This window comes from Dactylosporangium sp. McL0621, assembly GCF_049995355.1.
Taxonomy (GTDB): Bacteria; Actinomycetota; Actinomycetes; order Mycobacteriales; family Micromonosporaceae; genus Dactylosporangium.
In genome coordinates this window covers 7,519,472-7,574,596 of sequence record NZ_CP188259.1, presented here as the reverse complement: position 1 = coordinate 7,574,596, position 55,125 = coordinate 7,519,472, and the positions used below count along the sequence as shown (strand labels likewise).

The 55,125-nt window shown below is 70.9% G+C and carries 60 protein-coding genes and 8 pseudogenes (2 of these 68 only partly in view); 46 read left to right on the top strand and 22 right to left on the bottom strand.

Annotation, left to right across the window (positions count from 1 at the left end):
- A protein-coding gene (locus ACPPVO_RS35725) for a transposase (RefSeq protein ID WP_426502958.1) crosses the window boundary here: on the bottom strand, positions 1-92 show its 5' end (the start). It extends 469 nt beyond the left edge of the window; only the first 92 of its 561 coding nucleotides appear in the window; it begins with the start codon at positions 90-92; the stop codon falls past the left edge of the window.
- 40 nt (positions 93-132) lie between these two features.
- Between ACPPVO_RS35725 and ACPPVO_RS35720 the strand changes: the two genes are divergently transcribed.
- The 6 genes from ACPPVO_RS35720 to ACPPVO_RS35695 all read left to right on the top strand — a co-directional run bounded on the left by ACPPVO_RS35720 (position 133) and on the right by ACPPVO_RS35695 (position 3,506).
- Positions 133-1,104, top strand: a complete 972-nt coding sequence (locus ACPPVO_RS35720) for a 5,10-methylenetetrahydrofolate reductase (RefSeq protein WP_426502957.1) — start codon at positions 133-135, stop codon at positions 1,102-1,104.
- Between the two features lie 225 nt (positions 1,105-1,329).
- Positions 1,330-1,596: a transposase gene (locus tag ACPPVO_RS35715; RefSeq protein ID WP_426502956.1), complete on the top strand. Its 267-nt coding sequence runs from the start codon at positions 1,330-1,332 to the stop codon at positions 1,594-1,596.
- Entirely contained in the window at positions 1,562-2,197 is a 636-nt protein-coding gene (locus tag ACPPVO_RS35710; RefSeq protein ID WP_426502954.1) for a transposase, read from the top strand. Before ACPPVO_RS35715 ends, ACPPVO_RS35710 begins: the two co-directional genes overlap by 35 nt.
- A complete protein-coding gene (locus ACPPVO_RS35705) occupies positions 2,178-2,450 on the top strand; it encodes a hypothetical protein (protein ID WP_426502953.1) in 273 nt (90 codons plus the stop codon). The genes ACPPVO_RS35710 and ACPPVO_RS35705 overlap by 20 nt, the downstream gene beginning before the upstream one ends.
- Positions 2,451-2,666: 216 nt before the next feature.
- Complete coding sequence (locus tag ACPPVO_RS35700; protein ID WP_426502952.1) at positions 2,667-3,188, top strand: hypothetical protein; 522 nt, start codon at positions 2,667-2,669, stop codon at positions 3,186-3,188.
- Between the two features lie 99 nt (positions 3,189-3,287).
- Entirely contained in the window at positions 3,288-3,506 is a 219-nt protein-coding gene (locus ACPPVO_RS35695) for a fascin domain-containing protein (RefSeq protein WP_426502951.1), read from the top strand.
- A gap of 112 nt (positions 3,507-3,618) precedes the next feature.
- Here ACPPVO_RS35695 and ACPPVO_RS35690 read toward each other — a convergent pair whose 3' ends face one another.
- Positions 3,619-3,915: a hypothetical protein gene (locus ACPPVO_RS35690; protein WP_426502950.1), complete on the bottom strand. Its 297-nt coding sequence runs from the start codon at positions 3,913-3,915 to the stop codon at positions 3,619-3,621.
- A gap of 414 nt (positions 3,916-4,329) precedes the next feature.
- On the opposite strand from ACPPVO_RS35690, the gene ACPPVO_RS35685 reads away from it, so the two are divergent.
- Positions 4,330-6,060: an amidohydrolase gene (locus ACPPVO_RS35685; RefSeq protein ID WP_426502949.1), complete on the top strand. Its 1,731-nt coding sequence runs from the start codon at positions 4,330-4,332 to the stop codon at positions 6,058-6,060.
- A 50-nt stretch (positions 6,061-6,110) separates the two neighbouring features.
- The gene (locus ACPPVO_RS35680; protein ID WP_426502948.1) at positions 6,111-7,136 is read left to right on the top strand and encodes a carboxymuconolactone decarboxylase family protein; all 1,026 of its coding nucleotides are present in this window, start codon (positions 6,111-6,113) and stop codon (positions 7,134-7,136) included.
- Positions 7,137-7,188: 52 nt separating this feature from the next.
- Here ACPPVO_RS35680 and ACPPVO_RS35675 read toward each other — a convergent pair whose 3' ends face one another.
- Both ACPPVO_RS35675 and ACPPVO_RS35670 read right to left on the bottom strand, forming a co-directional pair.
- Positions 7,189-7,407, bottom strand: coding sequence for a hypothetical protein (locus ACPPVO_RS35675; RefSeq protein ID WP_426502947.1), 219 nt, complete (start codon positions 7,405-7,407; stop codon positions 7,189-7,191).
- Between the two features lie 305 nt (positions 7,408-7,712).
- Positions 7,713-7,922: a hypothetical protein gene (locus ACPPVO_RS35670; RefSeq protein ID WP_426502946.1), complete on the bottom strand. Its 210-nt coding sequence runs from the start codon at positions 7,920-7,922 to the stop codon at positions 7,713-7,715.
- A 1,025-nt stretch (positions 7,923-8,947) separates the two neighbouring features.
- Between ACPPVO_RS35670 and ACPPVO_RS35665 the strand changes: the two genes are divergently transcribed.
- Both ACPPVO_RS35665 and ACPPVO_RS35660 read left to right on the top strand, forming a co-directional pair.
- Positions 8,948-9,661, top strand: coding sequence for an IS6 family transposase (locus ACPPVO_RS35665; RefSeq protein ID WP_426502945.1), 714 nt, complete (start codon positions 8,948-8,950; stop codon positions 9,659-9,661).
- A 3-nt stretch (positions 9,662-9,664) separates the two neighbouring features.
- Positions 9,665-9,982, top strand: a pseudogene (locus ACPPVO_RS35660) (GAF domain-containing protein); the annotation flags it as partial.
- 99 nt (positions 9,983-10,081) lie between these two features.
- Here the strand turns inward: ACPPVO_RS35660 and ACPPVO_RS35655 are convergent.
- From ACPPVO_RS35655 to ACPPVO_RS35645, 3 genes and pseudogenes are all read right to left on the bottom strand, one after another.
- A pseudogene (locus ACPPVO_RS35655) lies at positions 10,082-10,228 on the bottom strand (SAM-dependent methyltransferase); the annotation flags it as partial.
- Positions 10,229-10,245: 17 nt separating this feature from the next.
- Positions 10,246-11,298 (bottom strand): hypothetical protein, encoded by a 1,053-nt coding sequence (locus ACPPVO_RS35650; protein ID WP_426502944.1) that lies wholly within the window; start codon positions 11,296-11,298, stop codon positions 10,246-10,248.
- Positions 11,299-11,408: 110 nt separating this feature from the next.
- Positions 11,409-12,497 (bottom strand): IS110 family transposase, encoded by a 1,089-nt coding sequence (locus ACPPVO_RS35645; RefSeq protein ID WP_426502781.1) that lies wholly within the window; start codon positions 12,495-12,497, stop codon positions 11,409-11,411.
- Between the two features lie 387 nt (positions 12,498-12,884).
- On the opposite strand from ACPPVO_RS35645, the pseudogene ACPPVO_RS35640 reads away from it, so the two are divergent.
- Positions 12,885-13,521 (top strand): annotated as a pseudogene (locus tag ACPPVO_RS35640) (IS6 family transposase).
- Positions 13,522-13,727: 206 nt separating this feature from the next.
- Here ACPPVO_RS35640 and ACPPVO_RS35635 read toward each other — a convergent pair.
- The 3 genes and pseudogenes from ACPPVO_RS35635 to ACPPVO_RS35625 all read right to left on the bottom strand — a co-directional run.
- The gene (locus tag ACPPVO_RS35635) at positions 13,728-15,281 is read right to left on the bottom strand and encodes a tyrosine-type recombinase/integrase (RefSeq protein ID WP_426502943.1); all 1,554 of its coding nucleotides are present in this window, start codon (positions 15,279-15,281) and stop codon (positions 13,728-13,730) included.
- 91 nt (positions 15,282-15,372) lie between these two features.
- Positions 15,373-16,740 (bottom strand): PEP-utilizing enzyme, encoded by a 1,368-nt coding sequence (locus ACPPVO_RS35630; RefSeq protein ID WP_426502942.1) that lies wholly within the window; start codon positions 16,738-16,740, stop codon positions 15,373-15,375.
- A gap of 292 nt (positions 16,741-17,032) precedes the next feature.
- Positions 17,033-17,608, bottom strand: a pseudogene (locus tag ACPPVO_RS35625) (PEP/pyruvate-binding domain-containing protein); the annotation flags it as partial.
- 96 nt (positions 17,609-17,704) lie between these two features.
- Between ACPPVO_RS35625 and ACPPVO_RS35620 the strand changes: the two are divergent.
- Together ACPPVO_RS35620 and ACPPVO_RS35615 are read left to right on the top strand one after the other, a co-directional pair.
- Entirely contained in the window at positions 17,705-18,043 is a 339-nt protein-coding gene (locus tag ACPPVO_RS35620; protein WP_426514756.1) for a PadR family transcriptional regulator, read from the top strand.
- Complete coding sequence (locus ACPPVO_RS35615; protein ID WP_426502941.1) at positions 18,040-18,705, top strand: permease prefix domain 1-containing protein; 666 nt, start codon at positions 18,040-18,042, stop codon at positions 18,703-18,705. The genes ACPPVO_RS35620 and ACPPVO_RS35615 overlap by 4 nt, the downstream gene beginning before the upstream one ends.
- Positions 18,706-18,747: 42 nt before the next feature.
- Here ACPPVO_RS35615 and ACPPVO_RS35610 read toward each other — a convergent pair whose 3' ends face one another.
- Positions 18,748-19,116 (bottom strand): ArsR/SmtB family transcription factor, encoded by a 369-nt coding sequence (locus ACPPVO_RS35610; RefSeq protein ID WP_426502939.1) that lies wholly within the window; start codon positions 19,114-19,116, stop codon positions 18,748-18,750.
- A 108-nt stretch (positions 19,117-19,224) separates the two neighbouring features.
- Here ACPPVO_RS35610 and ACPPVO_RS35605 point away from each other — a divergent pair, with 108 nt between their 5' ends.
- The 18 genes and pseudogenes from ACPPVO_RS35605 to ACPPVO_RS35520 all read left to right on the top strand — a co-directional run bounded on the left by ACPPVO_RS35605 (position 19,225) and on the right by ACPPVO_RS35520 (position 32,138).
- A complete protein-coding gene (locus ACPPVO_RS35605) occupies positions 19,225-19,371 on the top strand; it encodes a hypothetical protein (RefSeq protein ID WP_426502938.1) in 147 nt (48 codons plus the stop codon).
- Positions 19,372-19,701: 330 nt separating this feature from the next.
- A complete protein-coding gene (locus tag ACPPVO_RS35600; protein ID WP_426502937.1) occupies positions 19,702-20,946 on the top strand; it encodes a M28 family metallopeptidase in 1,245 nt (414 codons plus the stop codon).
- A gap of 30 nt (positions 20,947-20,976) precedes the next feature.
- On the top strand, positions 20,977-21,306 hold the full coding sequence (locus ACPPVO_RS35595) for an ArsR/SmtB family transcription factor (RefSeq protein ID WP_426514755.1): 330 nt from the start codon (positions 20,977-20,979) through the stop codon (positions 21,304-21,306).
- Positions 21,297-21,827, top strand: coding sequence for an N-acetyltransferase family protein (locus ACPPVO_RS35590; protein ID WP_426502935.1), 531 nt, complete (start codon positions 21,297-21,299; stop codon positions 21,825-21,827). Before ACPPVO_RS35595 ends, ACPPVO_RS35590 begins: the two co-directional genes overlap by 10 nt.
- A gap of 73 nt (positions 21,828-21,900) precedes the next feature.
- A complete protein-coding gene (locus ACPPVO_RS35585) occupies positions 21,901-23,319 on the top strand; it encodes an NAD(P)-binding domain-containing protein (protein ID WP_426502934.1) in 1,419 nt (472 codons plus the stop codon).
- Entirely contained in the window at positions 23,319-24,590 is a 1,272-nt protein-coding gene (locus tag ACPPVO_RS35580) for an MFS transporter (RefSeq protein WP_426502933.1), read from the top strand. Before ACPPVO_RS35585 ends, ACPPVO_RS35580 begins: the two co-directional genes overlap by 1 nt.
- Positions 24,591-24,626: 36 nt before the next feature.
- Positions 24,627-24,776, top strand: a complete 150-nt coding sequence (locus tag ACPPVO_RS35575; protein WP_426502932.1) for a hypothetical protein — start codon at positions 24,627-24,629, stop codon at positions 24,774-24,776.
- A gap of 115 nt (positions 24,777-24,891) precedes the next feature.
- Positions 24,892-25,593, top strand: coding sequence for a helix-turn-helix domain-containing protein (locus ACPPVO_RS35570; RefSeq protein WP_426502931.1), 702 nt, complete (start codon positions 24,892-24,894; stop codon positions 25,591-25,593).
- Entirely contained in the window at positions 25,586-26,245 is a 660-nt protein-coding gene (locus ACPPVO_RS35565) for an arsenate reductase ArsC (protein ID WP_426502930.1), read from the top strand. The genes ACPPVO_RS35570 and ACPPVO_RS35565 overlap by 8 nt, the downstream gene beginning before the upstream one ends.
- A 36-nt stretch (positions 26,246-26,281) precedes the next feature.
- The gene (locus ACPPVO_RS35560) at positions 26,282-27,016 is read left to right on the top strand and encodes an aquaporin (protein ID WP_426502929.1); all 735 of its coding nucleotides are present in this window, start codon (positions 26,282-26,284) and stop codon (positions 27,014-27,016) included.
- A 33-nt stretch (positions 27,017-27,049) separates the two neighbouring features.
- Positions 27,050-27,460 (top strand): arsenate reductase ArsC, encoded by a 411-nt coding sequence (locus ACPPVO_RS35555; protein WP_426502928.1) that lies wholly within the window; start codon positions 27,050-27,052, stop codon positions 27,458-27,460.
- Between the two features lie 81 nt (positions 27,461-27,541).
- A complete protein-coding gene (locus ACPPVO_RS35550) occupies positions 27,542-28,825 on the top strand; it encodes an FAD-dependent oxidoreductase (protein ID WP_426502927.1) in 1,284 nt (427 codons plus the stop codon).
- A 194-nt stretch (positions 28,826-29,019) separates the two neighbouring features.
- Entirely contained in the window at positions 29,020-29,439 is a 420-nt protein-coding gene (locus ACPPVO_RS35545; RefSeq protein WP_426502926.1) for a hypothetical protein, read from the top strand.
- 223 nt (positions 29,440-29,662) lie between these two features.
- Positions 29,663-30,061, top strand: a complete 399-nt coding sequence (locus ACPPVO_RS35540; protein WP_426502925.1) for a hypothetical protein — start codon at positions 29,663-29,665, stop codon at positions 30,059-30,061.
- Between the two features lie 695 nt (positions 30,062-30,756).
- Positions 30,757-30,954, top strand: a pseudogene (locus ACPPVO_RS35535) (cold-shock protein); the annotation flags it as partial.
- Between the two features lie 36 nt (positions 30,955-30,990).
- A pseudogene (locus ACPPVO_RS35530) lies at positions 30,991-31,182 on the top strand (cold-shock protein); the annotation flags it as partial.
- Positions 31,171-31,722, top strand: a complete 552-nt coding sequence (locus ACPPVO_RS35525) for a cold-shock protein (protein ID WP_426514754.1) — start codon at positions 31,171-31,173, stop codon at positions 31,720-31,722. The pseudogene ACPPVO_RS35530 and the gene ACPPVO_RS35525, both read left to right, overlap by 12 nt.
- Positions 31,723-31,898: 176 nt before the next feature.
- Complete coding sequence (locus tag ACPPVO_RS35520) at positions 31,899-32,138, top strand: hypothetical protein (RefSeq protein ID WP_426502924.1); 240 nt, start codon at positions 31,899-31,901, stop codon at positions 32,136-32,138.
- Positions 32,139-32,815: 677 nt separating this feature from the next.
- On the opposite strand, the gene ACPPVO_RS35515 is transcribed toward ACPPVO_RS35520, so the two are convergent.
- The 4 genes from ACPPVO_RS35515 to ACPPVO_RS35500 form a co-directional block, all read right to left on the bottom strand.
- Entirely contained in the window at positions 32,816-33,067 is a 252-nt protein-coding gene (locus tag ACPPVO_RS35515) for a hypothetical protein (RefSeq protein WP_426502923.1), read from the bottom strand.
- Positions 33,064-33,324, bottom strand: a complete 261-nt coding sequence (locus ACPPVO_RS35510) for a hypothetical protein (RefSeq protein WP_426502922.1) — start codon at positions 33,322-33,324, stop codon at positions 33,064-33,066. Before ACPPVO_RS35510 ends, ACPPVO_RS35515 begins: the two co-directional genes overlap by 4 nt.
- A 6-nt stretch (positions 33,325-33,330) precedes the next feature.
- Positions 33,331-33,678 (bottom strand): hypothetical protein, encoded by a 348-nt coding sequence (locus ACPPVO_RS35505; protein ID WP_426502921.1) that lies wholly within the window; start codon positions 33,676-33,678, stop codon positions 33,331-33,333.
- A gap of 99 nt (positions 33,679-33,777) precedes the next feature.
- Positions 33,778-34,737 (bottom strand): LysR family transcriptional regulator, encoded by a 960-nt coding sequence (locus ACPPVO_RS35500; RefSeq protein WP_426502919.1) that lies wholly within the window; start codon positions 34,735-34,737, stop codon positions 33,778-33,780.
- 93 nt (positions 34,738-34,830) lie between these two features.
- Here ACPPVO_RS35500 and ACPPVO_RS35495 point away from each other — a divergent pair, with 93 nt between their 5' ends.
- From ACPPVO_RS35495 to ACPPVO_RS35470, 6 genes and pseudogenes are all read left to right on the top strand, one after another.
- Positions 34,831-35,814, top strand: coding sequence for a DMT family transporter (locus ACPPVO_RS35495; protein ID WP_426502918.1), 984 nt, complete (start codon positions 34,831-34,833; stop codon positions 35,812-35,814).
- A 160-nt stretch (positions 35,815-35,974) separates the two neighbouring features.
- Positions 35,975-36,073 (top strand): annotated as a pseudogene (locus ACPPVO_RS35490) (hypothetical protein); the annotation flags it as partial.
- A 54-nt stretch (positions 36,074-36,127) separates the two neighbouring features.
- Positions 36,128-36,241 (top strand): annotated as a pseudogene (locus ACPPVO_RS35485) (DDE-type integrase/transposase/recombinase); the annotation flags it as partial.
- A gap of 461 nt (positions 36,242-36,702) precedes the next feature.
- Complete coding sequence (locus ACPPVO_RS35480; RefSeq protein ID WP_426502917.1) at positions 36,703-39,621, top strand: hypothetical protein; 2,919 nt, start codon at positions 36,703-36,705, stop codon at positions 39,619-39,621.
- Complete coding sequence (locus tag ACPPVO_RS35475; RefSeq protein WP_426502916.1) at positions 39,618-41,240, top strand: hypothetical protein; 1,623 nt, start codon at positions 39,618-39,620, stop codon at positions 41,238-41,240. The genes ACPPVO_RS35480 and ACPPVO_RS35475 overlap by 4 nt, the downstream gene beginning before the upstream one ends.
- Positions 41,241-41,504: 264 nt before the next feature.
- Positions 41,505-42,365 (top strand): helix-turn-helix domain-containing protein, encoded by an 861-nt coding sequence (locus ACPPVO_RS35470; RefSeq protein ID WP_426502915.1) that lies wholly within the window; start codon positions 41,505-41,507, stop codon positions 42,363-42,365.
- Between the two features lie 188 nt (positions 42,366-42,553).
- Here the strand turns inward: ACPPVO_RS35470 and ACPPVO_RS35465 are convergent, their stop codons facing one another.
- On the bottom strand, positions 42,554-43,762 hold the full coding sequence (locus ACPPVO_RS35465) for an AI-2E family transporter (RefSeq protein WP_426502914.1): 1,209 nt from the start codon (positions 43,760-43,762) through the stop codon (positions 42,554-42,556).
- A gap of 277 nt (positions 43,763-44,039) precedes the next feature.
- Between ACPPVO_RS35465 and ACPPVO_RS35460 the strand changes: the two genes are divergently transcribed.
- Together ACPPVO_RS35460 and ACPPVO_RS35455 are read left to right on the top strand one after the other, a co-directional pair.
- On the top strand, positions 44,040-44,618 hold the full coding sequence (locus tag ACPPVO_RS35460) for an ATP-binding cassette domain-containing protein (RefSeq protein WP_426502912.1): 579 nt from the start codon (positions 44,040-44,042) through the stop codon (positions 44,616-44,618).
- Positions 44,570-44,818 carry a hypothetical protein gene (locus tag ACPPVO_RS35455; RefSeq protein ID WP_426502911.1) on the top strand — a complete coding sequence of 83 codons (249 nt, stop codon included), beginning with the start codon at positions 44,570-44,572 and terminating at the stop codon, positions 44,816-44,818. Before ACPPVO_RS35460 ends, ACPPVO_RS35455 begins: the two co-directional genes overlap by 49 nt.
- A gap of 160 nt (positions 44,819-44,978) precedes the next feature.
- Here ACPPVO_RS35455 and ACPPVO_RS35450 read toward each other — a convergent pair whose 3' ends face one another.
- On the bottom strand, positions 44,979-45,701 hold the full coding sequence (locus tag ACPPVO_RS35450; RefSeq protein ID WP_426502910.1) for a methyltransferase domain-containing protein: 723 nt from the start codon (positions 45,699-45,701) through the stop codon (positions 44,979-44,981).
- Positions 45,702-45,809: 108 nt separating this feature from the next.
- The gene (locus tag ACPPVO_RS35445) at positions 45,810-45,986 is read right to left on the bottom strand and encodes a hypothetical protein (protein ID WP_426502909.1); all 177 of its coding nucleotides are present in this window, start codon (positions 45,984-45,986) and stop codon (positions 45,810-45,812) included.
- A gap of 227 nt (positions 45,987-46,213) precedes the next feature.
- Between ACPPVO_RS35445 and ACPPVO_RS35440 the strand changes: the two genes are divergently transcribed.
- The gene (locus tag ACPPVO_RS35440) at positions 46,214-46,483 is read left to right on the top strand and encodes a hypothetical protein (protein ID WP_426502908.1); all 270 of its coding nucleotides are present in this window, start codon (positions 46,214-46,216) and stop codon (positions 46,481-46,483) included.
- Positions 46,484-46,741: a hypothetical protein gene (locus tag ACPPVO_RS35435; RefSeq protein WP_426502907.1), complete on the top strand. Its 258-nt coding sequence runs from the start codon at positions 46,484-46,486 to the stop codon at positions 46,739-46,741.
- 6 nt (positions 46,742-46,747) lie between these two features.
- On the opposite strand, the gene ACPPVO_RS35430 is transcribed toward ACPPVO_RS35435, so the two are convergent.
- A complete protein-coding gene (locus ACPPVO_RS35430) occupies positions 46,748-47,992 on the bottom strand; it encodes a hypothetical protein (RefSeq protein ID WP_426502906.1) in 1,245 nt (414 codons plus the stop codon).
- A gap of 123 nt (positions 47,993-48,115) precedes the next feature.
- Entirely contained in the window at positions 48,116-48,922 is an 807-nt protein-coding gene (locus tag ACPPVO_RS35425; protein WP_426502905.1) for a hypothetical protein, read from the bottom strand.
- Positions 48,923-49,039: 117 nt separating this feature from the next.
- On the opposite strand from ACPPVO_RS35425, the gene ACPPVO_RS35420 reads away from it, so the two are divergent.
- A complete protein-coding gene (locus tag ACPPVO_RS35420) occupies positions 49,040-49,882 on the top strand; it encodes an alkaline phosphatase family protein (RefSeq protein ID WP_426502904.1) in 843 nt (280 codons plus the stop codon).
- Between the two features lie 10 nt (positions 49,883-49,892).
- Here the strand turns inward: ACPPVO_RS35420 and ACPPVO_RS35415 are convergent, their stop codons facing one another.
- Positions 49,893-50,798 carry a M48 family metalloprotease gene (locus ACPPVO_RS35415; protein ID WP_426502903.1) on the bottom strand — a complete coding sequence of 302 codons (906 nt, stop codon included), beginning with the start codon at positions 50,796-50,798 and terminating at the stop codon, positions 49,893-49,895.
- On the bottom strand, positions 50,795-51,187 hold the full coding sequence (locus tag ACPPVO_RS35410; RefSeq protein WP_426502902.1) for a BlaI/MecI/CopY family transcriptional regulator: 393 nt from the start codon (positions 51,185-51,187) through the stop codon (positions 50,795-50,797). Before ACPPVO_RS35410 ends, ACPPVO_RS35415 begins: the two co-directional genes overlap by 4 nt.
- An 83-nt stretch (positions 51,188-51,270) precedes the next feature.
- On the opposite strand from ACPPVO_RS35410, the gene efeO reads away from it, so the two are divergent.
- The 4 genes from efeO to ACPPVO_RS35390 all read left to right on the top strand — a co-directional run.
- The gene (gene efeO / locus ACPPVO_RS35405; RefSeq protein ID WP_426502901.1) at positions 51,271-52,494 is read left to right on the top strand and encodes an iron uptake system protein EfeO; all 1,224 of its coding nucleotides are present in this window, start codon (positions 51,271-51,273) and stop codon (positions 52,492-52,494) included.
- 113 nt (positions 52,495-52,607) lie between these two features.
- On the top strand, positions 52,608-53,105 hold the full coding sequence (locus tag ACPPVO_RS35400; protein WP_426502900.1) for an alkaline phosphatase family protein: 498 nt from the start codon (positions 52,608-52,610) through the stop codon (positions 53,103-53,105).
- A gap of 341 nt (positions 53,106-53,446) precedes the next feature.
- The gene (locus tag ACPPVO_RS35395) at positions 53,447-54,349 is read left to right on the top strand and encodes an ATP-binding cassette domain-containing protein (protein WP_426502899.1); all 903 of its coding nucleotides are present in this window, start codon (positions 53,447-53,449) and stop codon (positions 54,347-54,349) included.
- On the top strand, positions 54,346-55,125 hold the 5' portion of the coding sequence (locus tag ACPPVO_RS35390) for an ABC transporter permease (RefSeq protein WP_426502898.1). 105 nt of this gene lie beyond the right edge of the window; the window shows 780 of its 885 coding nt (coding positions 1-780); the start codon lies at positions 54,346-54,348; its stop codon lies beyond the right edge, outside the window. Before ACPPVO_RS35395 ends, ACPPVO_RS35390 begins: the two co-directional genes overlap by 4 nt.

Below are 55,125 nucleotides of genomic sequence, written 5' to 3'. Positions count from 1 at the left end.
ACCTGGGCGGTGCGGACACTGACACCTGGGACGGTGTCGAGCCGTTCGATGATGTGCTGAAACGGCGGCGAGAGACGCCAGACCAGCGGCACGAGAGTTCGCGGGCGTGGCGCGTCGGTACTGTGTCTTCTCATGACCTCGGTAGATGACTTCGCCGACGGATTCCCTCCATCGTCGTCCGGTCGGCATTCGTTGCCTGAACTGCTGGCCAGTGCGAGTGCTGAGGTCCTCCTGCTCGGGCTCACGCCGCCCCGCAGGAGTGTCTCGCCAGCCGAAGCGGCGCAGATCGCCAACGTCACGGTTGCCCGACTGGGCGGCCTGGACTTGGACGGACTGGTGCTGTACGACATCGACGACGAAAGCGATCGCAATCCCGAGCAGCGGCCGTTTCCGTACCTGCCCACCATGGACCCCGTCGTGTTTCACGCCGAGTACCTGTCTGCGTGGCGCGGTCCGGTCGTCGTGTACCGCTGCGTCGGCAAGTACACCGAGGCCGAACTGTCCGAGTGGCTTCACACCGTGGATACCGATCGGGTGCTCAGCGTGTTCGTCGGATCCTCGTCCTCCCGGAAACCGGCACACACTCGACTGGACCGGGCACACGCGCTGCGCGACCAGCTACGGCCGAACCTGCCACTCGGCGGTGTCACCATCACCGAGCGGTACACCCGGCACGGCGACGAGCACCTGCGGATGTTGACCAAACAGGAACGCGGCTGCTCATTCTTCATCTCGCAGGTCGTCTACAACGTAGACGCCACCAAGAGCCTGCTCTCGGACTACTTCTACGCCTGCGCCGACCGTGCGCTGCAACCCCGTCCAGTCATCTTCACCCTGTCCGTCTGTGGTTCGTTGAAGACCCTGGCGTTCGTCAAATGGCTTGGAGTCGACGTACCGCGATGGCTAGAGAACTCCCTGCAGCGGTCACGCGACCCGTTGACTGACTCTTACCTGCAATGTCTTGCCAACGCCCGCGAGTTGATCGATTTCTGCCGGAACCTCCGACTGCCCTTCGGCTTCAATGTCGAAAGCGTCTCGATCCGAAAAGTCGAGATCGAAGCATCCGTTCTGCTCGCTAAGGAACTGCGAACCATGCTCCGCTAGCCGAGCCACGGGTTCAACTTGGCGCCCACCGAAGGGTGGAACTCCCATCGGTAGTTGACCACGCGCGCATGCTGCTGCGCGGTGCAGTCGATCAATACTTGTCGGTCGGCGTGTCGCGGCGATCTAGACCACAAGTTCAAGGAGCATCGGCGGTTGCCTATGAATCCCTAAAGAGAGTCACCGCCGATGCTCCGGGTGCATACCCTACCGGGGTCGCTGAGCCGCGTGCTGGATCTGTTCCGCTCGTGCTTCAACGCCCCTACCTTCGCCACGTTCGTGACCCTGCTGGCCGGGATGGTCGTCCGGCCGGCGCACCGCACCGTGTGCGGCATGCTGGCCGGCGCCGGCCTTTCCGGGGTATGGCATCACAGCCGGGCGCACCGGTTCTTCGCCGCCGCTCGCTGGCGTCCCGACACCGTCGGCCTTGCAGTGTTGCGGTTGATCGTCGGCTCACCTCGTGCCGATCGGAGCACCACTGCTGGTCGCTGTTGACGACACCATGTTCCGCCGTACCGGCCGCAAGGTGTACGCGGCGCACTGGGGCTACGACGGGTCGCTGAAGGTGTTCAAGGGCAACCAGAAACTGTCACGGGGAAACACGTTCGTCGTCGCCGCGGTGGTCGTCATGCTGCCGTTCCTGGGCCGGCCGGTCGCGCTGCCCGTGCTGACCCGGCTATGGCGCAAGGGCGGTCCTGCCAAGACGGTGCTCGCTCGCGAGCTGGTCGAGGTGATCGCCACCCACAGCCGCGGTCGCACCGTGCATGTGGTCGCCGACGGCGCCTACCTGTGCACTGAACTACGCCGGCTCCCGCCCCACGTGACGCTCACCGGGCCGCTGCGCAGCAACGCCAGCCTCTGGCACACCCACCCCGATCTCGATCACCCGCCCCGGCTACGTGGACGCGGCGACCCCGGACCTACGCCGCGCGGATCGGCACCCCCGCGGACCTGGCGCCACGACACCTTCCACCTCTGTCACGGTCACCCGCTACGGACGCACCACCACTATCCGGGTTCACCAGGTGCGGTGCCTGTGGCGCGGCGTGTTCGGCGCCCGCCCGGTCCGTGTCCTGGTGCTCGTCGAACCCCGTAAACCCAACCTCGCGCTGGTCACCACCGACCTGACAACCCCAGTCGCCACCATCGTGGAACGCTACGCAGGCCGCTGGGCCATCGAGGTGGCGTTCGAAGACGCCAAGCAGACCACCGGTGTCGGCGAGGCCCGCAACCGTACCCGCAGGGCTGTCGAACGCACTGTGCCGTTTGGCCTCTACACCCAGAGCATCGTGGATCATCCGGTACCACCTCGCCGGTCACCACCCCAGCGTCGTGCGCGACCGCCGTGACCGCGCACCTGGTACGTCACCAAACGACACCCGTCCTACCTGGACATGATCGCCAAGCTCCGGCGGGTCCTGATCGCCGCCCAATATCAACGCGAAGTACCTGACCAGCCGACCCACGAGGAAATCCGCGCCGTGCAGCTGGCCTGGGCACAGGCAGCCGCGTAACCGCGAAACACGAGCGATAGCTTGCTCGGCCGGGAGGCGTACGAGACGGCCTTGGCCGACCCCGACTCGCTCGCCGGACATCCGGCCGTGCAGGCCCTCGCCGTCGGCCCGCCCGCCGGGCCGCCGGGCTGCCCGGATCTCGGCGGTATCGTCGAGAGCGCCTTCGACCAGATGCTGGAGGCGCTCGACCAGGCGGAAGCCGAGGCGATCGAGTTCCCCGAGACGCCGCTCGAGGTCTCGGGGGTGCCGGCCCCGCCGGACTTTTGGTCGCCGGAGGGCGAGGTTGTCGGGTACGTCGCCCACCAACTGGCTGACCTTCTGATAGCGGATGGAAGCGTTGAGGAGGCCGTCGGCTTACTTGAGCAGCACGCCACCGGCGGCGATTGGCTCGCAGGCCGCCAACTTGCCCGTCTACTTGAGGAGCAGGGGCGCGATTATGAACTCCGACAGCGCGCTGAGTCGGGGGGTCTGCTGCGCCGAATCGATCACCTTGCTTCGGTTGCATGCCGACCGAGGGCATTGGCAGGCAGCGCGTCGGCTCGCAGAGCTGCTCGTAGAGCAGGGCCGAGTTGATGAAGCGATCACGTTGCTTCGCCAGCGAGCCGACCATGGTGACGCATACGCGGGAGACCAGCTGACCCTCCTTTGAAAGAGCAGGGTCGCATCGAAGAGTTGAAATCAGAAGTGGCCGCCGCCGCCCTGATCGCCAACCGCACCGCGTTCGGCCAGTGGGAGACCTTCAAGCTCATCCGCAACTCGAATGGGACCGTGAGCCTGCAGGCCGCGGCGAACAACCAGTACGTGTGCGCGGAGAACGCGGGCGCGGCCGCGCTGATCGCCAACCGCACGACGATTGGCCAGTGGGAGCAGTTCGACCTGATCGCCGCCTGAACGCACTGGCCGCGCGGGCCTCTTGATCGTCACAGATCAGAGGCCCGCGCGGCCCGTTCACGTCTTGATCAAGTCAACCCGCGGGATTCGCGCCACTTCGGTGTACGCGGGTTCAGACCCAGTCTGTTAGGCCGAAGGCGTGACTGTAGGCGTCCCCTGTCGAGTTCACCGGGCTGCTCTCGGCGACGGTTGATGAGAAGCACACCTCCCACGAGTCTGCCTCAACCCCGAGCAATGGGCAGGCCCACGTGTTCAGCTGCACGTGTGAGGAGTTCATGAGGTCCATGTGCGCTGTCAGGGAGAAGGTGCTGGATCGGTTGTTGCGCACGATCACCGCCGCCTGTACGGCGCCCTTACCGGGCGACCTGATCGCGCAGACCTGCGCGAGCAGGTCGAGTTGGATCGTCACAGTGCCGGCGCAGTGCCACGTGCTGGTGCTGGAGGTGATCGGGTTGAGGTTGCCGTTAATTTAAAAACGCCAGGTGCCGCTCGGTGCGTTTGCGGCGGCGGCGGGGCCGGCGGTTGCCAGGCCCAACCCGAGCACGGCAATGACGGCGGCTGCCAATCCCGCGACCATCCGTGCAAGTCGTACGTTCATCCTCCTCTGGACCTTCCTTGATTAACTCGGTCGGGCATGTTCGAGTTCGACGGTACGCTAAACGTGAACATATGCGTACGAATTAGTGACCTGTACTACACGGTGGGCCCGACAGGGGGGGCCGCTCCCGGAAGGGTGCTAGCTTGCTAACCCGTACACGAATGTTCGGGTTATTCGCTCCGCGGGCAAACGCCCGGCAAGCCGCCACCTCTCAACGGAGATCGCGTGAACGCCACGATACTGACCAACGCAAACGTCATCACGTGCGACGCCCGGGGGACCCTGACGCGGGCGGTGGCGATCGACGCCGGTCGCGTGGTCGCCGTCGGCGACGAGGAAAGCGTGCTGTCCCAAGCGGGCGCCGATGCCCACCGGGTGGATCTGGGCGGCGCCACCGTGCTGCCGGGGTTCGTCGACACGCATCCGCATCTGATGCATTTCGGTGTACTGGCCGAGCCGCTCGTCGACCTGTCCGATGCCGTCTCGCACGCCGACATCGTCGATCGCATCGCCCGCCGCGCCCGGGACACGGAACCCGGTGAGTGGATCATGACGACTCCGGTGGGCGAGGCGCACTACTTCATCCGCCGCTCCTACCGGGACCTGGCCGAAGGTGAGCTTCCCGATCGCGCCGTGCTGGACCGCGCCGCACCCGACCATCCCGTGTTCATCCAGGCGTGGGCACCGGTCACGCCGAACGTCTGCGCCATGAACAGCCGCGCCCTGCGGGAACTGGGCATCGACCGCACGCTGCCGGACGTCGTGGACAACGTCTGGATCGAAAAGGACGCGGCGGGCGAACCCACCGGCCGTCTGTCCGGGTCCGTCACCAACTACTACACCGACAGCCCGTTCATGAATCGGCTGCTGCGGCAGTTGCCCCTGCTGGAACCCACCGCCATATTCTCCGGCACCGAACGCGCGATGCGCGCCGCCAACGCCATGGGCGTCACCACCGTCTACGAGGGACACCTCATGGTGTTCGAGCTCGTCGAGGCATACCGTCTGCTGCGCGCCGACAACCGGCTGACGCTGCGCGTGCTGTGTTCTCCCGAGGCGGAGCCGTTCGGCATCCCCTGGGCCGGGCAACCCCTTGAGATGCGGGACTACCTGCACCAGCTATCCCGTGCCCGCGACCTGGTGGACCGCACCGACGATCTGTTCCGCGTCGACGGCGTCACCGTTTCCCGTTATGGTCCGTGCAGCCCCGGGTTCACCCTGATGCGGGAGCCCTACCTGGGCCCGTACGGCGAACCCACCACCGGCCGGTCGTTTGTCAGCCCGGAGAAGATCCAGCAGGCGATCGCCTTCTGCCACCGGGCCGGACTGCGTTTGAACATCGTCACTGCCGGCCTCGCGGAACTCGACACCCATCTCGACCAGCTCGAGTCACTGGGCCGGGCACCGCTGGCGGCCGACGGGCGGGCGTGGCTGGTGCAGAACCTCTACTTCGCCGAACCCGACCAGGTCGGACGCCTGGCCGCCCTCGGTATGGGCGTCACCACCACCATGTCGTTCTCCTGGGGCAAGGGGGAGCTGGTCCGCGAACGCCTCGGAGAGCACCTGCTGCCCGACTTCATCCCGCTCGCCCGGCTGCTCGACGCCGGCCTGCACGTCGGCTGCGGCACCGACTGGGGGCCGAAGAACGTCTTCGAGCACATCGCGCTGGCCGTCGAGCCGCACTATGCGGCCAGCGGCCGCAGGGCCGCCACCCCCGGCATCAGCCGCCGGCAGGCGCTTTCCATGTGGACCCGCGAGGCCGCCCACGTGCTGCGGTGGGAAGGCATCGGTTCGCTGGAACCCGGCCACCACGCCGACCTCGTCGTCGTCGACCGTGACCCGCTGAACTGCCCCATCGACGAAATCGCCAGCACCAGGATCATCGCCACGATGCTCGGCGGAAAGACCGTCGCCGGCACCGATCTCGTCGGCGACGTTGTGTCGTGTCCGAGTTGACGCCGGAACCCAGAACATGAACAGCGCTGTTCGGAGAAGGAGTTTTCGCCATGTCATTCCGTCACGTCGTACCCATACCAAGGAGATCGGCGATCGGTCGCGTCGCAGAGGTGTACGCCCAGTCGTCCGCCGACTTCGGCCAGGTCGCCTTCATGATGTTGTCGCCCGCACCGGACATCCACGCCGCGACCTGGGCGGTGCTACGGGAATCGGAGCTGGTGGGGCAGGCGTCCCGGACCGACAAGGAAGTCGTCACCGTCGCGGTATCGCAGGCCAACGAGTGCCGGTTCTGCATCGACGCGCACACGATCATGATTCACGCCACCGGTGAGCACCGGCTCGCAGAGGATCTTCTGCACGGGCGGCCGCTCGCCGAACCTCGGTACGACAGGCTCGTCGCCTGGGCGAAAGCCACCCGGACTCCGGGCGCGGAGCAGCTGCGGGAACCACCGTTTCCGGCGGAGGTTGCCGCGGAGTTCATCGGTACGGCACTGTCGACCCACTTCACCAACCGCATGTTCTCCTGCCTCACCGACGAACGGCTGATACCGGGCAACCTGCAGCGTTCGTCATCGGTACGCCGGGTGGGAGGCATGACCTATGCCCGCACGATTCGCCGTGAGCTCGCGCCGGGCGAGAGCCTCGCTCTCCTGAGCGACATCCCGCGAGGGCCCGTGCCGCACTGGACGGGGGACACGCCCATCGGGATCGCGCTTGCCGCGCTGCGAGGCGCGGCGGCCGCGGGCGGGGAACTGTTGAGCGAATCCGGTCGCGAACTTCTGCGCACCGCGATCGCCGACTGGGACGGCGCACGCCCGTCCGCCGCCTGGCTCGATCAGCGGCTGGCGAGCGTTCACGCAGCCGATCGGCCCTCGACCAGCCTGGCCCTCCTCGCCGCGCTCTCACCGCACGAGATCACCGACGCGCGCGTCGCCGCGTGGCGGGCCACCGGCCACGACGCCGACGCCGATCTGGTGCGGCTGCTTAGCTTCGGCGCCGTCACTGCCGTCGATCGGATCGAGGAGGCGATCACCGGCGACCATCGCCCTCACCAGTTCGACATGACGTCGTCCTGAACGCGGGCGCGGCACCCCGCCCGATCCCCGGAACCCCGGGACAGCCGCGCGACTAGACTCGCGGTAGTTTGTTGACTTCATGGTGGATGGTCTGGCCGTACGGCGGTGAGGTGAGCACCAGGCTGACCCGGCCGTGCAGCTCCAGCGGGATTCCGTGGGGGAGTGTGGTGGCGTCGCCGCACATGATCCGGCCGTGCCCGGTGCCGCCCTGGCGGCGGGCGAGCTCGATGTTGGCGCGGGCCAGGGCGGCCCAGCCGGGTTCGTATTCCATGCCGAGGGCGTCGCGGCCGGCGTGGATGGCCTCGACCAGTGTGGTGCCGGTCCCGGCGAGGGGTCGAAGACGAGGTCGCCGGGCTGGGTGTAGTCGCGGATCAGGGCGGCGGCGAGGTCCGGTGCCATCCGGGCCGGGTGCGCCCCGGACCCGGCGACGAACCGGCCGTGGCGCTGCCGGGCCGGGCCGGGCTGCGCTGCCCGACGAGGATTACCGACAACAACGGCGCCGGCGGCGTGTCGCCGCAACCGTGCGACACACCGGCACCGATTACGGCGGGGCCGGCGACATGCGGATCGGTGTGCTCAGCCACGGCCGCCGCCCCGAACGACGAACACGAACAGGTCCAGGTGGACCGTGAGGTGGGCGGCGGCACGCAGCATCCCGGGGTCGGCCGGCCGGGCCCGCCAGGTGATCTGCTGCCCGACGATCGGCGCGGTGATCGCGACGATGTGCTGCAGCCAGCCCAGACCGGCGTGCTGCGCCGCCGGGATCAACGCGCTGCTGTGCTGCACGAACGTCTGGTTCGGCCAGGGCGACGATGGTGCAGCCACCCGGTCCCATGAGCCGCCGGCAGGCACCGAACATCGCGATCAGGCTGTCGCCGTGCATTCCGTCCGGGCGGTCGGCCGGGGGCCAGGGCAGCACGATCAACGCGACGGTGCCGGCGGCGGGCTCGAGGTCGGCGAGCCGGTCCGGGTGCGGCACGCTGCGGTAGACGCGGCCGCCGGCGCCGGCCGCGCCGGCCAGCGCCGGGTCGTCGCCGATCGACACGATGCTGTCGCCGGGACGGGTGTGGACGCCGACCAGCAGCGCGGCCATCCGCGGGCTCAGCGCGTCGGCACGCCGGTGGCCCCAGCCCGCGTCGACGTCGGCGACCCGCCACACCGCGATCGGCACCGGCGGGTCACCGGGGACGATGTCGATGTCCCCGCTCGCGATCAGTTCAGATAGCGCCAGCGGGTCATCCGCGCCGTCCGGGCCGTACGGTTCCGGACCGTGCGGGTCAGGGTCGTGCGGCGTGGCGGGGTGGTGCGGGGCATTCGGGTCAGGACCTACGTGGTCGTGGTCAGGGCGGTCATCATGCTCGGTCGTGGGCGGGTACGGCTCCCGCGCCTGGCGGCTCGTGTTCACGCCCACCCATGGCCCAACCAGACCGATGCCCGCAGCGGTCGTCCGGAAAGGCCACCCAACTGGTGCCCAACCAGCCCCAAGGCGCCCGGCCGCGTGGGTTCCCCACCCAACCTGGTTGGGTGCGATCGGCGGCTTTACCCAACCAGTTGGGTGCCCAACCAGCGCCAAGCACGCCGCGGCGCTCCAGCCGGCCCCGGTGCAGATGCGTCGGGCCAGGTCGTCGTAGCCGGACTCGCGGCGACCCGATCGACGGCGCGGATACCCGGCGCGACCGACATGCGCCTGCTGGTGCAGCCAGGCAGGGAGCCGGTGAGTGCGGCCCGGCACTCAGCCCGCCGGGCTGGTCATTGTGCGACGCCGGCTTCGTTGCATTCGCCGTTCGGCATGATCGAGGCAGGCTTGAGCAGTGAAGTCTCCATGCCGTCGGTGGTCTCCGCCGCAGTCAGCGTTCGCTGCGTTCCGGTTCCCGCCGGACGTCATCGTGGTCGCGGTCCGGCTGTACCTGCGGTACGGGCTCTCCTACCGCGACGTCGAGGAGCTGCTGCTTGAGCGCGGTGTCGAGGTCGACCACGTCACAATCTTCCGGTGGGTACAACGATTCACGCCGCTGCTCGCTGACGTCGCCGGATTCTGCCGGCATTCGCCTGGTGACAGGTGGTTCGTCGACGAGACCTATGTCAAGGTCGGTGGCGTCTGGCGGTACGTATATCGGGCCGTGGATCAGCATGGCCAAATCATCGACGTCCTCGTCTCCACCCGCCGGGACGCTGCCGCGGCGCGCCGGTTCTTCGACCTGGCGCTGGCCACATTGAAGGTGACACCCGCCGAGGTCGTCACCGACGCGGCACCGGTGTATCCGGGCGTCCTCGACGAGCTGATCCCGTCGGCGTGGCACCACGTCGAACGCCATGCCAACAACCGGGTCGAAGCCGACCACAGTCAACTGAAACACCGGCTCAGACCGATGCGCGGACTGCGCACCGACCGGACCGCGCAGACGATCATCGCCGGACATGCCTTCATGCAGAACCTCCGCCGTGGCCACTACGAACTCGGCCACGACGCCCCACCCGGGCTTCGCGTCGCTGCGGCGTTCGCCGAGCTCGCCACCGCTATCTGACGACTGGCCACACACTCGCCCAAACGCGCCCTCCGATCGGCAAACGCAACAGCGCCCCGACGGCGATGCGATGCGCTATGCCGCCACCGCCGGCAACCTCAGCAAGGCGCTCGGCACCGGATCCAGATCGTCGGGTCGCTCAGCGGCACGGTCGTGGCCACCGGGCAGCCGGCGCACTGCACCGACACCCGCACCGACCCGCGGGTCAACCGCGATGCGTGCGAACGGCTGCTGGGGATCGGGTCGATGCCGATCGCCCCGCTGTTCGCCGGCGACGCCATCATCGGCGCGCTGAAGATCTCCGCCATGCGGGCGGGTGCGTTCGACGACACCGACGAACGGCAGCTCGGGCTGCTCGCCGACAGTCTCAGCTCCGCCCTGCGCCACGCCGCCGATGTGCAGCGGCGCGGTCGCGGCGTTGGGGTTGACCTTCAGACCCGCCTCGGCCGCGGCGCGGTCGACGGCGAAGTTGTCCTTGCCGCCGAGCATGTAGTCATAGACCCGCGCGGGGTGCGGTCGTTCGGTGTCGAAGGGTGCCGCCATCGATCCTCCTCTCGCGGGGTGCATCGGCGGACAACATAGCGTCAGCGGTACTCGGGCTCCTGCGCGAGCGTGAAGTCGCGGTGATTGTCCTTGTCGTAGCGGGTGAACGGCAGCGGCTTGCCGGTTTTGAGGTCGTACACCGAGCCGCTGGCCCGGAAGGTCACGCCGAGCTTGCGCAGCGAGTCGGGCACGTCGACGAACGTCGACCACGAGTGGTCGGTCCGCAAGACGAGGTCGCCGGGGATGGGGACGGTGGCCCCGGTGATCTTCAGGGAGGGGGCGAGCTTGAGCTCGTACCCGAAGTCGTGCGGCACGTCCAGATCGAAGTTCACGACGAGCCAGGCCCGGCCGTTCGGCGCCCAGCCGCGCTCCGCGATCCAGGGGCGCAGCGTGAACCAGATCGTGGCCTGCATCCAGTACGTCTCGTCGGCCTTGTTCAGCGACGGTACGTGAATGAGGTCCTCGAGCCGCACCTGGTTCTCCAGCAGCGGATAGCACAGCGGGATGTTGTCGCGGCGCTGGCCGGTCCGCAGCGTGATCGACTGGGTGCGGCCCTCGTCGGTGACGCTGAGCAGCGGGTCGGCGCCGACCGGGACGGCCACGACCACGACGTCGCCGCCGGTGGGCGCGTCCTTGATCGGCCGGGCGGCGCCGTTGACCACGACGGCCGCCTTCAGCGGGCCGTTCGGCTTCGCCGGGTTGGTCATCGTCCCGTGCTCGTTCATCCGGGTGAGCAGGAACTCGCGGCCGGCGCCGGGCAGCAGGACCTGGTTGATGTCCTCGGACGGGATGCCGTACGCCCGCTGCTGCTCCGGCGTGATCCGCTGCAGCACAGCGGTGGCGTCGATCCAGAACCCGAAGTGCGGCCCGGCGAGCGCCGCGCCGAGCGGCAGCTGCTTCGGGGTCACGCCGAGGACGCCGAACGTGTCGGCCCTGGTGCCGGACCCGACGGCGACGTAGTCCTCGGGCACGGTGAACGGCCCCGAGGCGGCCGCCGAGGACGACCCGGCCACGACCGCGGCCGAGCGCGAGGCCGGTCCGGCGCCGCACCCGGCGAGCGTGAGGACCAGCGCGACGGCGCAGAGTGTTCGCAACGCCCCTCCCCAGATGCGGCGAAACCACGAACATTGTGCCGTACCGATGGAACGGTCACAAAGGCAGCACCGTCATATAGCCCAGGAGGGTCCGATGCCCCTATGTTTTGTCAAGCGGTTCGTGGGGTTGAGCCTGCGGTGTTGAGCTGTTGGATCAGTTGATAGACCTCGCGGGCGATGTAGCGCTTGAGGCAGCGGATGGCTTCGCGGCGGGTGTGGCCTTGGGTGGTGCGTCGGTCGAGGTAGTCGCGGGTGCGTTGGTCGGTGTGGGCTCTGCTGAGCGCGATGCGGTAGAGGGCGGCGTTGGCGCGTCGGTCACCGCCGCGGTTGAGTCGCCGGCGGCGGGTTTTGCCGGAGGAGGCTTCGACGGGGCTGACGCCGCAGAGGGCGGCGAAGGAGGCTTCGGTGTGCATCCGGTCGGGGTTGTCGCCGGCGGTGACCAGGAGCGCGGAGGCGCTGTCGGGGCCGATGCCGTTGCGTTGCAGCAGTTGCGGGGCGTGGGTGTCGAGCACTGCGGTGATCTGTTGCTGGAGTTCGCGTTCCTCGGTGGTGAGGGTTTGGATGCGTCGGGCGAGGCGGCGCAGCGTGTATCGGGTGGCGGTGGCAACGTCGGTGGGGGTGGTGTCTGGTAGGTCCGCGCAGCGGCGGATCAGGGCGGTGTTGGTGCAGCCGGTGAGCTGGTCGCGCAGGGCCGGGTCGGCGTTGACGATGACGGCCTTGAGCTGGTTGATCGTCTGGGTGCGGGACTTCACCGCGGAAGCTCGGGCGAGGCGGAGCAGGCGCAGGATCTCGACCGGTCCGTCGGCGGTCTTGGCGGCGGTCGTGGCCCGTTGGGACAGCACGGCGTGCGCAGCGGCGACCGCGTCGACGGTGTCGGTCTTTCCGTGGCGGCGGCGGGCGGCGCGGTCAGGACGGTTGACCTCGATCACAGCGATGTGGTGGCGGCGCAGGAACCGGGTCAGTGCGGCGCCGTAGGAGCCGGTGCCTTCCACACCGGCGCGGTTCAGGATGCCGAAGCTGCGGGCCCAGGCCAGCAGCTGGCGGTAGCCGGTGGCGGTGGTCGGGAAGGCGGCGTCGCCGAGCTGGACGCCGAGCGTGGTGATGACCGCGGCGACGTGGATGTCTTTGTGCGTGTCGACGCCGAGGAGCACCTGGTTCCGGTCCGGATCGGGCTGCCCGGCGGGGCCTGCATGGGGCATCCTGGACATGGCGTGTTCGTCCTTCCGATGGCTCGTGGGCGGATAGCCATCGCCGGACCGGTGGGGCGGTCAGAACTGTGACGGTGCGCTTGTTCGCAGCAAGGCCCCTATCGGGACACGCTCTACCGGTCCGGTGACAGCATGCGCTCCCGCCACCGACGGTCGACAGATCGGACCAAAGGCATCGACCGAGCCAGTTGCGTTGCGGGTCAGACCGCGGCAGCCGGAGCACGGCTCCAGACTCTCAAAGCCGCAAACCGAGACTCACAGTTGCGTTGAGCGTGCCCTGGGCAGGCAGGCTTGCGCGGTGAAGGTCCCGAACCGCCGGCGTCCGTCCTTGCCACCACGGTCGGCGTTTGCCGGGTTCCGGTTCCGCCGGGCGTCATCGTGGTCGCCGTACGGCTGTACCTGCGCTACAGCCTGTCTTACCGCGATGTCGAAGAACTGCTGCTCGAGCGTGGCGTTGAGGTCGATCACGTCACCGTCTTCCGGTGGCTGCAACGGTTCACGCCGCTGCTCGCCGACGCGGCCCGGTGCTGTCGGCATTCGCCCGGCGGCAGGTGGTTCGTCGATGAGACATATGTCAAGGTCAGCGGTATCTGGCGGTACGTGTACCGCGCCGTCGACCAGCACGGCCAAGTCATCGACGTGCTCGTCTCGGCCCGCCGTGACGCCGTGGCGGCACGGCGGTTCTTCCGCCGGGCGATAACCATGTTGAAGGTGCGACCCGCCGAGGTGATCACCGACGCGGCGCCGGTGTACCCGGCGGTCCTCGAGGAACTGGTCCCCGGCGTGGCAACACGTCGAACGCCACGCCAACAACAGGGCGGAAGCAGACCACAGCCAGCTCAAGCACCGGCTCAGACCGATGCGCGGGCTACGCACCGACCGGACCGCGCAGACGATCATCACTGGCCACGCGTTCATGCAGAACCTCCGCCGCGGCCACTACGAACTCGGCGTCGACGTCCCACGCGGACTCCGCATCGCCGCGGCGTTCACCGAACTCGCCACCGCCATCTGAAGACCCGGCCGGCCCCCGCTTCAACACGCCCTCCGACCGGCAAATGCAACAGCGCCGTCCCGACGTGTTCCTGGCGTGATCGGATGCTCCGCACCTGTCGAGCACGACCGGCGCCGCAACGGCATACGGGCGTCATCATGGTCAAGGCGACGCGACGGCTGTCGCAGGAGATCGCGTGGACCTGCGGATACGCGCCGCGCTACGGATCAGAAGGTTAGGGGTTCGAGTCCCTTCGGGCGCGCAAGATCGCCAGAGGTCTGAACCGCGGAAACGCGGTTCAGGCCTCTCGCCGTTTCCGTCCCCTGTGGACGGTGGGTGTCACGTGGGTGTGCCGTGGGTGCCGGTGATTGCGCGGCCTGCTGGCCGCGTTTCGGCCTCCTGACCTGGGGCTTCGCCTTGTGCTCGGGTGTGGTGGGTGTCGGAGCACCTGTTTTGGGTCCGCGGTCGGGTCGGTTCCTTCGCGCCTTGGTTTTGATCTTCTTGCGGGTGCCTCGGGCGGCGGCGAGGACGAGCTGGGCGGTGTCGTCGGCGCAGCGGCGTTGGATCTGGGGTAGGACGCTGGTGTAGGTGTCGGCCGTGACGACGATGCTGGAGTGCCCGAGCAGGTCCTGCAGCGTCTTGAGGTCGGCGCCGGCCTCGTGGGCCAGGGACGCGGCGCCGTGGCGCAGGTCGTGCAGTCGAACGGGCGGGAGGCCGGTGCGTTCGATCAGTTTGCGGAAGCGGGTGGTGGCGTAGTTCGGGTTGATCGGCAGTCCGTCGCCGCGGACGAACACATACCCGGAGTCGACCCACGTGTGGCCGTCGGCGAGGGTGTCGCGGCACTGGTCCTGTTGCCGGCGGCGGTGAGCGCGCAGGATTCGGACGGTATGTTTGTCCAGGGCCACGGCGCGGCGGCCAGCGGGGGTCTTGGGGTCGTTCTCGACGACCTGATAACCGGCGGTGGTGCGGTTGCGTTCGATGGTCAGCACGGCCCGGTCGAGGTCGATGTCGGTCCACCGCAGTCCGCACAGCTCGCCGCGACGCAGCCCGCGCAGGCCGGCGAGCCACCAGAAGGCGAACATCGCGTCGTCGGTGACCGCGCCGAGGAACTCGGCGAGGTGGTCGGCGGTCCAGACGGCGACGGCGGGGTGGGCGCCGGTCTCTTTCCAGGAGGCGACACGGGCTTCGGTCCAGACCTTGGCGTGGGGTTGCTGGTAGCCCTTGATCTCGATGTGCCGGGCCGGATTGCAGTCCAGGACGCCTTCTTTGACGGCGAGGTTGAAAGCGGCGCGCAGGGTGGTCCGCAGGTGCTGCAACGCCGATGCCGACTGTGGTCGGCCTTTGCTGTTGGTGACGCCGCTGATCTTGTCGAAGACGGTGCGGAGCAGGCCGGCGTCGAGGTCGGCGAGGCGGTAGGCACCGAGGTGAGGGATGAGGACCTGGTCGACGTCGCGGGTGTAGTGGAAGCGGGTAGTCGCGCGGAGGTTGGTGCGGGTGTCGAGCCAGTGCCGCAGCCACCGTTGCACGGTCCAGCCCTGCGCGGTGCGGTCCGCGGCGGTGCCGGCCAGCCACGCGTCGCGGGCCTGCCGGGCGGCGGCCTGCGACGGGTAGCCACCGCGGCGGGCACGTTCGCGGCGGCCGAGGAGATTGGTGGCGGAGCAGTGGAAGTACCAGGAGCCGTGCCCGCGGTCGGTGAGCTGGGGGCATACCTGCTCGAGGCGCCGCCGGTTGTCGTCCCGGCAACCGCACCGCTTGAAGATCACACCGTTGGTCGACCGCATGGCTGGCACCTCTCTCCGGCTTTACCTGCGGTCAGCATGGGCGGCTCGGTGAGGGGCGGTCGTCACTCGGCAGGGTGACAGTCCTGTCGGGTCAAGCCAGGTGTTGTCCGTCTTGTTCGGGGTGGAGGATGACGACTCCGGCGGTGCCGTCGACGGTGACGAGACGGCCGGACGTGAGTCGGTGGGTTGCGTCGGCGGTGCCGACGACGGCGGGGATGCCGTATTCGCGGGCGATGAGTGAGGCGTGGGCGGCGAAGGTGCCACCGTCGGTGACCACGGCGGCGGCCCGGCCGAACAGTGGGGTCCAGGCCGGTGCGGTGGCTTTGGCGACGAGCACTGCACCGTCGGTGAAGGTGGCGAAGTCCTGTGGTCCCTGGACGATGTGGACGGGGCCGGTCGCGCGGCCGGCTGAGGCGGGGTGTCCGACGATGACTGCGTCGCCGGTGACTGGGGCGCCGCGGGCTTGTGCGACCGCGCGGGCGATGACGTCGCCGATCAGGCGCGGCGGCCGGCCGAGGGTGAGTGGGGCGGCGAGCCGTCGTTGTCGCTGCCACTGGTGGCGCCGCTCGGCGATCGTGGCGGTCAGGGACCGGTCCGGTTCGGTGAGCGCGGTGAGCAGTTCGTCGTGGGTGCAGAAGTACACGTCGTCCGGTTGGTCGATGACGGCAGCGTCGGCGAGGTGCCGGCCGAGGCGGTGTGTGCAGGTGCGCAGGGCCGGCCAGGCGAGGGTGAGTTCGCGGGCCTGGGTCTCCCGGATCTCGGCGTAGCGCTGGTTGACCCGCAGCAGTTGCTGGAACTGCGCGGCGAGCTCGGGCCGGTCAGCGAGGGCGGCCGTGCAGCGCTGCTCTGCCGCCTCGCGGAGCGCGGCGATGCCGGCGTGCCGGTCGCTGCCGCTGGCGGTGGCTGCTGGCAGTTCGCCGGCGAGCGGGTGGTACCAGTCGATGCTGTGCACTGCATACGGGGCCGGGGTGTACCGGGTGCCTGGGAGGCCGCGCAGCAGCACCTGGGCGCCGCCGTCGGCGTCCGGCAGCGCTTCGGTCAGATGCTGGCGGGCGAAGCGGGTCAGGCAGGCCTCCATCTTCCAGGCCGATCCGCCGACGATGGCCAGGAACCACAGAGCGATGCCCGCCTCGCAGCCGAGCTCGTCGACCAGCGCCACGAGACGGCGGCGGTCGGCGGTTTCGGCTTGCGTCTCGGCAGTGGCGGCGAGGGCCCGGTACCGGGGCAGTTGTTCGTCGCGCCAGGCCAGGTACAGCCCGGCCAGGACGGCGCGGTCGGCGGCGGCCGGGTCACGGCCGACTCGGACCAGCGCGTTGTACAGCGTCCGCACCGCGCGGGCGCGGCCGTGCCACAGCACCCGGGCGAGCAGCCTCGGGGACGGGATCGGGGTGGCGTTGAAATACCAGCCGTTGACCAGCGCGTACCGGAACGGCACCCGCAGCCCGATGCTGGCGTGCATGCCGTCGAGGTAACCCGATTCCAGGGCGGGCAGCAGCCAACTGCCGAACAGCGGGGTGACCGCTTCGGGGAGCCATTCGCCGAGCCGGAAGTTGCGCATCCACAACCCGGGCCCGGGCGGTGTCCACGCCACGGTCTGCGGCAGGGAGGTCATCGGCCGGGCCTGCAGCAGCCACAGCCGCCTTTGCTGGTCGATGGCCCATTCGATGTCCTGGGGCCGGCCGTACCGCTCGGCGACGCGCGGCGACGGCTGTCGCCTGACCGGTGCTCAGCACCGGCTTCTTCTCCGGGCCCGGGCGGGTCAGGGTCACGGCCGCGCCGGTGGCGATCCACTCCTCGCCGGTCGTCTCCCCGGCGACGAGGCGTTCACCGAGGCCGCGGATGGCGGTGACGACCGTCTGGTGCCGGTCGCCGGTGATCGGGTGGGCGGTGAACGCCACGCCCGCGGCGATCGGGTTCACCATGGCCTGGACGATGACCGCCATCGCCGTTTCGCCGCGGCCGCCGTGGTATTCGGTGACCCGTTGCGTGGTGGCGGCGGCGAAACATCGGCGTACCGCCGCGCCGAGTCCGGCGGTGTCGACGTCCAGCACGGTCTCGTACAGCCCGGCGTAGGAGGCGTCAGGGAGGTCTTCGGCCGCACCGGAGGACCGGACGGCGAACCGGTCGGCGGCCAAGGACCCCGCCGCGACGGTCAGCTGCTGGTCGAGCCCGGGCCGGTCGAGGGCGTCGGTGGTCACCACGAATCCAGGCGGCACGGGGAACCCGGCCGCTGTGAGCTCGGCGAGGGTCGCCGCCTTGCTGCCGGTTGTCGCCCGGTCCAGGGCGGCGGCGTGCGTGAACTCCACGATGCCGGTGTCGGCGTTCATCGCCAACCTCCATATGTAGTATCGCAAAGTATTGTGATGCTACAGTAGGCGTGTTGGGCTTGGGCCGGCAAGAACCTGGAGGCGCCCGTGCTGCCGATGCGACCGGAACTGCTCAAAGGCCACCTCGACGCGTTGCTGCTCGCGGTCCTGGAACCGGGCCCGCAACACGGCTACGCGGTCATCGAGGCGCTGCGCGCCGGAAGCAGCGGCGCGCTGGACCTGCCGACCGGCACCGTCTATCCGGCGCTGCACCGGCTGGAACGCGCCGGGTTGATCGCCAGTGACTGGCACAGCGTCGGTGGCCGCCGCCGCCGCGCGTACCGGCTCACGCCGGCCGGTCAGGCCGCGCTGGGTGAGCAACGCGCTGTGTGGGACCAGTTCTCCACCGCCGTCACCGCGCTACTGAGCCGCGGTCCACGACCGGCCACCGCATGAACCACCCGCCCGCGACCGACGCCGAGGTGCGGCTGACCGCCTACCTCGCCGCCATCGCCGCCGCCCTGCGCGGGCCGCACCGCCGCCGGGCCGGCATCCTCGAGGAACTGCGAGACGGTCTTGAACTTGCTGTCGCCGACCGCCTCGCGACCGGAGCCGACATAGGTCAGGCCGTCACCGCCGCGATCGAGCAGTTCGGCTCGCCCGCAACGGTCGCCGAGGCGTTCGCGCCGGAACTCGCCACCGCCTACGCCCGGCGCACGCTCGGCTGGTTCGTCGGCACCGGGCCGCTGGTCGGCATCTGGTGGCTCCTGCTGCTGCAGCCCGTTCCGTGGCGCACCGGGCTGGGCAGATCGATCGCCGCGATCCCGACCGTGCCCCTGATCGTGGCCGCGGTCGCCGCGGCCCTGGCGACGTTCGCGACGACCGGCCGCCTGATGCGCTGGCTGCCTGAGGCCGGGCCACACGTCGCCTTGGCCGCCACGATCGCCGTCACCGTGTTGGCCTCGGTCGGCGACACGGTGATGATCGGCCACTGGGCCATGTCGGGCGCCGCGGTGCAGCCTGTCGCGGTGGTCGCCCTGGCGGCCAGCGCGACCCGTATCGCGTGCAGCATCATGACGATGCGGCAGGTCACGGCCCTGCGACACGGCGCCATCTGACGGCGGTGCCGCACGGTGGCCCTCCCGGCGGCGAGGCGCCGGCTACCCGGCGACCGTCAGGAGCGCGGCGAGCTGGCGCATGATGCCGGGCCGGGCGCGGTAGTAGACCCAGGTGCCGCGCCGTTCGGCGTCGACGAGCCCGGCTTCGCGCAGGGTCCTGAGGTGGTGGGAGATCGTCGGCCCGGACAGTTCGAACGCCGGGGTGAGGTCGCACACGCACGCCTCCCCGCCCTCCGCCGAGGCGATCATCGACATCAGTTGCAGCCGGACCGGGTCGCCGAGGGCCTTGAATGCCGGCGCGAGGATCGCTGCGGTCTCGGCCGGGATGCGCTGCTGCGCGATCGGCGGGCAGCACGCGGCCTCGGCGGCGTTGAGGTCCGTGAGGGTGAGCACCCCGGCTTGCTTCGACATGCCTCTAGGTTGACAGATCTCGAAACAGCGTGCAACTCTCTGATTCGACACTCGTCTAGTTCGGCAATCGTCTAGACAGAGAGATGGCAGCCCCGTGAGGAGACGACCATGTTCCGCATCGCCCGCCGCCGCGCCGCGGCCGCCGGTGTCCAGTTCTGCGACAGCTGCGCCGAGGTCACCACCGCCGACGAGCGTGCCCGCCGCCGCTACGAGACCGCCGTCGCGCAGGCCCAGTCCTGGGCGCTACTGCGCTGACCGGCCGAGACACCAACCCGGTATCCACCGAACGTTCCGCTAATCGAAGGAGCACGACCATGACTGACACCCAGACCCAGACCCAGACCGCCGCCCAGGGCGGCTTCGCCGGCGACCCCGCAGCGGCGCTCACCGTGGCGGGGACCGGCGGCTGTTGCGGCAACCCGCCGCAGGCCACCCTGACCCTGCCCGAGGCCACCGACTCAGCCGCCGACCCGGCCGGGCGGGCGGACCGTGCTGCGGCACCACGGCCGAGGCGAAGGCCGACGGCGCCTGCTGCGGCACGGCGGCGAAGACCGAGGCGGTCGCGTCCGGCGCAGGCTGCTGCGGATGAGCGCCACCGGCCTGCCGGCCCCCGCCACCGACACCCTCAAGGGCCTGCTCGACGCGGTGTCCGGCGAGCGGATGGCCACCACCGTCGCCACCCTGGCCGGCGCGCCGTTCACCGGGCGGCGGGTCGGCACGGCCGGCGGCGCCGCAGCCCGCGCCTGGCTCGGCCAGCACCTGCACGACCTCGACGCGGCCGTGACGTTCGAGCCGTTCACCGTCGCGCACGTGCCGGAGGTCTACACCGTGCCGACCGTCCACTGGCGCGACGGCACCACCAGCCACCGGCTCGCGTTCGGCCGCGAGGTCGCCGTGCACCTGGCCTCGGCCGACCAGCCGCTCGTGCGCCGCGGTGACCTCGCCGTCGCCGGGACGGGCGATCCGGCCGGCCGGTGGCTGCTCGTCCCGTCCGGAATGACGATGTTCGACGCCTACGGACACGCCCACGGCGCGCTCGGACTGCTGTTCGGCCGCGGGGTGGACGCCGACGGCTGGCACTACACGATGCTCGCCGGCCCGAACCCCGGGCCGCTGCCGATCCTCACCCTCGACACGGCCACCCACACGGCGATGCTCGCGGTGCCGGCGGGCGAGGGCTGGTTCGCGGCGAACACCCCGATCCGCCGCCTCGACGTCCCGGCCGCCAACGTCCACGCCCGCTGGCGCGACGCTGCGGCCGGGCAACCGGACCTGCTGCTGACCGCGCACTACGACGGCGTCGGCGACCATCCCGGGCTGCGGCAGCCGGCCGCCGCGGACAACGGCAGCGGCATCGCCGTCGTCCTTGAAGCCGCCCGCGTCCTGGCCGAGAGCCTGCCGGACGGGGTCGGGTTGTCGGTGGCGCTGCTGGACGGCGAGGAGGCCGGCGCGCTCGGCTCCGCCCACCACGCCGCCCAACTGCGCCAGCTGGGTGCGGCGCCACTGGTCGTCAACGTCGACGGCGCCGGGCACCTGCACGAGGCCGCCGCCGTCGAGGCCGGCGGACCCGCGCACGGGTTGCTCGCCGCCCTCGACCAGGCCGGCCGGCACACCGGTCTGACGCTCGCCGCCGGGCCGGTCGCCTCGGACAACCGCCGCTACGCCGCCGCCGGGCTTCCCGCGGTCGGGATTGGAGCCGGGATGGCCGGCTACCACAGCCCGGCCGACACTGCCGACCGCGTCGAGACGGCGACCCTCACCGCCGTCGCGCGGCTCGTCGTGACCACCGGATGGCTCCTCGCCGCACCGTCGACTACAGTCTCATCGTAGATCGGCGATAGACGATGATGGTGGTGGATGATGGGCGACCTGCTCGACCGGGCGACGGCGACGACGTATGCGTCGTGGTTCAAGGCGCTGGCGGACCCGTCTCGGGTGCAGCTCGTGGAGTACCTGGCCCGGCAGGGCCGGCCGATGAGCGTCGGCGAGCTCGTGACCGCGGTCGGGCTGGCGCAGTCGACGGTGTCGCAGCACCTGAAGATCCTGACCGAGGTCCGGTTCGTGCTCGTCGAGGCGGTCGGCAACGCCCGGCACTACCGCATCAACGAGGCGTGCATCGGCTGCTTCCCGTCCGCTGCCGACGTCGTCATGGGCAAGCCGGCGCCGACTCCGATCGGGGGATGCGAGTGACCACGGCGCCGGCCTACGCGACGGTGACGATCCGGCCGATGACCGAGGCGGACGCCGAGCGGGTCCTGGCCATCTATCAGGCCGGGATGGACGGCGGCAACGCCAGCTTCGAGCACACCGCCCCGGACTGGGCGGCGTTCGACGCGTCCAAGCTGCCCGAACATCGTCTCGTCGCCGTCGACACCACCGGCGTGGTGCTCGGCTGGGTCGCGGTCTGCCGGGTGTCAGCGCGGGCGGTGTACGCGGGTGTCGTCGAGCACTCCGTCTACGTCGACCCGGCCGCGCAGGGCCGCGGCGTCGGCCGGGCGCTGCTCGACGCGCTCATCGCCTCCACCGAGGCTGCCGGGATCTGGACCGTCCAGTCCGGTGTCTTCCCAGAGAACACCGCGAGCCTGGCGCTGCATCACGCCGCCGGGTTCCGCACCGTCGGTGTCCGCGAACGCGTCGGCCGCCACGTGTCGCAGGACAACCGGTGGCGCGATGTGGTCTTCAGCGAGCGCCGCAGTCCGCACCTCACCTGATCCTTTTCGCGCCCCCGGCAGCGCCGGAGGCGCATCCGCATACTTCGACGTTGCTCAAGACAGGAGCTGCCTCATGAGCACCACCTTCGACACGCTGCCGGTCGTGGTCATCGGTGCCGGACCGGTCGGTCTCGCCGCCGCCGCGCACCTCGCCCACCGGGACCTGCCGTTCCTCGTCCTCGAAGCCGGTGACGGCCCGGCCGCCGCGGTGCGGCAGTGGGGCCACGTGCGGCTGTTCTCGCCGTGGCGGTACAACATCGACGCCGCCGCCCGCCGCCTGCTCTCCGACGCGGGCTGGGTCGAGCCCGACCCGGACGTGCTGCCCACCGGTGCTCAGCTCGCCGGCGACTACCTGCAGCCCCTCGCCGACCTGCCGGCACTGAAGCCGCACGTGCGCTACGGCGCCCGGGTCGAGGCCGTCACCCGCCTCGGCCTGGACCGGCTGCGCACCGCCGGCCGCGACCACGTCCCGTTCCTGGTCCGCCTCGCCGACGGTGACGACGTCCTGGCCCGCGCGGTCATCGACGCCTCCGGCACCTGGGGCACCCCGAACGTCCTCGGCGCCTCCGGTATCCCCGCCCGCGGCGAACAGGCGGCGGTCGGGTTCGTCGAGCACGCGCTGCCCGACGTCCTCGGCGCCGACCGTGGCCGGTTCGCCGGCACGCGGACCGTCGTCGTCGGGGCCGGGCACTCCGCGGCGAACACCCTGCTGGCCCTCGCCGAACTCGCCGGTCAGGTGCCGGGCACGAGCGTCGTGTGGGCGATCCGCGCCACCAGCCCGGCCCGCACCTACGGCGGCGGCGCCGCGGACGCGCTGCCGGCCCGCGGCGCGATCGGCTCCCGCCTGCGTGAGCACGTCGAGGCCGGCACCGTCGAACTCGTCACCGGGTTCGCCGTGCAGGCGGTCACCATCGACGGCGGCCGGGTGGTGCTGTCCGGCGGCAGCAGAGCCATCACCGCCGACCGGATCGTCGCCGCGACCGGGTTCCGCCCCGACCACGGCATCGTCAGCGAACTGCGCCTGGACCTCGACCCGATCCTCGGCTCCACCCGGGCCCTCGCGCCGCTGATCGACCCGAACGAGCACTCCTGCGGCACCGTCCCGCCGCACGGCGTCGACGAGCTCACCCACCCGGAGCCCGGCTTCTACGCCGTCGGCGTCAAGTCCTACGGCCGCGCCCCGACGTTCCTGCTCGCCACCGGCTACGAACAGGCCCGCTCCGTCGTCGCCGCCCTCGCCGGCGACTGGACCGCGGCCCGCGACGTCCAGCTCGACCTCCCCGAGACCGGCGTGTGCAACAGCAACGCCCCGACCGAGACGGCCACGATCGAAAGCAACGGCGGCTGCTGCAGCACCCCAGCCGAGACGCCCGCCGCCGTGCCGGCCGGGCGTGGCCTGGCCACGGGCATCGCGGGCGGGCTGCTGTCCGCGCCGCTGACCCTGGTGGCGCAGCCGACGGCCGGGGAGCAGAGCGGCGGCTGCTGCGGCTGATGACCGCCACCCGCGCCTCGGTGACCGCCGCCTCCGTGGGCGGCGGTCACCATAGGTTCCACGGCTGGCGGATCGTCGCGACGTTCGCGGTCACCCAGACCGTCGGCTACGGCTGCCTGTACTACGCCTTCGCCGTCCTGCTGCACCCCGTCGCCGCCGACCTGCACACCTCCACCGCCGCGGTGACCGGGGCGCTGACCACCGCCCTGCTCACCTCGGCCGCGATGGCAATGCCGGTCGGGCGGTGGTTGGACCGCCACGGCGGCCGGGCCCTGATGACCGCCGGCTCGGCCGCCGGGGCGCTGCTGCTCGTCGCCTGGTCCCAGGTGCAGACGCTGTGGCAGCTGTACGCGGTGTTCGCCGCGCTCGGTGCGGCGATGGCGATGGCGCTGTACGAACCGGCGACCGCCGTCATCGTCGCCTGGTTCGACCCCGCCCGCCGCTCGAAGGCACTGCTCGGCATGATCGTCGTCGCCGGGTTCGCCAGCACCATCTTCATGCCCCTCACCGGCCTGCTCGAGGACCGCTACGGCTGGCGCGCCACCCTGCTCGTCCTCGCCGTGCTCTACGCGGTCGTGGCGGTCCCGCTGCACGCCCTCGTCATCCGCCGCACCGACCATCACGCCGCACCGACCTCCGGGTCGACGTCGGCGTCGCGGCGGGCCGAGGTGCGCGCGGCGGTCCGCGACGCCCGGTTCTGGTGCCTGGCGGTCGCGTTCGTCGCGCACGGCGCCGCGATGAGCGCGATGACCGTGCACCTCGTCGGCTTCCTGGTCGCCGCCGGGCACCCGGCCACGTTCGCCGCCACCGTCGCCGGGCTCCTCGGCGTCCTGTCGGTCACCGGCCGGCTGCTGCTCACCGTCGCCCGCCGCCGGTTCCGGCTCCACGTCGTCGTCGCCGGTGTCTTCGTCGTCCAGGCGACAGCGGCGATGAGCCTGCCCTTCGTCGGCGGCACCCGGCTCGGCGCGGTCGTCGCCGTCACCGGATTCGGCATCGGGTTCGGGGTGGCCAGCCTCGCCACGCCCGGCCTGCTCGCCGACCGGTACGGCACCACCGCCTACGCCAGCATCGCCGGCACCCTCGCCACCCCAGTCACCTTCGCCAAAGCCGGCGCACCCCTCGCAGCAGCCGCCCTCTACACCACCGTCGACGGGTACACACCGGTCCTGATCGTGATCGGCGCCGGGAGCCTCGTCGCCGCCGTCGGGATGCTGGCCCGGGCCACCACGCCGCCGCCGCACCGGACCCCCGCCGGCGATCGGCAGCCGTGATCGATGCCACCGTCAGCTGCAGGGCTGCCTGCATGGATGAGTGGTCTGGTGCAGTCGGCCCGCGCTGGGAAACTCGTGCGCTACCGGGCCGACCCGGCCGCGATCGCCGCCCGCCTGGGCGACCTGCAGAGCTACCTGGCCTGCTGCTGTCCGCCCGCCGCCGAGGCGCCGCAGCCGGCCGGCTGAACAGCGGTCCGGCCCGGCCGTACCGCACGATCTGCCACCTTCCAGCTCAGATCGCGCCTGCGGTTACCTACTGTTCATTTGACCAACCGTAATTGACTCACAGATCATTGAGTCAATGGATGCTGAACTTTCCTCGGTGCAGCGGCGTGCTCGGATCCACGCCGCCCTCGGCGATCCGGCCCGCCTGGCCATCGTCGACACGCTCACCTTGGGCGACGCCTCGCCTGGGGAGATCGCCCGTGCCCTGGACCTGCCGACCAACCTCGTCGCCCACCACGTAAAGGTGCTGCAGGAGGCGGGCCTGCTCGTGCGCACCAGGTCGGAGGGCGACCGCCGCCGCACCTACCTGCGGCTCGAACCCGACGCCCTCACCTCGCTGCACCCTCCGGCGCTGCGGGACGTGCCGCGGGTGGTGTTCGTGTGCACGCACAACTCGGCCCGCTCGCAACTGGCCGCCGCCCTGTGGACCGACCGGGCCGATATCCCGGCCGCGTCCGCCGGCACCCATCCCGCCGACCGGGTCCACCCCCGCGCCGTCGCCGTCGCCCGACGCCACGGCCTGACCCTCGACGCGACCGGCACCGCCCACGTCGCCGACATCGTCACCGACGCCGACCTGGTCGTCGCCGTCTGCGACAACGCCCACGAAGACCTCACCGCCGGGGTCCGTCCGCGGTTGCACTGGTCGGTGCCGGCGCCCGCGGACACCGATGCCGCGTTCGAGGCCGCCTTCGCCGACCTCGCCGCCCGGATCGACCGGCTCGCCCCTGCCCTGCTTCCCGTTCCCGCGCAACGCTCCGGAGCCCGCGATGACTGACGCGACCGCCTACTACCACCCTGACCTGTCCGTGGATCAGCAGCTCGCGCTGCGCACCGCCGCCACGCGGCTCGCGCGGGAGTTCGACGGCACCTACGGCACCGAGACCATCGAACGGTTCCTGCACACCAGCTACGACCAGTTCGCGTCGCTGTCCAGCGTGCCGAACTTCCTGCCGCTGCTCGCCGAACGCTTCGCCCGGCAGCGGCTGCACGCCCTCGCCCGCGTCGAAGGTCACCACCGCGACGGCAAACCCGTCGTGCTGTTCCTGTGCACCCACAACGCCGGCCGCTCCCAGATGGCGCTCGGGTTCTTCACGCACCTCGCCGGCGACCGGGCGGTGGCGTGGTCCGGCGGGTCCGAACCCGGCCGGGAAATCAACCCGGCCGCGGTCGCGGCGATGACCGAACGGGACATCGACATCACCGGCGAGTACCCGAAGCCGTGGACCGACGAGATCGTCCGCGCCGCCACCGTCGTGGTCACCATGGGCTGCGGCGACGCCTGCCCCGTCTTCCCCGGCACCCGCTACGAGAACTGGGACGTCGACGACCCTGCCGGCCACGACCTCGCCGCCGTCCGCCCGATCCGCGACGAGCTCGAACGCCGCGTCCGCACCCTGCTCGACCAGCTCGCCATCCCCGCCAACTAACGCACGCCCGACCCCGAAGACAGGACTTCCACGCACGTGAACCCCACCCTGTGGCGGCGCCTCCTGGCTGAGTTCGCCGGCACCGCCCTGCTCGTCACCGCCGTCGTCGGCTCCGGCATCATGGCCAGCCGCCTCAGCGACGACATCGGCCTGCAACTCCTCGAAAACTCGGTCGCCACCGCATTCGCGCTCGGCGCGCTCATCCTCACCTTCGGCCCGGTGTCCGGCGCGCACTTCAACCCGGTCGTGTCCGCCGCGGACTGGTTCCTCGGCCGCCGGACCGGTACCGGCCTGACCGCCCGGGATCTCGGCGGCTACGTCGTCGCGCAGACCGCGGGCGCAATCGGCGGAGCGATCCTCGCGGACCTGATGTTCAAGCTGCCCGCAGTCGACTTCTCGGCCAAGCACCGCACCGGCACTGACCTGTGGCTCGGCGAGGTCGTCGCCACCGTCGGCCTGCTCCTGCTCATCTTCGCCCTCGCCCGGTCCGGCCGCGCCGCCGTAGCACCCGCGGCGGTCGGCGCGTACATCGGCGCCGCGTACTGGTTCACCAGCAGTACCAGCTTCGCGAACCCGGCCGTGACCATCGGCCGTGCGTTCACTGACACCTTCGCCGGCATCGCGCCGTCATCGGTGCCCGGGTTCGTTGTCGCGCAGCTGGTCGGCCTGGCCGTCGGAGTCGGGCTGCTCGTCGCGCTCTATCCGTCCGTCGGCAGCGCCGCCGGTGACGTCGTCGTCGCCCACCCCGACGACGACTCCGTCCGTTCCTGAACCGACCGCACTGCAATCCGGAGGAACCACCAGATGAGCTCCAAGCCCACCGTCCTGTTCGTGTGCGTGCACAACGCCGGCCGCTCGCAGATGGCCGCCGGCTGGCTGCGCCACCTCGCCGGCGACACTGTCGAGGTCCGCTCCGCCGGCAGCGAACCCGCGAACCAGATCAACCCCGTCGCGGTCGAGGCGATGGCCGAGGTCGGCATCGACATCACCGCCAACACACCGCGGAAACTGGACTGGGACACCGCCGAGTCCTCCGACGTGCTGATCACGATGGGCTGCGGCGACGTCTGCCCCGTCTTCCCCGGCAAGCGCTACCTCGACTGGAAACTCGACGACCCCGCCGGCCAGGGCATCGACGCCGTCCGCCCCATCCGCGACGAGATCCGCCGCCGCGTCGAGCAGCTCATCACCGAACTGCCCGTCACCACCGGCTGACCGACCCGCCCGAGACCCCGCCGCCGGGTCAGGTCCTCACCGGCGGCGGGGTCCACCCTGCCTCTGGAACGGACATCCGTGATGCGTCTGCTCGTCATCGGCGGCAGCGACGCCGGCATCAGCGCCGGCCTACGCGCCCGCGAACTCGACCCCACGGCCGACGTCACCCTGCTCGTCGCCGACCGCTACCCGAACTTCTCGATCTGCGGCATCCCGTACCACGTCTCCGGCGACGTCCCCGACTGGCACCACCTCGCGCACCGCAGCGCCGCCGACCTCGACGCCGCCGGCCTCCAGCTGCGCCTCGAACACCGGGCCATCGCCGTTGACTCCGACGCGCACACCGTCACCGCTACCGCCCCCGCCGGCCGCTCGACCGTAATCGGGTACGACCGGCTGATCATCGGCACCGGCGCCGTCCCGGCTGTCCCGGCCATCGGCGGCCTCGACCGGCTCGGCCCCGCCGACGGCGTCCACGTCCTGCACACCATGGACGACGCCTTCGCCATCCTGCGCACGATCGCCGAGCGCCGCGTCGTCCGGGTGGTCATCGTCGGCGCCGGCTACATCGGCCTGGAGATGGCCGAGGCCCTCACCACCCGCGGCCTCACCGTCACCCTCCTCGAACAGCTCGACCAGGTCATGCCCACCATCGACCCGGAGCTCGCCGCACCCCTCGCCGCGCACCTGCGTGACCGCGGTGTCGACGTCGGCACCGGCGTCAAGGTCCACACCGTCGGCCACGCCGCGACCGGCCGCCTCGCCGTCGGCACGGACGACGGCGACCACGTCGCGGACCTCGTCCTTGTCGTTACCGGTGTCCGGCCGGACACCGATCTCGCCGCGAGCGCCGGGGCCGCGCTCGGGGTGCGGGGCGCGATCGTCGTCGACCGCGGCATGCGCACCAACCTGCCCGACGTCTACGCCGCCGGCGACTGCGTCCACACCTACCACCGCCTCCTCGAGCAGCACGTCTACCTGCCCCTGCGCAGCACCGCCCACAAGCAGGGCCGGGTTGCCGGCGCCAACGCCCTCGGCGGCACCGCGACCTTTGCCGGCTCGCTCGGAACGCAGGCGGTCAAGGTCTTCGACCGGGTTGTGGCCACCACCGGACTGCGCGACACCGCCGCCCGGGCGGCTGGCTTCAACCCGGCCACCGTCGAGATCACCGCCGACGACCACAAGGCGTACTTCCCGGGCGCCACCCCGATCCGCATCCGCGTCACCGGTGACCGCACCACCGGCCAGCTCCTCGGCGCGCAACTGTTCGGCCACCGCGGCGCCGAGATCGCCAACGCGTCGACACCGTCGCCACCGCCATCAGCTACCGGGCCGCCGTCGCCGACATCATCGACCTCGACCTGACCTACACCCCGCCCCTGGGCAGCCCCTGGGACGCCGTCCAGACCGCCGCGACAGCCTGGACCCAAAGCCCAGCCACCTGAATTACCCGCCCGCACCACGGCCCGTCCGGGTGCTGTTTCTGGCCCCACCTCACCGCACATGCATAATCTCTAGCGATGCATCCGCGTAGGCATACTGACAGTCACGAAACGGCCGTGCGTGCGGCAGCGTCCGCCTTTCGTGCCGGGCTGGAACGCGGCGGCCTCCGGATGATCAGCCTCGCCCAGTTCCCGAAGGGCTCATGCGGAGACACGTGCGAACTGCTGGGCCAGTTCCTCGCCGACAAGGGACTCGGTGACTGGCAGTACCGATCGGGCCAACGGGACGAGCCGTTTCACACACATGCGTGGCTCGAGCAGAACGGACTGATCCTGGACATCACGGCAGACCAGTTCCCGGACATCAACGAGCCAGTGGTCCTTACCTGGGCCCCGGGTTGGCACGCACAGTTCCAGCTCATGGGTGGACGGCGCGTGGCCAACCTCCGCTGGTTCGACTGCCACGATCATGTAGACGACGTGCAGTGGACGTACGCGGAGTTGGTACGGCGCGCCGTCGATTCTCCAGCGGCATGAGGTCACGCACCATCCCCGGAGCCGCCGGTCGATGACGAGCCCGCCATGCACATCCCACAAGCCGGCTCCGGTCGTTGAGTCAGACATATCGACGAGATGACCTAAGCGCGAGGCGACGTGCCGATCTTTCTGAAGAACCTTCCCCCGGCCGACCGAGACCAAGACCTTCGGGTCTTCCTGCAGCTTGAAGCGATCGCCAACCTCTGGTGGCCCCGACGAAGTGGTGCGGCAGTGGCTCTACGACCACGGTGAGCATCTTGAGTTCCTCAGAGACTACGAAGACCTCGACCTCGAACGGATCCGCTGGAGCCTCGAGGACGTCCCCGTTGCAGAACTCGAATCGATTCCCACTGGCCCCAGCGACCAGCAGTTCCTCGAGGAGGTCGCGGCAAACCACGCGTACTGGCTGAGCAAGCGCCCGCAACGAATTCAGGACGCCTGGAAGGACACGGGAACGTGGCTCGTGCCACCGATCATGATCTCCCGCGACCTTCTTCATCCAGCGAACCGTGGGCTGCAGGTGATCGAAGGACGGATGCGCACCGGAATCCTGCAGGGACGACGTTCCAGTGATCTGTATGTCGCCGACAGTCACCAGGCATGGGTCGGAAGATCTCACTGATCTGTCCGCCAAGGCGGCTGCCATCGAACGCAGAACCGATCGTCGGGGATCGCGTTGTGTTCCTAGCGTGATCGGACGTAGCGCAACCGTCGAGCGCAACCCGCACCAGACCAGCACGGACGCCCAGCGCCCGCGAGTCGGACCGCGCCGGCGGACGGAGAGATCGCGTGGACCTGCGGATACACGCCGCACCGTTCGAGTACAAAGCCCTTGCAAAACAGCACCCTTCCGTGAGAAGGTAAAGAGGTAGGGGACTGACCTGGGCATCTGACTACGGATCAGAAGGTTAGGGGTTCGAGTCCCTTCGGGCGCGCAACATCAAGAGGCGGTTGACCTGCGGAAACGCAGATCAACCGCCTCTCGTGCTTCGTCCACAGTGGACCTGTTGTGTTCCGAAAGTGATCGGCTGTTTCGGAAGGGTCCAGATCGGTCCGTGCTGGTCGGCGCGGGTCTGTGCCGCCTGGTCCACCGTTCCGAAAAGGGATCCGACGGGTGACGGCCGGTGGGCGGCATCTGACCGGTTGTGGATTTCGAAGCTGTTGAAGATCCATCCGGGTGGGGCGGCGGACGGGGTTCGATCTTGGGGGGCCGGGCCTGCGTGAGGCTGGGGGCCGGTGGCCGGTCCCGGTGGTCCCAGGCGCGACGCCGTGAGCGAGACTGAGAGCAATGCCGCTCTTACGACCTGGAGCTTTCCTATGCCGCAGGGGATCGTCCGCTGGTTCGACGCCGAACGGGGTTTCGGCTTCCTCGCGCCTGAGGACGGCTCACCAGACGTGTTCGTGCACGCCTCCGAGATCGTGGGTGAAGGCGGCCCGAAGGTGCTCCGCGAGGGCCAGGCCGTCGAGTTCGAGGCCGGCGAGAACGACCGCGGTCCCCAGGCGCTGCGCGTCCGCGTCACCGCCGAGCAGGCCGCCGGTGGCGCCGTGGGCCTGCTCGGCACGGTCAACTGGTACGAGCCGGCCAAGGGGTACGGGTTCGCCTCGCCGGACGGCGGCGGCGCCGACATCTTCGTGCACAGCTCGGCCATCGTGACCGGCGGTGTGGTCAGCGACGGGCAGCGGGTGGCCTTCGTCGTCGTCGAGGGCGAGCGCGGCCCGCAGGCCGCGCATGTGGTCCCGCTCGGTCCCGGGGCCGGCCTGTCCGCCGGGGCCGGCGGTGCCGACGGGGCGGACGGAACCGTCTCCTGGTACGACGAGGACAAGGGCTTCGGCTTTATCGCTCCCGACTCCGGCGGCGGGGACGTCTTCGTCCACGCCCGGTCCCTGGCCGAGGGGCTCACCTGGCTGGCCGAGGGCGATCGCGTGGCGTACGAGGTCGTCAGCGGCGACAAGGGCCCGCAGGCCCGCGATGTGCAGTTGGTCCGAGGGGTCGAGCCCGTACCGCCACCGCCACCGCGACGGCCGGCGCCGGTCGGGCCGGCACCCGCCAGGAGGGAGCCGCCGTCACGGGGCGTGCCCGCACGCGCGGGCGAGGGCGTCGTCGCACGTTACGACGGCGACCGCGGGTTCGGGTTCATCACCCCGGACGCCGGAGGTGACGACCTGTTCGTCCACGTGTCCGTGGTCGCGGGGTCGGAACCGCTGCAGCAGGGCGACCGGGTCCGGTACACGGTGCGTCAGAGCGACCGGGGCCCGCAGGCCGACCGCGTAGAGCGCCTCTGAGGCGCTCCTACTCTCCCTTGATGGTGCCCGGGGGGTGCCTCGGCGGGCCGGTAGCATCCGGCGGTATGCAGCCGCGTCGGCACCGGATGCGTCAACGATCACGCCGGGATTCGGCCCGGCCCTGGATCGCCTCCGGTGCCGCGGTCTCTGTCAAGGCGTACGCGAAGCGGTATGGCGTGGACCGGTACACCGCGTTCGACGATCTTGCCGCGCTCGGTGTCCCTCTGCCGGCCTCCGCGCAGCAGTGGGCGCAGCGTCCGCCGTCGGCGCCGCGGCTGCGGTCCACGCGTCGGGTCGGTTCCGGGATCGTCCCCGACGACGACTCGTGGATCGTCGTTGACGGCAGGTCGTTCTTCGTCGTCGGCTATACCCCTGGCGGGGCTGTGAGTGCCGAATACGCCATCCATGGCCTGTGACGTGCGGTTCTCGGATGCAGATGAAGCCCAGACACCGGGGTCCGCCAAGCCGTTGACCAGTGCCGCGCTTGCTGTTGCCAGGTACGCCGCAGCGCCCAGGTAGTACCCGAGCGCTTTGAGACTGGAGCTTCCGCGTTGCTCGCCGATACCTCTCAACACCTGGCCACCAGCGCCAAGCGCTACGACGATCGCGATACCGAGTGCGATGGCATTCGCAGGGTGCAGCAACTGCGTAAGCCACGTACTGACGTCGATGACGAATAGACTTCCAACGATGAGGATCATGCGCACCTCGGCCGACTCATACCACGGAAGTCCGGGCAGGCCGCGTGCTTGTCGCTCCTGTTCCACACGCCGGTCACGCTGCATCACTGCGGAGTAGAGCCGCCATCGTCGCTTAACCATGCGACGATTCTCGGTTTTGTGGGCTGCAATCGGTGTAGGTCGATCAGAGCATGGTCCGAACGGATCCCAGGACAACCGAAAGGGTCACCAGGCGTCCAGCCTTTGGCGCCGCCCGCTACACGCCGCGGTGTCGGCCGAGCGGCGCGGAGCAATTGTCAAGACCTGTGGATTGAGCTTGCTTATGGCTCCTCGTTTTGATGGCTGGAGTAGCCGGGCCGGGCGAGGAGGACGCTTTCGAAGAAGCGACCGTCCTCGTCGTCTGGCGAGCAGCTTCAGCAGGATCTCCTCATCGCCCGGCTGCGGCGTCGTCTCCGGCACCGGGCCCTGCTCCTCGTCTTCGTCCTCGAAGTCAACGCCTCCTGCACGAGCTGCTCGGCACGGTCGTCCCAGGCGTCCCGTTCCTTGTCGGTGAGCGCCCCGTCCGTGCCGGTCCGCTCCCGCTCCTTGGCGACTGCGCGGTCCATCGCGGCGAACGCGTCGCTCAACGCGGCCTGCGCCTCGGCGGGGCTCACGTGGGTCGTCACGGCGGTGTGCGGCTTCGGCTCGGCCGCGACAGCCCGGTGCATGCTCGTCCGGCCGACGCCGACGCCATACCCGCAACGAACTGTGCCCGGAACCGGGCCCAGCGGGTGTCGTAGCAGTCCAGCTCGCTCGCCAGCAGACCCGGCATCGGCGTTCCGTCCGGGTGGCGGCCGTTCGCGGCCAGCCGGGACAACTCGTCGAGCTTCGGCCGGCGCGGCTCGGCGAGCAGCACGACCTTCCGGATCTGCGACGGCTTCATCCTGAACTACTTCAGCCTGACCAGCTCCGCGCCCGAGCTGAGCGACAGGCCGCCAGTGCCCGGATACGGCGCGTCCTGCGGACCGAACCCGGCGTTGCCGCCGACGACCCAGTTCGCCCCCGCCTTCGACGCGATCTTCATGACGCCGGTGACCTGGCACTGCGACTGGATCGCCGACGAGATGACGTCGTCGGTGCCGCGCAGCGCCAGGAAGATCGCGCGGATCGCGGCGGCCCTCAACTCGAACGTCAACAGGCGGAGATTCTCCCGCGCGTCGAGGTGCTGCGACATCGCGCCGGTTACCTTCGCGATCTCATCGCCGAGGACGACGACCTCCGGCAGCGTGTGCGTCACCGGCACCTTGTCGTCGTCGGCCTCCTTTCCGCAGTTTCAGGGTTGGAGTCCCGGCGCCCCATTGGTCGTCGTTGAGCCCGGCGAGCACGCGGGTGCCGGTCAGCGTAGATGAGAGGCTGCCGCCGGATCAGCCATGTCGCGACCGCTACCTGGGACGCCTACGTTCCATTCCTTCGTGGCGTCCATGAGAGCGTCGATCAGCGCGCGCAACGCGGGCTGCACTAGTGAGATCTCCCGGACCGCGGCGTAGATCGTCCTGATCGGCTCCGGGCGGCGGACCGGGCGGATGGTGACGCCGGGATGACGCGTGCCCAGTCCGAGTCGGGGGATGAGGCTGACGCCGAGGCCGGCCGCGACGAATCCCTGACCCGTGGCGTAGTCCTCCGACCTCGCCACGAAATTCGGGCTGAAGCCCGCCGCGGCGCAGGCGTCGACGATCGGCTCTAGGCAGGGGCCGGGCGGCTCGCTGCCGACCCACGGCTCACCGGCGAGGTCGGCCAGGTCCACCACCTGCTGCGCGGCGAGCGGATGCCCGGCCGGCAACACAGCCTGGTACGCGTCGTCGAGCAGGCGTACCAGGCGGATCCCCGGGCGGCCCTCGTCGTTCGGGCGGCGGACCACGATGGCCAGGTCGCCGTTGCCCTGCTCGACGTCCGGCAGGGAATCCTGCGGCTCGGTCAGTTTAGGGTCGACCGTCACGCCAGGGTGCTCGTCCCGGAGCCGGGCGAGGGCGGGGGCCAGCAGGGTCGGGCCGACCGAGGCGAAATAGTGAACCTTCAGCCGGCCCGTACGCCCGGCGCGCAGGTCGGCCAGCGCGGTCTCGGCCTCGGCGACGTGCTGGCTGATGATCGCCGCGTGCCCGATGAGCAGCCGGCCCGCAGCCGTTGGCCGCACGCCCCGGCCAACGCGTTCGAGCAGCTCAACCCCGGTGTCCCTCTCCAGCGCCGCCACCTGCTGGCTGACGGCGGAGGGGGTGTAGCCGAGGTGCGCCGCTGCCGCGGTCACCGACCCGCTGGCCGCCACCGCCCGCAGCACCTGCATCCGCTTCACATCGAGCATGTAGCAGAACTTAACAGATGTGCAGAATCATTTGATTGTCCTTCAGTATCATTCACGGCACCGTTCATGGAGAGAGCCGACCAAGGAGATCCAGTGAACGGTGCAGCGGGCAAGGGCTGGGCATGGGCACGCATAGGCGTGCTCGCCCTGCTGTGGGGGTCGACCTTCCTCTGGATCGAACTGGCCCTCGACGCACTGACTCCGGTCCAAGTCACCCTCAGCCGGTGCGTGCTCGGATCAGCCACCTTGCTGATCGCGTGCCTCGCCTCGAGGCGGCGGCTGCCCCGGGATCGGGCGACCTGGGGTCACATCGTCATGGCCGCGTTCTTCTGCAACGCCCTGCCGTTCGCCATGTTCAGCATCGGCCAGCAGACCATCGACTCCGGCGTGGCCGGCGTGCTGAACGCGACCACACCCCTGTGGTCTCTGCTGATCGGCGTCGTGATCGGCTCCGAGCGCGGCCTGCGGCCGGTCCGGCTGGTCGGGCTCCTGCTCGGATTCACCGGCGTCGTGCTGATCTTCGCTCCCTGGCGGACGACCGGGCCGGTCGGCTGGGGCGCCCTCGCTATCGTCGCCGCGGCGGCGAGCTACGCCGTCGGCTTCGCATACATGGGTCGCCACCTGGTCGGCAAGGGCATCCCCACCATCTCGCTGTCCGCGGCGCAACTCATCGCCGCGACCGGCCTGACCGCGCTGACCCTGCCGGCCGGCGGTCTGACGCCGATCGACATCGGCCCGAAGACGCTAATCGTCGTCGTTGTCCTGGGCGTCGTCGCCACCGGGACCACCTTCCACCTCACCTACCGGATCATCGCCGCCGAGGGGGCCACCAACGCCGCGACGGTCGGCTATCTGCTGCCAGTGGTCTCGGTGGCGCTGGGGGCCAGCGTGCTCGACGAGGGCCTCAGCCTCCGGATCGTCGCGGGGATGGTGGTCGTGATCGTCGCGGTCAGCCTGACCCGCCGGTCCCCGCGTCCGCTGCCGGCACCGGCGCTGGCGGAAACCCCGGCCGGCGCTGACGGCACCGAGGACCTGACCCGCCACCTTCCACGGAAAGAGCAGGACGTACGACGGTGACCGCACTGACGGTAAGCACAACCCCCGCCGCATCGCTGCCCGCGGACTGCGTCGTGTTCGGTGTCGCCAAGGGCCCGTCGGGGCCGGTGCTGGCGCCAGGCTCGGCGGCGGTGGCCGAGCGTCCGACGGCACGCTGACCGAACTCCTGGGCACCCTCGGCGTGACCGGTGCCGAGGGCGAAGCGGTCAAGCTCCCCGTGCCCGCCGGCATCAAGGCCGGGCTGGTCCTCGCGGTCGGAATCGGCGACGCCGACGACAAAGGGTACGACGCTGAGGTGTTGCGCCGGGCCGCCGGTCTGGCCACCCGGGCTTGCCAGCTGAAACACCGACTCAGACCGATGCGCGGCCTGCGCACCGACCGGACCGCGCAGACCATCATCGCCGGGCATGCCTTCATGCAAAACATCCGCCGCGGCAACTACGAACTCTATCGGGCGGCTCGACGTGCCTTAGAGAGCTCTCGCGCCGACGTCGGTGACCTGCGGTGTTACCGGTGTGATCGCTGTGGTTGGTGTGATCGTCGATCGGGCGCTGGATCCGTCTCGCCACGCCTACCGTCGGGTTCGTTGTGTATCGACCCGTTGACGGAGTGTGTGACCATGACGTCCCCCGCGACAGCCGCCCGGCATGGGCACGGGCCCACCGACGTATGCACCGGCCGCGGCCGCTGTCGGCACGACATAGCAGCTCGTGAGGGCGATCTCGGCAGTCGCATCGGCGCCACCTGCCGCCCGCAGCTCGATTCCTGCAGGTTCCTCATGTGGCCGTCCCGATGGAGGGGCTGTCCTGCGACCGCCGGGGCGGGACCTGATGGTGATCACGGGCGCTTGCGCAGCACGGATGTCGACGGTCGTCGCGTTGGCCAGCCGCTCCGGCCGGGGAGGGGATGATGCGACCCAGGACCCGGGCGCGGCACCACCGTCGCCCGCAGCCCGTGCAAGGCTCGTCGCCGGGCCGGTACCGGTGGCGCAGCCTGTTGCTGCGGCACCGGGCGGCAGCAGCGGGTCGGCTTGTTGCGGCGCTGGCCGGGTCGCTTGTCGGGCTCGTCGCCCTGCCGATCGTGTTGTGGCAGGTGCAGTCCGTGCTGTGGGAGCGAACGGACTGGCGGGCGTTGCTCGCATCGCCGATGTCGGTCGTGACGGTCGTGTTCGCGGTGGTCGGCGCCGGCTGGACCGGCTGGCTGTGGCTGCTGGGCGCAACGATCCACGACATCAGCGCGGCGCTGCGACGCCGGCCGATGCGTCGCCGGTTGCCGGCGTCGCTGTCTGGGCTGGCCGGCGGCGTCGCCACGGTGATCGCCGTGCTCGGCCAGCCTTCGGCGGCGTCAGCTGCTGTCCCCGCAGCGGTGCCGCCGGTGGCCGCCGGGCTCGAGCCGATCGGACTCGGCCTGCCGATCGCGTTGGACGCCACTGCGGTGCCGGGCACAGCGTCATCGTTGTCGGCTGCTGCACCCGTCGTCACCGCCGCGACCGGGACCCGGCCTGGGGCGACCGTCAGCTACGAAGTGCGGCGCGGCGACTGGCTCGGCGCCATCAGTGATCGGTTCCTCGGCGACTTCAACCGCTACCCCGAGCTGCAGCAGCTCAACCCGGACCTCATCCCCGACGCGGCCGGGCGGCACGGTCCCAATCACATCGAAACCGGATGGCGGCTGACCCTTCCGGCCGACGCCCACGACCGCGGGTCCCGCCGGCACGCCGTCGGCCTCGCCACGTCGGCGGACCGCACCGTCACGAACGACGGCACCGGCACCACCGGCAACGGCGACACCGGCCAGACGGACGGCGCAACCCCGCCGCCCTCGGCAACCCAGGCCCCGAACACGGCACCGTCGCGCGTGCCGGCCCCCACCACGGCCAGCCCCGCCATCCCGGCCGGCAACGGCGCGCCGGCGCCGGCACGGCACACCGGCGGCCGGCTGCCGGGCGGCTGGTTCGGCCTGCCGATCATCGCCGCTGTCGCCGCCGCCCTGATCTGGCTGCGCCACCGCCCCGCGCACCGGCCTGCCGGCCCCGGCGCAGCTGCGCACGGCCGGCCCACGCCGGCACCGGCATCCCGACCAGACCCCGGCCCGATCACCGACGGTGAAGGCGCCGACCATAACCCGGACGCGCACGCCGCAACGGCCGTGCCGCAGCCCGCCGAGCACCCGGACGCCGTTGGCGTCCCTGGCACCCCGCCGCCCGTCGCGGGCGTCCGTGCCCTGACCGGACCCGGCGCCCACGGCGCGGCCCGCGGCCTGTTCGTCAGCGCCCTGACCACGCCCCGCGGTTCAGCCGGCGCCCAGGCCGTCGGTGTTGTCGTGCCTGCCGACACGCTGGCCGAGCTGTTCGCCGCGGACGCCGCCCAGGTCGCCGCGGACCCGCGGCTGCACGTCGCCGCGTCACTACCCGAGGCGCTGGCCTACCTCGAGACGCTGCTGATCCACCGGTACCGGCACCTGCGTGAGCACGACACCGGCCGCCCCGACGAGCCCGAGGCTGCGGCCCAGCATCCGCCGCACGCGCGGGTCCTGCTCCTCACCCACCCGCCGCGGCCGGAAACCGACCTGCGGATGCGGGCCATCCTGCGGCTCGGCGTGCCGGTGCAGATCGCCGCCACCGTCCTCGGACCGTGGCCCGGCGGTGAACCGTGGACGGTGTACCCCGACGGCACGACAGACCGTCCCGGCCAGCATTTGCTCGTCGCCGACCTGCCCACCACCCGGCGGCTCCTCGCGGCCGCCCCGGCACCAGCTGCCCCGTCGGCCGAGCACACCGCCGTCACCGGCACACCACCGGTGAGCCCCGCACACGAACCCCACCCAGCACCCCCGCAGCAAACGGCCGACACCACAGACACGACACCGGACCCACCAGCCGCCGTCCAGCCCGGCCCGGACATCCAGCCGCCCGCCGCCACCGCATCCGCCGACAGACCACCGGCGCAAGCGCCAGATCCGCACGACCTGCCGCTGCGGCTGCCGGTCCGGATCCGGGTACTCGGCGAACCCGTCGTCCTGGACCCCGACGGGCGGCCGATCACCGGCATGCGCCAGCACGCCCGGGAACTGCTGGTCTATCTCGCCGTCCACCGCGACGGCGCCAACCTCACCGACATCATGGAGGTGCTCTGGCCCACGGCCACCCTGAGCCGCGCCGCCCAACGGCTGTCGACCGACACCGCCGACCTGCGGCGGCGTATCCGCGAGGCCGCCGGCCAGCCGCGCCGCACCCCCGGACGTGGGCCCACCGCCGGGAAACCCACGATCGAACCCGTCGTCAACACGAGCAGCCGCTACCACCTCAACCCCGACGTCGTCGACATCGACCTGTGGCGTCTCGACGACGCGCTGCGCACCGCCGCCGCAGCCACCGACCCGCACATCCGGCTGCAGCAGCTGCACGTCGCGGCAGGCATCCCGGCCGAGGCCCTGGCCGCCGGGCAGGGCTACGACTGGATCGACCAGCACCGCGAGCACACCCGGCGACAACAGATCCGCGCCCGCGTCCGCCTCGCCGACCTGCTCGCCGCAGCCGACCCGCCGGCCACCGCCGAGCTCCTCGAGAATGCCGCGGACCTCGACCCCGGCCACGAAGCGCTCGCCCGGCGCGCCATGCGTGCACTCGCCGCCACCGGCGGCACCGCCGCGATCGCCGCCCGCCTCGAGCGTCTCCGCGCCGCACTCGCCGCCATCGGCGAACGCCCGACCAGCGACACCATCGCCCTCGCCGCCGACCTCGGCACGACCAGCGGCACCCACCCGCCGGCTGCCAATGCCGCGCACACCGCGCCCAGCTGTACCCGACAGACTGGAGCCGACACGTGATCGTCTCGCTGGACCCGGCACTGCTCGAGCAGCTCACCCCTTCCGGCGACCCGCACACCGCAGCCGAAGCCGAGCAGCTCGACGGCGAGCTCGCTCGCGCCGTCCGCCACACCGCCCTGATGCGCCGCCTCTTCTACCTCGCCGTGCTGATCGTCGCCCTCTACGGCACCGCCACCGGTGTCGCCGCCGCGTTCCACCTGCCGTGGTGGACCGCCATCGGCGGTGTCGTCGCCCTCGAGCTCGGCAGCGTCACGTTCCTGTCCAACGCCGACGTCCGCCGCCGGGTCGGCGAGCACGCCACCACCTCCCGGCTGCTCGGCGCCGCCATCGCCGCCGCCGCAGCCACCTGCAACGTCGCCACCCACGGCAGCCCACTCCTCGGCGGCTTCTACGCGCTGATGAGCCTGCTCGGGTTCGCCAGCTGGTGGCTGGACGTGGAGAACAAACGCCGTGACCGGCTCCGCGCCCGCGGCATGCTCCCGCCACCGACACCCCGCTACGAGCTGTGGGGCCACTGGATCCGCCACCCGGCCACCACCAGCCAGGCCCGCCGCCTCGCCAAGGCCCACCCCCGGCTTGGCCTGCACGGCTCCCTGGAAGCCGCCGTCGTCCTGCACCGCCGCCACCAACGCGACACGGCCCTCGCCGGCGCGCTGCGCACCCGGATCCGCGCTGCCGCAGGACGGCAGCTGGCCGACATCGCGGTGCTGACCTACGACCTGGACGAGGTCGCCCGCCGGCTCCGCGCCACCGCCGACTACGACGGCCTCGCCGGCATCCTCAGCCGCGAACTCGCCGTCGAGCGCCTCCTGCACCGCGGCGACAGCATTGCGTCCGCCCATGCCCCTCGCCGCACCGCCGCCGCGCAGGCGCGGGAGCCACTGCCGGACGGCGGTGACGACGACCCGCATGCCTGCACCAGCGACCTCGAGACGCCGGACGTTCTCCGACGAGCACCGAACGATCTGCGATGCCTCGAGAGCGGGCCGCCGACCCCGCTCGCCACGGCGGCACCGGATACCGAGGCCGGGGACGGCGACCACACCGGCCAGGCGACACCACCAGGCCAGCGCGACACGACCACGTCGCCGGGGGAGCCCGCACCAAGCGCGGCGCTTGCGGGCCGGATTCGTATGCGCATCATCGGCGATCCCGCGATATGCGACGGCTCGGGGAACCCCGTCGCCGGTCTGCGGGCCAAAAGCCTGGAACTGCTGGTGTTCCTCGCCGTCCGGCGCGACGGCGCGGCACTGCCCGACATCCTGAACGCGGTCTGGCCCGGCGTCGAGCCGCTCCGGGCCGGGCAGCGGCTGTCGACCTGCCTCAGCAACCTGCGCAGCATCATCCGCGGGGTCCTCATCGCGGACAAGCCGGCCGACCGCAGGGAGCCGATCCGCGTCTGGCCCGAGGCGATCGTCAACACCGGTGGTCACTACCACCTGAATCCCGTGGTCGTGACGGTCGACTGGTGGCAGTTCCTCGACGCGGAGGCGTCCCAGTCCGTACCTGCCGATCGTGCTCCGGTCAGCCCGCCCCGGCCCCGCATCGCTGACGGGTATGGCTACGCCTGGCTCGACGGCGAACCCGAGGAACGGGAGGCCTACGCCGCACACCCCTGACGACACGGCGTGGCGCTGCAGGGCGCGTCCGCGCGATCCGGCGTCGCCTCCCGGACGGCTCGGCGAACGCCGTCAACGCACTGGCGCGGAGGCGTCGGCCGGCGGGTTCGGTGCGCTCCATGGCGATGGCTGCGGCAGGACCCGGTCCGCGACAACCGGCCGACCAGCGCCCGGCAGCACCGGCCAACGCCCAGGGACGGCACCGCGAGCGTGCCGTCCCGCACCGGACCCTGCCCAACCGCATGGAAGCATGAGGACCGCTAGATGCTCGAGCACGCCGACGCATCCATCACATTGCGGCAATGGCTCGACGTCGTGCGCCGCGCCCGGCTCGGACGGACCCCGAAAGCGGTCGCGCTGATGCTGGCCACCTACGCCGACAACGACGGCCGCCGCGTCTTCCCCGGCGTCGCGCGGCTCGCCGTGGACTGCGAGCTGACCTACAACGTCATCCAGACCGCCCTGCAGCGCCTACGGCAGGCCGGGCTGATCGAAGTCGTCCGCAAGGCGTCGCGACCAGGCCACGCCGACGAGTACCGGCTCAGCCTCGCCGTCGACGTGCTCGACCGGATCGACGTGCTCACGCCCGCCCAGCTGGCCAGCACCGCCGCGGAGCTCGCGGCCCGGCGCCGGGGCCGGCACCGACCCCCAGCATCTGCCGGACCCGACGACCACGCGACGCCGCTGCCGCCCGCGGCGCCGGGTGCAGGGCATGACCGCGACCGCGACCTGCACCCCGGCGCGTGCGGCGCAGACGGTGCCGCACTGGGCGCACCTGCACCCCACGGCGTGGCATCCGCGGCGCCACCTGCACCCCACGGCGACCGGCACCTGCACCCCACGGCGTCACCACCCACCACCCACGGACCGAACCACACCCTCGACCATCCCAGCCACCATGGTGTTCGTCCGGACCTCGCGGTGGGTACGGCCGGACCGGCCGGCCCACCGGCAGCCGATACCGCCGCCGACCGCTGCGCCCACGGCCTCCGCGGCGACAGCGGGATACACTGCCCCGCCTGCCGGCGCGGGCTCGGGACGGCCGCACCGGCAGACGAAACACCGTCAGGCCAGGCCGCTGCTGCGGCTCGTGCGGCCAAAATCAGGTCCGTCACACCCCGCTGATCGGGCGATCGGATGACGGGGTCGTGTCGCAGCACTCCCTCCGACTGGCGGCGAGTAGCTGCGACTCAGGCGCCACGGGTGACCGCCAATGGGAACGAGTCTGACAGAGGCGGAGCGGCGCCGCGGCCGAGCCGGCGCACGGTCGTTCCGAAATCCGTTTCCTCGCTGCCCGGGTGGTGTGGTGCTTGTTATGCGTGGTCGAGTCGCGGGTAGAGGGTTTCGCGGAGCAGGATGTCGATGGCTGCGGCGGCGGGTATGGCGACGAGCGCGCCGAGGAGGCCGAAGGCGGTGCCGCCGATCAGCACGGCGACGATGGTGGCGGTGGCGGGGATGTCGACGGCGCGGCCCATCACCCTGGGAACGATGAGGTAGTCCTCCAGGAGCCGGTAGACGACGTAGAACACGGCGGTGGCGATGGCGATCGGCAGGGACACGGTCAACGCGATGAGCGAGACGATGATCCCGGCGATTGTGGATCCGACGACCGGGATGAGGTCGAAGATTGCCACCATGATGCCCAGGACGATCGGGTATGGCACGCCGAATGCCAGCAGCCACATGAACGTGCCGACACCGGCGATGAGACTGGTCATTAGGTTGCCCAGCACGTATCGGCCGACTTTGGCGCTGATCTCGTCGCCGATGAGGATGACCCGCGGGCGGCGGGAGGCGGGGGTGAGCCGGTACGCGAGGCGTCGGATGCGTGGCAGGTCGGCCAGCAGGTACACCGTGAGGATCAGGACGGTGAACGTGGAGGCGGTGGCGCTGAGCACCACCTTACCGGCGCCGAGGAGGCCGGACGTCATCTTGCTCTGGGTGTCACCGCCGACCGCCGCGGTCACCCGCTGTTCGATGTGGAACCGGGCGTCGAGTCGGCCGAGGGTGGAGCTGTGGTCGTGGATCTGGGCGACGTACCCGGGTAGCTGGTGGCTGAACGCTTCGGCCTGGGCGACCACCGGCGGTATCGCCAGGGCGAGGAACCCACCGATCCCGCCGATGACGGCCAGGGCGATGATGGCCACTGCGAGCGCGCGCGGCATACGGCTGCGCATGAGCCAGGACACCGCGGGTTCCAGACCGATGGCCAGGAACAGCGCCAAACCGAGCAGGACCAGCACGCCGCTGGCGGCCAGCAGAAACTGGCCGAGCTCATAGGTGACGGCTACACCGGCCGCGCCGAGAAGCCCGATCATGAACGGGGAACGACGACTGACCGGCGGCCCAGGCGTGCCGAGAACCTGATTGTCATCGGCCAGATCCGCGGCCTCGGCGTGCGCTTCAGCGATCAGGTCGGCCTCGGTGTCGGCGTCGTCAGCCATCGCGTCAGATGGCAGCGGATCCTGAGGATCCCGAGTGTGGCCGGAGTCGTGAATCACGGCTTCCTCTGCCCGCTGCACAGTGCGGGCAAACGGTACGCGGCACCACGAGGAATTCTCGCGATTCGTTGAGCGGTGGCCACCGAACTGTCGGCCACCGCGGAGTGAGCCCGTGCTCTCAGGCTGAGCCCGGCACGAGGGCATCGGGCATCCTGCCGGGCAGTCGAGGATCTCGCCGCTGCTGCGGCGCTAGAAACTTGGGGCTTGTCGAGCACAGCAGGTCGATCGCGGCGGTGCGGTACCCGGCCGCGCGGGCCCCCTGAGGGTCGAGCGCCTCGACCTCGAGGTACCAGGCGGCATGTTCGGCCTGCTGGGAGCCAACGGGGCCGGCAAGACGACGCTGCTGCGCCTGCTGGCCGGGCGGTTGCAGCCGACCGAGGGCCGGGTGGGGGTCGGCGGCCATTGCCTTGCCACGCGCGCGGGGCGCCGGGCCGTGCGGCGTGCGCTGGGGTACCTGCCGCAGGACTTCGGCGTCTACCCCGACCTGACCGCCCGGGAGTTCCTGGACTACATGGCCTTGCTCAAGGGCGTCGACCGCACCGCCGAGCGGCGCCGCCGCGTCGGCGCGCTGCTCGAGCTGGTCGACCTCAGCGGTCCCGCCGACGACAAGCTGCGCACGTTCTCGGGCGGGATGCGCCGCCGCGTCGGCATCGCCCAGGCCCTGCTCGGCGACCCGCGGCTGGTCATTGTCGACGAACCGACGGCCGAGCTCGACCCCCAGGAGCGCGTCGCTTCCGCATCCTGTTGTCCTGGCTGGCGGGCGAGCGGACCGTGCTGCTCAGCACGCACATCGTCGAGGACATCGCGCAAACGGCCCGTCAGGTCGGTGTGCTGGGCGCGGGACGGCTGCTGTTCACCGGCACCACGGAGGCGCTGACCGCCACCGCGAACGGTGTCGTGTGGAGCGACACCACGACCGACCCGCCGCCGGGCGCCACCGTCGTATCGGCGCTCGCCAAAGGGGCCCGCACCCGCTACCGACTCCTGTCGCGCACCGCACCGGCCGAGCACGCCCGGCCGGTCGAACCTACCATCGAGGACGGCTACCTCGCCCTCACCGGTGCCTTGACCGCCTGACAATGGGCGCCTTCAACAACTGGCATGGTGCCTCATAGGATGCCACTGCTTGGTCACCGTCCCACCACGCTTGGGCTGATGCCTCATCGATGCCTGGCCCGCCGCTACGACCGCTACGCCGCCCAGCGCGAACTGGTCAAACGGCCCAACACGAGACTGCCTAGGCAACGCGGCGGGCGACGTATACGACATTGACGGCGTAGTCGTCGGCGCCGGGCAGTAGCCGTGCGGCCGAGTCGACGCTGTGGGCGATTCGGCTGAGGCCTCGCCGTTGGTACCAGCCCTGGGTCAGCATCGAGAAGCCGCGCCGCTCGATGATCTCGAAGCCGTGCTGGTGCAGGAGGTGGCTGATATCTCGGTGCGACAGCTCCGCGAACCAGCCATTACCACGATGCCGACGTGCGCGTAGACGCCGCAGTGAGTGGGCGTTGCCGTGATTCTCGAGCACCAGCAGTCCGGCGTTGGCATCCGGCAGCGCCCGCCCGGCGAAGGCGAGGGCCCGGTCGCGAACAACCGCGTCGACGTTGAGCAGGAGCCGGAACATGGTGACCAAGGCGGGTTGGTCGGCGCAAGCCGGGATCGGTACCGGACCGTCCGCCGCGACCGTGTGGAGCGTCGCCTCGGTGCCGACCTCAGCGGCCATGGCGAGCATGTTCGTGGAGGTGTCGTAGCCGTGCGCTTCTCGCACGAGGCCGTGCAGGCTGCGGATCGCGCGGCCGGTGCCGCAGGCGAAGTCGTGGTGGACTGGCGGCCGGCCCGGGAATGCCCGCACGATCAAATCGCGCAGGTATGCCCGCTGCCGGTCGTTGATCCTGGAGGCGTAGGTGCCGGCTGCGTACGTGACGTTCTCGTGCTTCTCGACCGCGCCGGTGTCCTGAAACACACGCGCGTAGTTCCTGCCCAAGCCGGTCCCCGATCCTTGCCATGTCCCTGCACCTACAACGTGTAGGTATTGGAATGGAAACGGGTGCCGCCTCGTCGTGGCAAACGCTCAGGCGGCCGGGTCTCGGCGGCGAAGCACGATCACCGCGACGGCCACGCTGACGGCGATCGTCCCGGCCTGCACCAGCACGCCGGTGGCCATGCTCGGCCGTGAGGCCGCGTCGGGTGAGCCGGGCCGCTCGAGCAGCCCGGGCCAGCTCTGCCAGTAGTGCATCGGGAGAGCCACTGCGACGGCGTGCAGCAAGCCGCCGTGGGGGTTCGCCTGGCCGTTGAGGATGCTGGCGACGACCCCGACCCGACCCCGATCGCGACGCGACGGCGACGGCGCCGCGTGGGAGCAGCAGGCCGAGCGCGAAGGCGATCGCGGCGATGCTGAGCATGCACAGCGTGAGGTAGGCGGTGGCGGCCAGGGCGCGGCCGAGGGCGGCTGCGGTGGGGAGGTTCGGGGCGTCGATGATGTGGAACGGGTGCCAGCCGAAGGCCGAAGAGGGCCAGGCCGGCCAGCACGCCGGCGAGCACGGCCGCGGCGGCGGCGACCGTCACGGCGGTGAGCTTGCCGGTGAGCAGGCGGCTCCGGGTGACCGGGGCGACGTACAGGTAGCGCAGGATGCCCAGTCCCGGTCGGCGGACGCGACGGCCGCGGCCAGCATCGCCACCACGATGGGTAGCAGCAGCGGGCCGGTGAACTGCAGGCTGGCCATGGCGTGGTTGAGCGCGGAGTAGGTGGAGGCGGTCAATGTCGCCCTGCTCGCCTTCTACTGGTCGACCCTCGCCTACGCCGCCGTGCGGACCTACACGCTGATCGCCCGCGCCCTGCCCAGCGGCGTCGAGCCGACGAACCGCCGCCTGCGCCGTGCGCTGCTGCTCACCGCATGGCACACCTCCGCCGGCGGCGGCCTGTGCCTGACCGCGGCGCTCGCCCTTCTGGCCGCCTTCGCCCTGCAGGCCGGGCGCAACCTGGATCGACCGACCGCCACCTGAGCCCCCTCAGCCGCCGTCGAAGGTGTTCAGGGTTTGCATCAGCTTGTTCACCGCGGCGGCGCAGTCGGCCTGCGTGGGGTTCGACGCGCGCAGGGCGGTGAGGACGGCGTCGATCTGGTCGTCGAGCTGGTGCCATTTGGCGGCGTCGCGTGGTTTCAGCCCGGCGTCGGCGTCGTCCCAGGCCACCTCGAGGTCCTTGACGCGGGTCTTCGCGCCCCCGAGGTCGTTCTGGGAGACCTTGGCCTGCACATCGGAGACGATCACCGCGAACCGGCTGAGATTGCCTAGCTTGGTTTTCGGATGTACCGGCTGAGCCGGGACGGAGGCGCCCGTACCGGCCGTCGTGACCGGGTTCTGGGCGACGTCGGCCTGCGGGTCCGTGACCGGCTGAGAGCCCTGGGCGAGGCTGAGCGCGAACCCGGCGACGGCGACGGCCAGCGCGGCCGCGCCCGCCCAGGCGAAGTCCGGGCCGCGTCCGCCGTTCGGGCCGGCCCCCTTCTCCGCGACGCCGTGCCGGCCGACCAGCAGCTGCTCGCGGACCACGAGCACGACGATGGCGGCCAGGAACAGCAGGCTGGTGATGCTTGCGCCCAGGGCGAGGCCGCCGAGGTCCTTGTCCTGGGTGAGTAGGTCGCCGAGGGAGGCGCCGAGCGGCCGGGTGAATACATAGGCGATCCAGAACGTCAGCACCTGCCCGGCGCCGAGGCGGAAGGCGATCCAGGTGGCCACGATCAAACCGCCGAAGATCAGCGCGCCGTTGCGGAAGCCCAGGTTGAGCGCCTCGGTGGCGAAGTCGCCGGCGGCGGTGCCCAGCGCGAAGGTGGTCAGGATCGCGGCCCAGTAGAAGCCTTCGCGGCGGGGCGTGTTGATGGAGGTGATCGCCAGGGTGTGCTCCTGGCGGTACCAGATCGTGAACACCACCGCGAGCAGGACCGCGAACGCGGCGGTGCTTGCGGCGAGCGGCACGCCCAGCGTGTCGGTGAAGAAGTCGGTGATCTGCGTGCCGAAGATGCTCACCAGCACCACGCAGAGCCAGTAGATCCAGGGCGTGTAGCTGCGGGTGCGCAGCTGCACGACGAGCGCGGTCACGAGCAGGACGAACATGATCGCGTCGGTCACCGCGGGACCGAGGCCGACATTCACGGTCAGGTAGTCCGCGAATGTCTCCCCGATCGTGGTGGACAGCACCTTGATGACCCAGAAGGTGGCGGTGATCGCGGGCACCTTGGTCTGCCACTCGCGCGTGCTCACCGGCCGGTTGGCGGTATCAAACACAGCTCTCCCTCACGACAGGCTGCAGACGTCAAATCCACAGATTTCGGTCGAAAGGTATACCAGTCGTCCTGAAGGTTGGCCGAAGACACGCGACGCTGCTCAGCGGCCGGCGGGCTCGGCGTCGGCTCGGGTGACGGCCAGATAGGCGACCAGGATGACGATCAGCGCGGCCCAAGCCGCGGTCACCAGGCCGGTGCCCAGGGCCAAACCGCCGCGGGCGTGCGACACGCCCATCCAGTCGGCGAAGGAGGCGCCGAGCGGGCGGGTGATCACATATGCGGTCCAGAACGCGGCGACGGCATTGAGCGTGCGGGTTCGGAAGGCGAAGGCCGGTACCGCGATCGCAACGGCGAAGATGACGCCGGACAGCAGGTAGCCCCAGCGGAACGTCACGGCCGTCAGGTCGCCGACGGCGGTACCCAGCGCGAAGGTGGTCAGCACAGTGGCCCAGTAGAACAGCTCGCGGCGCGGTGTCGTGATGCTGTGGATGGACAGGGTGCGCTCGGCGGCGTACCAGATCGCGAGAATCGCGGCGAGCGCGACGGCGAAGCCGATCGTGGAGACCAGATAGGGCACGCCGAGGCCGACGTGCAGGACGTCGGCGGCCATCGTGCCGAAGACGCTCACCATGATGACGGCGAACCAGTAGACGCCGGCCAGGTAGCGGCGCACCCGCAACTGCAGGGCGAGCGCGGCGGCGAGGCCGAGGCCGCCGAGCGCGACGGCCACCGGCGGCGCCACCGTGTGGGCCAGGAAATCCGAGGCCGTCTCGCCCATGCCGGTGGTCAGCACCTTGATGATCCAGAACAGGGCGGTGACCTGCGGTACTTTGGACAGCCGCGCCCGGCCGCCGACGGATGCGAACGCATCGGTGAGGACGGTGCCTGGCTGCCGCGCTGAAGTCATGCGCGCCAGATTCGCCGCGCAATGCTGAGAGATCGCTGAAGCCGCCGGCGTCCGCCCATCGGATGACGAGCTGGCGAGCCCGGTCCCGGAAAACTCCTTTCCCTACAAGATGTCGGAATGAGATGGATCTGGGCGGCTGTGGCCGTTTTCGCGCCCTTGCTCGCCTCGCCGGTCGCGGCGGCCGCGCCGCCGGCCGCAGCAACGTCAGCCGCGGTGCTGCGGCCGGATCATGTCGTGGTGGTGGTGATGGAGAACAAGCGGTACGACGCCGTTGTCGGTCACCGCCGGACGCCCTACATCTCGGCGCTCGCGCGGCGCGGCGCGAACTTCACCGCCGCCTACGGCGAGACCCACCCCAGCCAGCCCAACTACCTCGCGCTGTTCTCCGGCTCGACCCAGGGCGTCACCGACAACTCCTGCATCCGCCACCCGTTCGACGCGCCGAACCTGGGCCGGCAGCTGCTCGACGCGGGCCTGACCTTCACCGGGTACGCGGAGGCGCTGCCGTCGACGGGCTTCACCGGCTGCTCGTCCGGCACGTACGTGCGCCGCCACAATCCCTGGGTCGACTTCGCCACCGTGCCGGCGGACCTGAACCGCCCGCTGCGCGACCTGCCGTCACGCTGGGAGCAGCTGCCGACGGTCGCATTTGTCGTCCCTGACCTCTGCCACGACATGCACGACTGCCCCAAGGCCGACGCGGACCGGTGGATACAGCAGACGCTCGGCTCCTACGCGGACTGGGCCGAGTCGCACAACAGCCTGCTGATCCTGACCTTCGACGAGGACAACGGCACCGACGGCAACCACATCCCGACGCTCGTACTCGGTGCGGGTGTGCGCCCCGGCGACCGGGCGGAGCGCGTGGACCACTACACGGTGCTGCGCACCATCGAGGACGCCTACGGTCTGCCGCCGCTCGGCGCGGCCGCGCAGGCCGCGCCGCTGCCGTTGTCCTGAGCGCCCAGCGTCAGTGCGGAGGCATCCAGGCACGGGCCAGCTCGACGAACTCGACGAGCGCGAGGCCAGTCGCGGCCACGGCAAGACCGGCGGCCGCGAGCGCCAGCAAGGGCAGCACCCGGCCGGACGGCGGCCTGAGCAGCGCCGTCACGCGCCGGATGGTTGCCGAACCGGTGAATCCAAGCCCGCCGTCGTCTCGGGCTGCCGTCTCGTCGCCGAGGGCCACCTTGCCGATGGTGTGGGCGACGAGGATGCGATCGCCGACGTCGCGGGCCGCGTCCTCGTCGGCGCTGCGCTCGATGAGGACGTCCACGGCGGCCGGGACCGGGCGTAGGAGCGGGTTGATCGCCGCGGCGGCGGCCGCCAGCGCCGCGACGCGGTGGTGCCCTCGGCGCAGGTGGGCCTGCTCGTGCGCGTACACGACGGCCTGTTCCTGGGCGTCGAGCAGCTCGAGCAGGCCGGTGGTGACCAGGATGTGACCGTCGCGACCCCGGTGCGGCGGCACCGCCACGGCCCGGGCCTGCGCCCAAGCAGCCACCAGCAGGCCCGCCCGGGGGCGTCCCGCGCCGTGCAGCACGGCCGCGGCCCGGTCCCGGCGCCACGCCTCGCGCGCCAGGCGCACGGCGAACCAGGCCAGCAGCAGCACCGCGGCGAGGGCGAGCCAGCCCGGCACGGGTTCGGGCAGGACCCGGCCGAGGACGGCGGCCCGGTCCTCGTGCCGCTCCAGGGCCGGCAGGTCGTCGAGCAGCGTCGCGGCGAGCATGCCGAGGCAGGCGCTGGAGCACGCGGCCGCGAGCAGTGCCGCCGCGGTGAGCGCCCGGGCCGCCGCTTCCGGGCGGCGCGCCGCGGTCGCACGCCGGGCGGCCGGCACCAGCAGCAGCGGCAGGACCAGCGGCAGGTAGACCAGGCCGATCACGCCGGATTCCTCCGAACCTGCCGGAGCAGCTGGCGCAGCATGGCGGCGTCGGCCGGATCGAGCTCGGCGGTGAACTCGCGCAGCACGGCCCGGCGGTCGCCCGGGCCGTTGAGCAGCGCACGCATCTGCTGGGCGATGGCGGTGGCCGTGCCGTGGGTGGGCCAGTACACGTGTCCGCGCCCACCGTGCGGACTCGGCCCGCGCTGCGTCAGACCCTTCTCCAGCAGGCGGGTGAGGATCGTCTGGATGGTGTTGTACGCCGCGGTCCCGCCGAGACCCTCCAGCACCTTGGCCGGGGTGAGCGGCTCGCCGGCGGCGCGCAGCACGGCCAGCACGTCCGCCTCGAGAGCACCCCACGGCCGCCGCTCGGCGCTGTCCTGTCGGGTCACGGCTCAACGGTACCGACCTCGGCCGCGGCGTCACTCTCCGGCTTGACACGTACCTACAACTCGTAGGAGTTTGAAACGCCACCGTGCTCGCCGGCACCGTGAACCTCACGCCCCGCGCGACCGTCCTGGAGATCGGCGCCTGGCTGGCCTTCGCGATGATCATGCTGGCGTTGTTCTTCCGCCCCGCGCACCCGGCACCACGGCCCCGCACGCAGGCGGTCGCGGTGCTGGGCGCGGTTGCCGCGCTCGCCTCGTGCGGCGGGCCGCACCAGGCGCCCACGGGCGGCGCCGGCATCGCGGTCGCCGCCACCGACACCGAGTGCCGCCTGAGCGCCGACCACGCCGCGGCCGGGCCGCGCGTGTTCGACGTGCACAACCAGGGCGGCAAGGTCACCGAGTTCTACGTGTACGCGGCCGGCGACCGCGTCGTCGGCGAGGTGGAGAACATCGCGCCCGGGCTGACCCGCAGCTTGCACGTCGACCTGCCCGCCGGCGCCTACACGACCTCCTGCCGTCCGGGTATGACGGGCGCCGGCATCCGCGCAGGGTTCACGGTTTCGGGATCCGGCAGCGGTACTTCCGGTGCCTCCTCGGCCGACCCGGCGCTCACGGCCGCCGCGGCCACCTACCAGGACGACGTGCGGCAGCAGGCGGCCGCGTTCGTCGAGCAGACCACCGCGTTCGTCGCCGCCGTGAAGACCGGCGATCGCGGCAACGCGCAGGCGTTGTACGCGCCGGCACGGGTGCCGTACGAGCGGATCGAGACAGTCGCCGAAAGCTTCGGCGACCTCGACCCGAAGATCGACGCCCGTGACGGCGACCTCGATCCCGGTACGGCGTGGACTGGCTACCACCGCATCGAGCACCAGCTGTGGGGCGGCGACCTGACCGCCGTCACCGGCGTCGCGGACCAGCTGCTCGCCGACGTCACCGAGCTGCGCGCGCGGCTCGGCGGCGTGACGCTGACCGCGCTGGAGATCGCCAACGGCGCCAAGAGCCTTCTCGACGAGGTCGCTACGAAGAGGGTCACCGGTGAGGAGGACCGCTATTCGCACACCGACCTGTGGGACTTCGCCGCCAACGTCGACGGCTGCCGTTCCGCGATCGCCGCGCTCAAACCGGCCTACGACGCCCACCTCGACGATCAGTTCGCGGCCGTCGACGCGGAGCTCGCGAAGTACCGGCAGGGCAACGGATTCGCCGCATACGAGAACCTGCAGCCGGCGCAGGCACAGCGGCTGGCCGCCGTCGTCAACGCGCTCGCCGAGAAGGTCAGCGCCGTGCCGGCCGCCATCGCCCACCGCTAGCATGCCGGGCACGCAGCAGACCAACGTCCACCGGTTCGCCGGGCGGTGTACCTGGGTAAGGTGAGTTGGGTGGTGGCCTTCATCCGGCGAGGTGCGGACATCGAGGGGCCGTCGTGGCGGTGGCGCGCGGTCGCCGTCATGTCCATGCTGCTGCGTACGGCTGCGGGCTGCGGCAGGGACGGTTCAACCGACCGCTACCCAGCCCACCGTGGCCGGACTTCGACACGGTCCCGGACGAGGCGAGCCAGCCCTACACGGCGTGGCCCGACGATCCGGCACGCCTGCCGACCGTGGCGTTCGTGATCCCGAACATGTGTAACGACATGCACGACTGTGCGATCGCCGCGGGCGACGCCTGGCCTCATGAGCACCTCGAGCCTGACCGGCGGTGGGCCGTCACGCATGGCAGCTGGCTCATCGTCACATTCGACACAGACGACGGCAGCTCCGCCAACCACATCCTGACCCTTGTCAGCGGCGCCGGCGTCACCCCCGGCCACCGCACGAGCAGGGTGAACCATTACTCCGTGCTGCGAACCATCGAGGACCGGTACGGCCTGGCGCCGCTGGGTCACGCCGTCGACGCCGGCCCCCTTCCGCTTCGGACCTGACCCAACGGCGATGGATCTGAATGGCTGTTCGGTACGGCGGTGCCGGTGACCGTCGCTCCTGACGTTCAACGCTTTCTCAGGATTGCGGCGCAAGGATGCGCGCGTGTGATGGCTGCTCGACCCTCCGATGCCCGGCGTGACGCCGGGTGCGGTCTCGGCGGGTGTCGCAACCGGCCCCGTCACCTGCACAGCTGTTTCCCGGCGGCCGGACCGTCGGGTAGTTCTCACGCGATTCTTAGCAGAATCGCGCCGGCGCTCTCACGGCGTGCGTCGATCATCAGTCGGAGGTTCATTGCCTGCGCCGAAGCCGCCGAGCCGCTGACTATTGCTGAAGGACATTCATGGACGACGTACAACTGGTCGTATCCGGGCTGCGGAAGCAGTACCACGGCGTGACCGCGGTCGACAACCTCTCCTTCACCGTCGAGCCGGGCCGGGTGACCGGGTTCCTCGGCCCCAACGGCGCCGGCAAGACGACCACGCTGCGTATGCTGCTCGGTCTGGTCGCGCCGAGCGCGGGGACGGCCACCATCGGCGGGCGTCGCTACGCGGATCTTGCGGAGCCGGCCCGGGTGGTCGGTGCCGTGCTCGAGGCGTCCTCGGCCCACAAGGGCCGCACCGGCCGCAACCACCTGCGGGCCGGCTGCATCACCGCCGGGCTGCCCCACACACGCGCCGAGGAGGTCCTGGACCTCGTCGGGCTGTTGGCCGCCGCCGACCGCGCGTTCAAAGGCTATTCGCTGGGGATGCGTCAGCGGCTCGGCATCGCCACCGCGATGCTGGGCGACCCGCGGGTGCTGATCCTCGACGAGCCCGCGAACGGGCTGGACCCGGAGGGCATCCGCTGGATGCGGGAGCTGCTGCAGGGCCTGGCCGCGCAGGGACGCACCGTGCTGGTGTCCAGCCACCTGCTGTCGGAGATGCAGGCCCTGGCCGACGATGTGGTCATCATCGCCGCCGGGAAGCTGCTGCGGCAGGGCCCCGTCGTCGAGGTGCTCGGCGGCGACGCGCGGGTGCACGCCCGCACGCCGGAGCCGGAGAAGCTCGGAGCGGCGCTGCGCCTGCTCGGGGCCGACGTCATCGCGGACGGCCCGAACCGGCTGCGGGTCACGGGTATGGCCGCCGACGCGGTCGGCGACGCGGCCCTGGCCGCCGGGGTCGCCCTGCACCAGCTCACCACCGACCAGCCCGACCTCGAGGACGTGTTCCTCGACCTGACCCAGGCGAAGGTGGCCATCCGATGACGCGTCTCGTCCGCGCGGAGCTGTTCAAACTGCGCACCACCAGCCTGTGGTGGCTCTTCGCCGCCGCCACGGTCCTCAGCACCGGCATCATGCTCGCGATCGACCTGGTCCAGGCCCACGAGCTGCTGCAGCCCTTCGACCGGTTCGTCGCGCTGCACGCCCACGGCCGGGACGTGTCGCAGATGCCGCCGCAGTTCCTCAATCGGCTGCGCGGCGAGTGGGAGCTGGGCCACAGCGCGGTCACCCAGGCCGCCACGATCTTCACCGCCGGTCAGCTCATCGGGGTGCTGCTGGCCTGCCTGCTCGGCGTCGTGCTGATCACGGGGGAGTTCCACCAGCAGACCGCCACGACCACGTTCCTGTTCACCCCGCACCGCAGCGCGGTGATCGCGGCCAAGCTCGTCACCGCGGTCATCGTCGCGGCCGCGTCCTGGCTGGCCTCGACCGTGCTCGCGCTCGCCGCCGGGGCGATCTTCCTCAGCAACGAGGGCTACGGCACGCAGCTGGGCCAATGGGGCGTCGTCCGCGCGATCCTGCTCAACCTCGCCGCCTACGCGATCTGGGCGGTGTTCGGGGTCGGCTTCGGCGCGCTCATCCGCAGCCAGCTCACCGCGACCGTCGCCGCGACCGTGCTGTACCTCGTCGGCGCCGCCGCCGCAAGCGGCGTGTTCGACCTGCTGTACACCTACGTCATCAAGAAGGACTGGATCCTGACCGCCCAGGTCGTCGTCCCGTCGGTGGCGTCGGCCGTCATGATCTCGCCGACGAAGACGTTC

Bases quoted from the DNA above. Each gene is read 5' to 3' on its own strand.
- ACPPVO_RS35720 (WP_426502957.1), top strand. From the start codon at position 133: ATGACCTCGGTAGATGACTTCGCCGACGGATTCCCTCCATCGTCGTCC.
- ACPPVO_RS35680 (WP_426502948.1), top strand. From the start codon at position 6,111: ATGTCATTCCGTCACGTCGTACCCATACCAAGGAGATCGGCGATCGGT.
- ACPPVO_RS35675 (WP_426502947.1), bottom strand. From the start codon at position 7,407: ATGGAATACGAACCCGGCTGGGCCGCCCTGGCCCGCGCCAACATCGAG.
- ACPPVO_RS35645 (WP_426502781.1), bottom strand. From the start codon at position 12,497: ATGCCCCATGCAGGCCCCGCCGGGCAGCCCGATCCGGACCGGAACCAG.
- ACPPVO_RS35635 (WP_426502943.1), bottom strand. From the start codon at position 15,281: ATGCGGTCGACCAACGGTGTGATCTTCAAGCGGTGCGGTTGCCGGGAC.
- ACPPVO_RS35630 (WP_426502942.1), bottom strand. From the start codon at position 16,740: ATGCACGCCAGCATCGGGCTGCGGGTGCCGTTCCGGTACGCGCTGGTC.
- ACPPVO_RS35620 (WP_426514756.1), top strand. From the start codon at position 17,705: ATGCGACCGGAACTGCTCAAAGGCCACCTCGACGCGTTGCTGCTCGCG.
- ACPPVO_RS35615 (WP_426502941.1), top strand. From the start codon at position 18,040: ATGAACCACCCGCCCGCGACCGACGCCGAGGTGCGGCTGACCGCCTAC.
- ACPPVO_RS35610 (WP_426502939.1), bottom strand. From the start codon at position 19,116: ATGTCGAAGCAAGCCGGGGTGCTCACCCTCACGGACCTCAACGCCGCC.
- ACPPVO_RS35605 (WP_426502938.1), top strand. From the start codon at position 19,225: ATGTTCCGCATCGCCCGCCGCCGCGCCGCGGCCGCCGGTGTCCAGTTC.
- ACPPVO_RS35600 (WP_426502937.1), top strand. From the start codon at position 19,702: ATGAGCGCCACCGGCCTGCCGGCCCCCGCCACCGACACCCTCAAGGGC.
- ACPPVO_RS35595 (WP_426514755.1), top strand. From the start codon at position 20,977: ATGGGCGACCTGCTCGACCGGGCGACGGCGACGACGTATGCGTCGTGG.
- ACPPVO_RS35590 (WP_426502935.1), top strand. From the start codon at position 21,297: ATGCGAGTGACCACGGCGCCGGCCTACGCGACGGTGACGATCCGGCCG.
- ACPPVO_RS35585 (WP_426502934.1), top strand. From the start codon at position 21,901: ATGAGCACCACCTTCGACACGCTGCCGGTCGTGGTCATCGGTGCCGGA.
- ACPPVO_RS35580 (WP_426502933.1), top strand. From the start codon at position 23,319: ATGACCGCCACCCGCGCCTCGGTGACCGCCGCCTCCGTGGGCGGCGGT.
- ACPPVO_RS35575 (WP_426502932.1), top strand. From the start codon at position 24,627: ATGAGTGGTCTGGTGCAGTCGGCCCGCGCTGGGAAACTCGTGCGCTAC.
- ACPPVO_RS35570 (WP_426502931.1), top strand. From the start codon at position 24,892: ATGGATGCTGAACTTTCCTCGGTGCAGCGGCGTGCTCGGATCCACGCC.
- ACPPVO_RS35565 (WP_426502930.1), top strand. From the start codon at position 25,586: ATGACTGACGCGACCGCCTACTACCACCCTGACCTGTCCGTGGATCAG.
- ACPPVO_RS35555 (WP_426502928.1), top strand. From the start codon at position 27,050: ATGAGCTCCAAGCCCACCGTCCTGTTCGTGTGCGTGCACAACGCCGGC.
- ACPPVO_RS35550 (WP_426502927.1), top strand. From the start codon at position 27,542: ATGCGTCTGCTCGTCATCGGCGGCAGCGACGCCGGCATCAGCGCCGGC.
- ACPPVO_RS35510 (WP_426502922.1), bottom strand. From the start codon at position 33,324: ATGAAGCCGTCGCAGATCCGGAAGGTCGTGCTGCTCGCCGAGCCGCGC.
- ACPPVO_RS35500 (WP_426502919.1), bottom strand. From the start codon at position 34,737: ATGCTCGATGTGAAGCGGATGCAGGTGCTGCGGGCGGTGGCGGCCAGC.
- ACPPVO_RS35480 (WP_426502917.1), top strand. From the start codon at position 36,703: ATGCGACCCAGGACCCGGGCGCGGCACCACCGTCGCCCGCAGCCCGTG.
- ACPPVO_RS35470 (WP_426502915.1), top strand. From the start codon at position 41,505: ATGCTCGAGCACGCCGACGCATCCATCACATTGCGGCAATGGCTCGAC.
- ACPPVO_RS35460 (WP_426502912.1), top strand. From the start codon at position 44,040: ATGTTCGGCCTGCTGGGAGCCAACGGGGCCGGCAAGACGACGCTGCTG.
- ACPPVO_RS35440 (WP_426502908.1), top strand. From the start codon at position 46,214: ATGATGTGGAACGGGTGCCAGCCGAAGGCCGAAGAGGGCCAGGCCGGC.
- ACPPVO_RS35425 (WP_426502905.1), bottom strand. From the start codon at position 48,922: ATGACTTCAGCGCGGCAGCCAGGCACCGTCCTCACCGATGCGTTCGCA.
- ACPPVO_RS35420 (WP_426502904.1), top strand. From the start codon at position 49,040: ATGAGATGGATCTGGGCGGCTGTGGCCGTTTTCGCGCCCTTGCTCGCC.
- ACPPVO_RS35395 (WP_426502899.1), top strand. From the start codon at position 53,447: ATGGACGACGTACAACTGGTCGTATCCGGGCTGCGGAAGCAGTACCAC.